Annotated in this window: 45 protein-coding genes, 3 tRNA genes and 1 other RNA gene (1 of these 49 running past the window's edge); 44 read left to right on the forward strand and 5 right to left on the reverse strand. The window is 39.8% G+C overall.

The window, feature by feature from the left end; genetic code table 11:
• The 7 genes from HGJ98_RS12885 to HGJ98_RS12915 form a co-directional block, all read left to right on the forward strand.
• Positions 1 to 68, forward strand: a 68-nt coding sequence (locus tag HGJ98_RS12885) for a DUF2200 family protein (RefSeq protein WP_291350295.1), incomplete at its 5' end; no start/stop codon positions are given.
• Between the two features lie 498 nt (positions 69 to 566).
• Entirely contained in the window at positions 567 to 1,661 is a 1,095-nt protein-coding gene (locus HGJ98_RS12890) for an SH3 domain-containing protein (protein ID WP_291351819.1), read from the forward strand.
• Positions 1,662 to 1,847: 186 nt separating this feature from the next.
• Positions 1,848 to 2,681 carry an alpha/beta hydrolase gene (locus tag HGJ98_RS12895; RefSeq protein WP_291351820.1) on the forward strand — a complete coding sequence of 278 codons (834 nt, stop codon included), beginning with the start codon at positions 1,848 to 1,850 and terminating at the stop codon, positions 2,679 to 2,681.
• A 129-nt stretch (positions 2,682 to 2,810) separates the two neighbouring features.
• A complete protein-coding gene (locus HGJ98_RS12900) occupies positions 2,811 to 3,137 on the forward strand; it encodes a hypothetical protein (protein WP_291351821.1) in 327 nt (108 codons plus the stop codon).
• Positions 3,138 to 3,302: 165 nt separating this feature from the next.
• Positions 3,303 to 5,510 (forward strand): cell wall-binding repeat-containing protein, encoded by a 2,208-nt coding sequence (locus tag HGJ98_RS12905; protein ID WP_291351822.1) that lies wholly within the window; start codon positions 3,303 to 3,305, stop codon positions 5,508 to 5,510.
• Positions 5,511 to 5,616: 106 nt separating this feature from the next.
• On the forward strand, positions 5,617 to 11,739 hold the full coding sequence (locus HGJ98_RS12910; protein WP_291351823.1) for a X2-like carbohydrate binding domain-containing protein: 6,123 nt from the start codon (positions 5,617 to 5,619) through the stop codon (positions 11,737 to 11,739).
• A gap of 225 nt (positions 11,740 to 11,964) precedes the next feature.
• Entirely contained in the window at positions 11,965 to 12,846 is an 882-nt protein-coding gene (locus HGJ98_RS12915; protein ID WP_291351824.1) for an AraC family transcriptional regulator, read from the forward strand.
• 41 nt (positions 12,847 to 12,887) lie between these two features.
• Here HGJ98_RS12915 and HGJ98_RS12920 read toward each other — a convergent pair whose 3' ends face one another.
• Complete coding sequence (locus HGJ98_RS12920; protein ID WP_291351825.1) at positions 12,888 to 13,787, reverse strand: NAD(P)-dependent oxidoreductase; 900 nt, start codon at positions 13,785 to 13,787, stop codon at positions 12,888 to 12,890.
• Positions 13,788 to 14,017: 230 nt separating this feature from the next.
• On the opposite strand from HGJ98_RS12920, the gene HGJ98_RS12925 reads away from it, so the two are divergent.
• Positions 14,018 to 14,971 carry an EamA family transporter gene (locus HGJ98_RS12925; RefSeq protein WP_291351826.1) on the forward strand — a complete coding sequence of 318 codons (954 nt, stop codon included), beginning with the start codon at positions 14,018 to 14,020 and terminating at the stop codon, positions 14,969 to 14,971.
• A gap of 87 nt (positions 14,972 to 15,058) precedes the next feature.
• Positions 15,059 to 16,054: a deoxyguanosinetriphosphate triphosphohydrolase gene (locus HGJ98_RS12930; RefSeq protein ID WP_291351827.1), complete on the forward strand. Its 996-nt coding sequence runs from the start codon at positions 15,059 to 15,061 to the stop codon at positions 16,052 to 16,054.
• Between the two features lie 169 nt (positions 16,055 to 16,223).
• On the opposite strand, the gene HGJ98_RS12935 is transcribed toward HGJ98_RS12930, so the two are convergent.
• The gene (locus HGJ98_RS12935) at positions 16,224 to 16,796 is read right to left on the reverse strand and encodes a GerMN domain-containing protein (protein ID WP_291351828.1); all 573 of its coding nucleotides are present in this window, start codon (positions 16,794 to 16,796) and stop codon (positions 16,224 to 16,226) included.
• A 334-nt stretch (positions 16,797 to 17,130) separates the two neighbouring features.
• Here HGJ98_RS12935 and dnaG point away from each other — a divergent pair, with 334 nt between their 5' ends.
• The 24 genes from dnaG (at position 17,131) to rnpB (ending at position 38,605) form a co-directional block, all read left to right on the forward strand.
• The gene (dnaG, locus tag HGJ98_RS12940; protein ID WP_291351829.1) at positions 17,131 to 18,981 is read left to right on the forward strand and encodes a DNA primase; all 1,851 of its coding nucleotides are present in this window, start codon (positions 17,131 to 17,133) and stop codon (positions 18,979 to 18,981) included.
• Entirely contained in the window at positions 18,971 to 20,161 is a 1,191-nt protein-coding gene (gene rpoD, locus HGJ98_RS12945; RefSeq protein ID WP_291351830.1) for an RNA polymerase sigma factor RpoD, read from the forward strand. The genes dnaG and rpoD overlap by 11 nt, the downstream gene beginning before the upstream one ends.
• A 112-nt stretch (positions 20,162 to 20,273) precedes the next feature.
• Positions 20,274 to 20,348, forward strand: a tRNA-Asn gene (locus tag HGJ98_RS12950).
• A gap of 20 nt (positions 20,349 to 20,368) precedes the next feature.
• Positions 20,369 to 20,443, forward strand: a tRNA-Ile gene (locus HGJ98_RS12955).
• A gap of 119 nt (positions 20,444 to 20,562) precedes the next feature.
• Positions 20,563 to 20,637, forward strand: a tRNA-Val gene (locus HGJ98_RS12960).
• Positions 20,638 to 20,876: 239 nt separating this feature from the next.
• Positions 20,877 to 21,845, forward strand: a complete 969-nt coding sequence (gene phnD, locus HGJ98_RS12965; RefSeq protein ID WP_291351831.1) for a phosphate/phosphite/phosphonate ABC transporter substrate-binding protein — start codon at positions 20,877 to 20,879, stop codon at positions 21,843 to 21,845.
• On the forward strand, positions 21,842 to 23,314 hold the full coding sequence (locus tag HGJ98_RS12970) for a sensor histidine kinase (protein WP_291351832.1): 1,473 nt from the start codon (positions 21,842 to 21,844) through the stop codon (positions 23,312 to 23,314). The genes phnD and HGJ98_RS12970 overlap by 4 nt, the downstream gene beginning before the upstream one ends.
• Positions 23,298 to 23,945, forward strand: a complete 648-nt coding sequence (locus tag HGJ98_RS12975; protein ID WP_367142732.1) for a response regulator — start codon at positions 23,298 to 23,300, stop codon at positions 23,943 to 23,945. Before HGJ98_RS12970 ends, HGJ98_RS12975 begins: the two co-directional genes overlap by 17 nt.
• Before the next feature lie 334 nt (positions 23,946 to 24,279).
• Complete coding sequence (gene nrfD / locus HGJ98_RS12980; RefSeq protein WP_291351834.1) at positions 24,280 to 25,194, forward strand: NrfD/PsrC family molybdoenzyme membrane anchor subunit; 915 nt, start codon at positions 24,280 to 24,282, stop codon at positions 25,192 to 25,194.
• Between the two features lie 42 nt (positions 25,195 to 25,236).
• A complete protein-coding gene (locus HGJ98_RS12985) occupies positions 25,237 to 27,771 on the forward strand; it encodes a molybdopterin-dependent oxidoreductase (protein WP_291351835.1) in 2,535 nt (844 codons plus the stop codon).
• 30 nt (positions 27,772 to 27,801) lie between these two features.
• Positions 27,802 to 28,488 (forward strand): 4Fe-4S dicluster domain-containing protein, encoded by a 687-nt coding sequence (locus HGJ98_RS12990; RefSeq protein ID WP_291351836.1) that lies wholly within the window; start codon positions 27,802 to 27,804, stop codon positions 28,486 to 28,488.
• 202 nt (positions 28,489 to 28,690) lie between these two features.
• Positions 28,691 to 29,278, forward strand: a complete 588-nt coding sequence (locus tag HGJ98_RS12995; RefSeq protein WP_291351837.1) for a molecular chaperone — start codon at positions 28,691 to 28,693, stop codon at positions 29,276 to 29,278.
• 175 nt (positions 29,279 to 29,453) lie between these two features.
• Positions 29,454 to 29,762, forward strand: a complete 309-nt coding sequence (locus HGJ98_RS13000; RefSeq protein ID WP_291351838.1) for a metalloregulator ArsR/SmtB family transcription factor — start codon at positions 29,454 to 29,456, stop codon at positions 29,760 to 29,762.
• An 85-nt stretch (positions 29,763 to 29,847) separates the two neighbouring features.
• Positions 29,848 to 30,852, forward strand: a complete 1,005-nt coding sequence (locus HGJ98_RS13005) for a permease (RefSeq protein WP_291351839.1) — start codon at positions 29,848 to 29,850, stop codon at positions 30,850 to 30,852.
• A gap of 98 nt (positions 30,853 to 30,950) precedes the next feature.
• Positions 30,951 to 31,190: a thioredoxin family protein gene (locus HGJ98_RS13010; RefSeq protein ID WP_291351840.1), complete on the forward strand. Its 240-nt coding sequence runs from the start codon at positions 30,951 to 30,953 to the stop codon at positions 31,188 to 31,190.
• Positions 31,191 to 31,524: 334 nt separating this feature from the next.
• Positions 31,525 to 31,863 carry a metalloregulator ArsR/SmtB family transcription factor gene (locus HGJ98_RS13015; protein WP_291351841.1) on the forward strand — a complete coding sequence of 113 codons (339 nt, stop codon included), beginning with the start codon at positions 31,525 to 31,527 and terminating at the stop codon, positions 31,861 to 31,863.
• 20 nt (positions 31,864 to 31,883) lie between these two features.
• Positions 31,884 to 32,960: an ACR3 family arsenite efflux transporter gene (gene arsB / locus HGJ98_RS13020; RefSeq protein WP_291351842.1), complete on the forward strand. Its 1,077-nt coding sequence runs from the start codon at positions 31,884 to 31,886 to the stop codon at positions 32,958 to 32,960.
• 14 nt (positions 32,961 to 32,974) lie between these two features.
• The gene (locus HGJ98_RS13025) at positions 32,975 to 33,382 is read left to right on the forward strand and encodes an arsenate reductase ArsC (RefSeq protein ID WP_291351843.1); all 408 of its coding nucleotides are present in this window, start codon (positions 32,975 to 32,977) and stop codon (positions 33,380 to 33,382) included.
• A 131-nt stretch (positions 33,383 to 33,513) separates the two neighbouring features.
• A complete protein-coding gene (locus HGJ98_RS13030; protein ID WP_291351844.1) occupies positions 33,514 to 33,819 on the forward strand; it encodes a hypothetical protein in 306 nt (101 codons plus the stop codon).
• A gap of 399 nt (positions 33,820 to 34,218) precedes the next feature.
• On the forward strand, positions 34,219 to 35,877 hold the full coding sequence (locus HGJ98_RS13035; protein ID WP_291351845.1) for a thiamine pyrophosphate-binding protein: 1,659 nt from the start codon (positions 34,219 to 34,221) through the stop codon (positions 35,875 to 35,877).
• Between the two features lie 216 nt (positions 35,878 to 36,093).
• The gene (locus HGJ98_RS13040) at positions 36,094 to 36,891 is read left to right on the forward strand and encodes a class I SAM-dependent methyltransferase (RefSeq protein ID WP_291351846.1); all 798 of its coding nucleotides are present in this window, start codon (positions 36,094 to 36,096) and stop codon (positions 36,889 to 36,891) included.
• Positions 36,882 to 37,721, forward strand: a complete 840-nt coding sequence (locus tag HGJ98_RS13045; RefSeq protein ID WP_291351847.1) for a Nif3-like dinuclear metal center hexameric protein — start codon at positions 36,882 to 36,884, stop codon at positions 37,719 to 37,721. The genes HGJ98_RS13040 and HGJ98_RS13045 overlap by 10 nt, the downstream gene beginning before the upstream one ends.
• Before the next feature lie 241 nt (positions 37,722 to 37,962).
• Positions 37,963 to 38,115 (forward strand): hypothetical protein, encoded by a 153-nt coding sequence (locus HGJ98_RS13050; protein ID WP_291351939.1) that lies wholly within the window; start codon positions 37,963 to 37,965, stop codon positions 38,113 to 38,115.
• A gap of 51 nt (positions 38,116 to 38,166) precedes the next feature.
• Positions 38,167 to 38,605: RNase P RNA component class A (rnpB, locus tag HGJ98_RS13055), an RNA gene on the forward strand.
• A gap of 173 nt (positions 38,606 to 38,778) precedes the next feature.
• Here the strand turns inward: rnpB and HGJ98_RS13060 are convergent.
• Positions 38,779 to 39,513 (reverse strand): hypothetical protein, encoded by a 735-nt coding sequence (locus HGJ98_RS13060; protein WP_291351848.1) that lies wholly within the window; start codon positions 39,511 to 39,513, stop codon positions 38,779 to 38,781.
• A gap of 60 nt (positions 39,514 to 39,573) precedes the next feature.
• A complete protein-coding gene (locus HGJ98_RS13065) occupies positions 39,574 to 40,983 on the reverse strand; it encodes a site-specific integrase (protein ID WP_291351849.1) in 1,410 nt (469 codons plus the stop codon).
• 491 nt (positions 40,984 to 41,474) lie between these two features.
• Between HGJ98_RS13065 and HGJ98_RS13070 the strand changes: the two genes are divergently transcribed.
• The 10 genes from HGJ98_RS13070 (at position 41,475) to HGJ98_RS13115 (ending at position 56,213) form a co-directional block, all read left to right on the forward strand.
• A complete protein-coding gene (locus HGJ98_RS13070) occupies positions 41,475 to 41,915 on the forward strand; it encodes a hypothetical protein (protein WP_291351850.1) in 441 nt (146 codons plus the stop codon).
• A gap of 95 nt (positions 41,916 to 42,010) precedes the next feature.
• Positions 42,011 to 42,472, forward strand: a complete 462-nt coding sequence (locus tag HGJ98_RS13075) for a hypothetical protein (protein ID WP_291351851.1) — start codon at positions 42,011 to 42,013, stop codon at positions 42,470 to 42,472.
• Positions 42,473 to 42,707: 235 nt separating this feature from the next.
• Complete coding sequence (locus HGJ98_RS13080; RefSeq protein ID WP_291351852.1) at positions 42,708 to 43,136, forward strand: hypothetical protein; 429 nt, start codon at positions 42,708 to 42,710, stop codon at positions 43,134 to 43,136.
• Positions 43,137 to 43,722: 586 nt separating this feature from the next.
• A complete protein-coding gene (locus tag HGJ98_RS13085; protein ID WP_291351853.1) occupies positions 43,723 to 44,019 on the forward strand; it encodes a hypothetical protein in 297 nt (98 codons plus the stop codon).
• Between the two features lie 293 nt (positions 44,020 to 44,312).
• The gene (locus HGJ98_RS13090) at positions 44,313 to 45,827 is read left to right on the forward strand and encodes a site-specific integrase (RefSeq protein WP_291351854.1); all 1,515 of its coding nucleotides are present in this window, start codon (positions 44,313 to 44,315) and stop codon (positions 45,825 to 45,827) included.
• The gene (locus HGJ98_RS13095; protein ID WP_291351855.1) at positions 45,811 to 46,983 is read left to right on the forward strand and encodes a tyrosine-type recombinase/integrase; all 1,173 of its coding nucleotides are present in this window, start codon (positions 45,811 to 45,813) and stop codon (positions 46,981 to 46,983) included. Before HGJ98_RS13090 ends, HGJ98_RS13095 begins: the two co-directional genes overlap by 17 nt.
• A gap of 70 nt (positions 46,984 to 47,053) precedes the next feature.
• A complete protein-coding gene (locus tag HGJ98_RS13100; RefSeq protein ID WP_291351856.1) occupies positions 47,054 to 47,953 on the forward strand; it encodes a tyrosine-type recombinase/integrase in 900 nt (299 codons plus the stop codon).
• Positions 47,954 to 48,518: 565 nt separating this feature from the next.
• Positions 48,519 to 51,575 (forward strand): PD-(D/E)XK nuclease family protein, encoded by a 3,057-nt coding sequence (locus HGJ98_RS13105; RefSeq protein ID WP_291351857.1) that lies wholly within the window; start codon positions 48,519 to 48,521, stop codon positions 51,573 to 51,575.
• Positions 51,568 to 54,849, forward strand: coding sequence for an exodeoxyribonuclease V subunit beta (locus HGJ98_RS13110; RefSeq protein WP_291351858.1), 3,282 nt, complete (start codon positions 51,568 to 51,570; stop codon positions 54,847 to 54,849). The genes HGJ98_RS13105 and HGJ98_RS13110 overlap by 8 nt, the downstream gene beginning before the upstream one ends.
• Before the next feature lie 986 nt (positions 54,850 to 55,835).
• Positions 55,836 to 56,213, forward strand: coding sequence for a hypothetical protein (locus HGJ98_RS13115; RefSeq protein ID WP_291351859.1), 378 nt, complete (start codon positions 55,836 to 55,838; stop codon positions 56,211 to 56,213).
• A gap of 352 nt (positions 56,214 to 56,565) precedes the next feature.
• Here HGJ98_RS13115 and HGJ98_RS13120 read toward each other — a convergent pair whose 3' ends face one another.
• Positions 56,566 to 56,838 (reverse strand): hypothetical protein, encoded by a 273-nt coding sequence (locus HGJ98_RS13120; RefSeq protein WP_291351860.1) that lies wholly within the window; start codon positions 56,836 to 56,838, stop codon positions 56,566 to 56,568.
• Positions 56,839 to 57,450: 612 nt separating this feature from the next.
• Between HGJ98_RS13120 and HGJ98_RS13125 the strand changes: the two genes are divergently transcribed.
• Positions 57,451 to 57,671, forward strand: the 5' portion of a protein-coding gene (locus HGJ98_RS13125) for a hypothetical protein (protein ID WP_291351861.1). The gene runs 184 nt beyond the window's last position; only the first 221 of its 405 coding nucleotides appear in the window; the start codon lies at positions 57,451 to 57,453; its stop codon lies beyond the right edge, outside the window.

A 57,671-nucleotide genomic window follows, 5' to 3' on the forward strand; every position in this document is an offset into this window, starting at 1 on the left:
GCTATCTGGATAAATTGATCGATGAGTTAGCAAAGGGAAAATCGATGGATAAGATTTTGCGGAAATAACGGAGAAACACCGATTCTATATAAGATATAAAAGAATCGGTGTTTTTTGTTATATTAATAAAGCATTATATACCAAAGGTTTTCGGACTTAATTAAAACTAAAACAAGGTACTGTCACTTAATAATTTTAAGGGATAGTACCCTGTTTTTGGTACTTGTCAAATTTAGAGTGAGTCTAAAGGATATATCAGTGGAAATAAAAACTGGAGGAGTTTGTTTAAAATCAAGCAAGGGTACTGTTTCCTGCTGATTTTAAAAGACGGTCCTAATTATATTGCAAAAGGATCATTTTAACGTTCAAGAAATCGGAATCTAACAAATTAGTAAGATTTTATACATAATATTTAGAAATATGGTATTTTGGTATAGTATTATAGAAAATGATGGCTCAAAAGTGGTTATGAAAGATTTGGGTAAGGCCATCATACGACACAATGAGTGGTATGGTGTTAGTAATAAATAGTGTTGATAAAATTAGCTAGGGGGCGAAGCTTGGTTATGAGAAGGTTGCTATATCTATTATTAATAATAGTATTTACTATCGGTTTTGCTGCAGGCTGCGGTACTAATAAAACACTAAAAAGTGAAGATACGCTGAGGGAAGAAGTAAAAGCTGAAATGAAAGCCGAGCAGGAAAAAGAAGAGGAATTGAGGGCACAGGCCAAGGTTGAAGTGGAAGCTGAAAAGAAAAAGAAGCAGGAAGAAAGCAAAAAAAACCAGCAGAGCAAAAATCCACAGGAAAACCCTGAACCTAATCAGAATTCTAAGACTGACAGTACTTCAACGCAACCTGCCGTTTCTATAGATCCCCTGATTGAATCAAATGGAGTTAATTACTATAAATATAGAACCAATGAGACGGTCAGTTTCGACATTGATGGGGACGGAATCCAAGAAAAGATAAAATACACGACCAAAAGCGATAATTTGCATTATGGGCAAGCCATCTTATCAATTGACGGTTATAAGGAAATGGATATCTCCGGAGCCAGTCTGGAAAACGATTATTTTATTATCTTGGAATTCAGCGACAAATATGACAATCAAATGAATATGATAGGGATTTTAGATTATGGTCCCAGTTTCGATTTAGTGACTGAGTTATACTCAATAGTTGATCCTACGGGAAGAGGAGAAAAAAGCTTTGTGAGTGTGGGTTCTGTGACGGCAGAAATCGTACCTCCTGATAAATACAATGAAAATGATATGGACGACTATAACTACAAAGCGGTTATTCTGGAAAATGAAGGAATAGACGCTCCTGTAAGACTGCAGGTAATGGGTCAGACCTGGTTTGGGAGAAGTCTGAATGTATATTATACTACCTATGTCCGTTTGCTTGATACTACCGAAAAATATGATGTGGACTATAGAACAAAAAGTGACCTTACTACAGCGAAAGATATTAAGCTGCATCAATTCAAGGATGTAAACGCCGCCGGGTTTACCGTTAAAGCAGGTGAAATAGTTCATCTTATTGCAACCGATAATGAGGAATGGGTAGAGATAGCTACGAATGACGGCGGCAAGGGATGGTATAGTCTGAAGGACTTTTCATCTGAAAGCTTTACAGGTTATGCGATATTTGACTAAGTTGCCGGGTCCTCTTCAGACAGACCAGATGAAAAGGTCTTCACTCACTTAACTGGGATATTTGTATTAACTTTATCGTGATGGGTATGAGGTCTGATACCTCTATTAAAGTAGATAATGGGAGGTTGAAAAATGCTGACAATATCTAACCACCTAACATTTAATGAGGCAGTCCAAACGTTTCAAGTGAAACCAGAGCTTGCTATTCATGCTAGGGTAGTGAGCGTAAATTTGGATGGCAAAACGGCTATCTACATCCATGGCGGAGGATCGGGAGGAAATCACACCATGCTTTTAAGGCCCGCGAAATGGATGATTGAAAAAGGCATGTTTTCAAAAGTGATATTGCCTGATCGAAGGGGTGAGGGTTTAAGCACTCCACTTACAAAAAAGCAAACGATTAAAGGCCATGCGTTAGATATGAAACACTTACTGGACGTTCTTGGCATTCAAGAAAAAGTAACCGTCTTAGGACTTTCTTATGGAGGACCAATAGCTCTTACTCTGGCACATTTAGATCATCGTATTGATGAGGTTATTTTAATGGCATCCTCACCTTCTTTGGAGGAGGCAAAGGGATTAAGCGGTTTCTTATATAAACACAATCTCTTAGACCCAATAATAAAAGTCTTTTATAAGTTAAATTTGGGAAAAGAAAAGCAAAAGTACCCGGATTTTGAGGCTGTCTATGATTTAAAAAGTGAAAAAGAGATCATGAAACTGTTTGTGAAAGCAATGAAAAGTACGGATAAGAAAATGTATGAAAGTCTAATGTTCCAAAATGCATCCACTCTGGATAAAGAAAATAGCAGTATTTCGCAGAATATAACCCTCAGTATTCCTATTTACCAAGTGATTGGAGATCAAGACGAAATATGGGAGACAGATTTATTTCCTTATAAAGAACGCTTCCCAAATATGACCAGTGCCAAGATAGTTGGAGCCAACCATAAAGGAAGCCTTCTGAGGGCAAGTGAGTTCTATGAGGCTTTGTTAAATATTTATAGGAAAACAGAATAAATAAAATGTTGAGGGGAGGGATAAGGATTATGAACATATTATTTGGGTTTATCCGTACCTTAATCCTTTTTGCAACTGGCAGGGTCAGATTTTATAAAGAAAGTATTGGTCAAGAGTTCATGATGGAAGATGGAAGATAATCGTAAACCAGAAGCGGTTTTTAAAATTAGATTTCTGCCCAAAGATATGAGTATTAAAGCAAATATGAAATTTTCTAGGTTACCTATGATGATCTTTATGGGCTTTAGAGGATTTGCATCTAAGTTTTGGATGGTGGATGAAACAAGCGGACTATGTCAGGGATTATGCGAGTGGGATACCTTTCGTGATGCTGAGAACTACTCCAAATCGATTGCTGTCAAGTTTATGACCAGGAGATCCGTTCCCGGTTCTGTGACCTTTGAAATTATTTCTCAAGGAGAAGAAAAGTATTGGCCGTTTAGGTCGTTGGAATAGGGGCCGTAACGAAACTATGGTTTTGTTGCGGCCCTTAGTGTTCCCCGGAAAAACAGCAATCCTGATAAACAGTTTAGCAATGAGAAGAAAGCCCAAAGAATGACATATATAGTAATCTGTAGATTAAGGATAACGTTGCTTACTAATATGTCGGGAGGGAATTAAGTGAATCAATACAAATTAGTTGCTGTTTTAGTCACAATCATGCTAATAATTTTTACCCCAAATTTATGCAGTCCTATAATCACTAAGGGTGCAGAGCAAAGTGTTAATTCTATTCAACCGAAACATGAGGTTGAACGGATTTTTGGGCAGACTCGTTTTGACACTATGCTGGAAATAGCCTTAAAATTTAATCCTGGAAAAAGTCAGAATGTTATTCTAGCTACAGGTCATAACTTCCCTGACGCTCTAGCTGGTGTACCACTAGCCCGGCAAAAAAATGCACCAATTCTTTTGGTAGACGCCACACCGGAGTTGAGTAGCAAAGCATTCTCTTACATAAAAGAACACGTAGATAAGAAGGGCTATGTTTACATTCTGGGTGGGAATGTTGTAATACCGGAAACCTTTGTCTCCGCATTGGTTGAGCTGGGTTTTGATCAGGTAAACATCCATCGTTTAGGGGGCTTAGATAGATATGACACAGCGGTAGAAGTTGCAAAACAGCTTCAACATGATGGAAGGGAGTTCTATATTGCCTCAGGGGATACGTTTTCAGACGCTTTAAGTGCTTCGGTAGTAGCAGCAACTGAAAATTATGTATCAACGGAGAAAGCCTCTTACTATAAGTCTATTAGACAAGAGATTAAGGATTCTATTGGAGGAGTCCCCATTCTTTTAGTCCCTTCTAATAAACCTGTTCCAGAAAGTGTAACTAACTATTTAAATAGTTTTAATCTTACTGAGGAACAAAAGCAAAAGATTAATATTATTGGTGGGACAGCAGTTGTACCTGAATCAAGCGTAAAACAATTAAACGAAGTCGTCAAAAAAATTGCTAGCAATGGTATAACAAGGTTAGCTGGACTTGAACGCTACGACACTATGGCTATCGTAAATAATCAAGCGGAGGTCTTAGAGGCTTCAAACATCTATTTAGCCTCCGGTGAAAACTTTCCAGATGCATTGACGGGTGCGGTACTTGCCGCAAAGGATTGTTCACCCTTAGTATTGGTTAATGATACTATGCCGAAAGGTTCAAGTGAATTGTTACAAGGCTTTTTTAACAAAAACCAAGAAGAACCCCTTAAGAATACTAAGATTACTGCCTTAGGAGGAGAGGCAGCGATCTCAAACCAGACTATAACGTATGTCGATTATATATTTAACTTCGGAGGGTCGATCAAAGATAAAGGAAATGTCACCACCTTGGCGGGATCTGGAAAGTTAGGATATAAGGACGGAAAAGCATTTGAAGCAGAATTTGCCTTTCCTGCTGGAATTGCCGAGGGAAAAGACGGAACAGTGTATATTTCTGACTCAAAGAACCATGTAATTAGGGCACTTCTTCCAGATGGGAATGTCACCACGGTTGCAGGCAAGGCCCAAGGTATTGACCAGTATGGCTTAAAGGTGGGAGGCTTTAATGATGGCTTCGCTCTGGAGGCTATGTTTAATCAGCCTAAGGGATTAGCCCTTGATTCCAACGACAACTTATATGTTGTAGACTCCGGTAATGGAGCAATTAGGGTTGTTGACAGGTCTGGTAATGTTAAAACCTTAATAAAAGGGCTTAATTTCCCTTCAGATGTGGTATTTGCTCCAGATGGAGAGCTATTCGTAACAGAAACGTTAAATCATAGAATTATGAAGATAACAGAGAATGGAATAATGTCAGTTCTAGCTGGTGGAGAGTATGAGACAGATGCTGGCATAGTCAAAGGCGGATATGCTGACGGCGTTGGAGAAAAAGCTAAATTTAATGAACCATCTGGGCTGGTAATGGGTCCCGATGGTACTTTGTATGTTGCTGATACAGGTAATCAGAGGATACGGGCCATTTCAGCCTCAGGAAGTGTTACTACAGTAGCTGGTTCAGGTTCAGATCTAATGGCAGGAACGAATTATATTTCCGGTGGTTTCAAAAATGGAATGTCTAGTAGTGCTCAATTTAATTTTTCAAGTAGTATTGCAGTTACAGCGGATCAAACCGTTTATGTAGCAGACACTTATAATCATTTGATTAGGGTAATTAGTAAAGACGGACAGGTTAAGACCTTAGCCGGTAGAGGCAACTACGGGAAACAAAATGGATTTCTGGTTCAAGCTGAGTTCGATGGTCCCTCGTATATTCGTTTATCCAAAAAGGGGAGTCTCTTGATTGTTGATCAATTAAGTAATTTATTAAGGGAGATCAACTTGGGAGATTAAGAGGGTTCACTTAACAATATAGGTATTGTTAAAGCCTTATTGTAAGGATTATGTGAAGTCCATTGATTAGTTTCTAAAAGGATCGAAATACGAGGGGGAAAATAATGTGAACTTTAGAGTAATCACTCTTATAAAACGTATAGTTATAAGTAAGGTTCATTTAAGAAAAAGAAACTTTAAGTTTAGTTTAGTAGAGAGTTTGTCCGTTGTCTTAGTAATACTGATGTTATTTAGTTTAATTTCCCCAAACCTTGCTCGAGCCGCTTCTTCACAAGCAAATGTAAAGCTGACAGGAGTTAAGGGAAAAGTTTTTGTAAAGAAAGCCGGAGGACAGACGGAATTTACAGCTTATGATGGAATGGCAATATCACAAGGTGACTGGATCAGGACTGAGGATGGCGGTACTACCCAAATTTTATATGGAAATGGAACAAAATCAACCCTTGCAGCTAATACACAGGTTACAATAGGAACGTTAATCTCTGATGGAGAAAGTACTCAATCATCAGTAAAATTATGGTCGGGAGGCATTTGGAACAAAGTCAAGAGCCTAATTAATATTGATGATGACTACGAGGTAGAAACCCCAACCGCTGTAATGGGAGTTCGAGGTACATTATATCTAGTTTCAATAGACCCAGACAGCGGAATTACCACAGTTGATGTAATGGATGGTACTGTAGCAGGTACACAAAACAGACAAAGAACTCATTCAGGCCAGGAGTATTTAGTGACAATGGGCGAGGAACTTGTATTCGATTCCTTAACAGGGCTACTCTCCGGTAAACAAGCAATTAATTTGCAGAATCTAGTAGAAAATGTGGAGCCAAATATGTTAGTTCAGATTGTGATAGATCTAAATGACCAAATCGATGTGTTTATAGAACAAGCTAAAAATGCTCAGGCAAACTACAATGAAACAAAAGATATCAGCCAGATAGAACGAGCCTTAGCTTTAGTTCATAAGGCAACTAATTTGGTCAATTTCGCCCAAAAATTAGTTGATGAGATTGAATCCTCTTCGAATGAAACCCAAGTTGATGAGCTGCTACGGGAGTTGGAAAAAAACCTGACTCAGCTCGACCAGGAAATTGGAAACAAGAGTCAAGATGCTCAAATAACTGAATCACAGATTATTAGCACCGCCAGGGCTGGGGGATTAACTCAGGATAGAATTGAGGAACTGTTAGAGGGAGCACTACGGGCAAGTTTGCCTCCTGATGAATCAAAAGAACAACCTTCCGACGTACCTCGCAGGAACAATAATTCTTATCCACCTCAGTCAGGAGTTCAAAATAGTACTATTAGCTCAAATACTGCTAACTTTAATAAAAGCATAAACCAACAAGCTGATATTAACTTAACCATGAACCTTAATGGGAACAGTTTAATCTCAATAAAAAATGCCCAAACAACGTTAGTCAAAGATATTAATTATGCAACCTCTGGGAGTGCTATAACTATAAAAAAGGAATATCTAGAAACACAAGCACCAGGACAGATAGTTTTAGTATTCGAATTTAGTGCTGGTGATGCGGCGACGTTGACTATCAATATTATAGACTCAACTAGCATTGATCTTCTCAATGTAACCCTCTCGCCGGGGTCGGTCGTAGGAACGACTCAAGTTGTTTCATTACCATCTTTACCAGTTGGAGCAACAAAATTTCAGTTTAAACTACAAGCAAACCCCTTCAGTGCTCCAATTTTAGATGATCTCTTTGCAGGTGGTACTGATTATTCCTCAGGCGAGAATATTATTGCTTCAGCTGGTGAATATTTTCTGCTTGCAGCTGTAGATAACTCAAATAAAATCAAGGCTTATTATACTAAACAATTAATCACTTCCATGATTGCAAGTGAGAGTGGCTTAACGACAAAAATCCGAACTAAATCTATAAGCACAGTGAGTGTTAACAGTGAGGGAACACAAGGAGATGGATACAGCAGTGAACCAAGTATTAGTGGAGACGGACAACGTGTAGCCTTTATATCGTCTGCCAAGAATTTAGTAACTGATGGAGATGATAGTTATGTAGATATTTTTATGCATGATAAAGGAACAGGGATAACAGAGCAAGTAAACGTTACGAGTGGAGAAGTAAAGGTTCCCGGTGCGGGTCAACCAGTTTTTAGTTCTGATGGTCGTTATGTCGCCTTTAGATCATCAAAAAGTGGGCTAGTTTCCGGTGATACTAATAGTAACTATGATATCTTCGTACGTAACCTAACGGAAGGAACTACTGTACGTGTAAGTGTAGGGACAGATGGAAACCAGGCAACCGGTGGAAACTTTGGCGCAGGTTGGCCTTCGATAAGTGGAGATGGACGATATGTAGCTTTTCAATCTGATGGAGCTTCTTTAGTATCGGGTGACACAACAATCCAAGATATTTTCGTTCGTGATCGTGATGTTGATGAAGATGGAATTTTTGATGAAACCGAGACTGGAAGAGTTCGCACTGATCGGGTTAATCTATCGTCTGGTGGTGAGCCAGCTAATGCTGACTGCTACTTCCCAATAATAAGCAGAAATGGCCGTTTTATTATATTTTCCTCCAATGCCACTAATTTAGTTCCAGGTAAATCTAACGGGTTATTTATACGTGATTTGCAAGAAGGCAAAACAACCTTCATTTCCGAGGGAACAAATCCTGTAATGAGTGCAGATGGTCGCTTTGTGGCTTTTAGTGCTGATGACAGTTCAAACCTAGTTCCCTATGACACCAATGGGAAAAATGATCTATTTATTTATGATCGTGATGTTAATGAAACTGGGCTTTTTGATGAAACAGGAAATACGAGTATAACAAGGGTTTCTCTCAATGCCAGTGGAGAACAACTCGATGACCACTGCTTTTCTTCGAGTGTTAGTGCTGATGGTCGCTATGTAGCTTATGATTCTGAAGCGACAAACCTTGTATCCGGCTCTACAAACGGACAAGGCAATGTTTGCTTATTTGATAGAGTTACGGGGGTAACTAAGCTAATCAGTGCTTCAAAAACTGGGTGGCCGGCAAATGGCGGAAGTTCCGGCCCGTCAATAAGCTCTGATGGAAAGTTTATTGCCTTTTCCTCAGTTGCCACTAATCTTATAGAAAATGATTCCAATGGAAAAGGGGACGTCTTTCTTGTTGAGCTTGACCTCGAAGCCCCAATTGATACTGAAGCACCCGTTTTCACTCCAGACGATGGCCTTCAGGCCGAGGATATAGGGCCAAGCTGGATTAAGCTTACTTGGAATCAAGCTGCTGATAATCTATATGTAAAAAGTTATGCACTTTTTCGGGGAACTAATCCAGAAGGGCCATTTACTCAAATAGTAACAGTCGATGGAACTGCCTCGAGCTATTGGGATATAGACCTAATGCCAGATACACATTACTATTACTATGTTGTGGCTTATGACGAAGATGGAAACTCGTCAACTATTCCAACAGCGACCCTCATTAAGACTGGTATTCAACCAACAGTAATACCTAGCACTGTTCCTATTGCAGCCGGGGATTATCATTCTTTAGCCAGAACTGATGAAGGCCTAGTCTGGGCATGGGGTTACAATAGTGATGGGCAGTTAGGTGAGGGTACGACAGATGTGAAAAATTCTCCTGTACTGGTCGTGGGAGCGAGTGGTTCTGGCTATCTAGAAAACGTTGCTGCTATCGCGGCCCAGGGGTATAGTTCAGTAGCCTTAAAGAATGACGGAACTGTTTGGACATGGGGTACAAATGATTATGGTCTATTAGGTATAGGTACAGAGGACAACTATCCTCATTCTACTCCCGTTCAAGTCCGAGGATATCAGGGGGTTGGATATTTGACTCATGTTGTAGCCATAGCCACTAGTGAATACCATACCCTTGCCTTAAAGAGTGACGGAACAGTCTGGGCTTGGGGGAATAATTATGAGGGTAATTTAGGAGATGGAACCGATATAAAACGTCTTACACCGGTTCCCGTAAAAAGTCCGGATGGGACAGGGTACCTTACTAATATTATTGCTATCGCTGCAGGAGATGCTCATTCAATGGCTTTAAAGAGTGACGGAACCGTCTGGACTTGGGGACAAAATGCTTTTGGCCAACTCGGGAATGGGATGTACGATTGGGATATGCATTCTCTACCCAGTCAAGTGCCTAGTTTAAGTGGGGTTAAAGTTATAGCAGCTGGACAATATCATTCACTTGCTCTAAAGACTGATAAAACAGTCTTCGCTTGGGGAGCAAACCATTACGGAGAGCTTGGGGATGGAACCACAATACGAAGAACTTCCCCGGTCCAAGTCAAAGGCGAAGGTGGAATTGGAAATCTAAGTGGAATAGATTCCATTGTCGGAGGAAATCATTTCACTCTAGCTATTAAAAATAATCAAACTGTCTGGGCCTGGGGTTATAACGACTATGGTCAGCTTGGTCGACCAGTGGTTAGTCCATACTATATCTCGACTCCAATACAGTCTTCAGGTTTAACAGATATAACATATGTTGCAGGCGGGTATGAACATTCCCTCGCAGTTAATAGCGATAAAAAAGCTTGGGCTTGGGGATATAATTATTATGGTCAATTGGGGAGAGGAACCAAGGATTCAAGCGAACATCCAGACGCTGTCGAAATAATAGGCTTAAGTCTGGCTGTTGATAATACGTCTCCTAAGGTCAGTAGTACAGATCCGGTTAATGATACTATGGATATAAATATCGGCAAAACGATTGAGATTGTTTTTAATGAATCAATACAGTCAACGGTTAATTTTAATAGCATCTCATTGGTTGAGGATACTGCGACTCCTATTGTTATTAGCAAGGTAGTCCAAGGCAAAACTCTTTTAATCACAGCAGAAGGCGATTTAAGCTTTAGTAAAAGTTATACAATTAACATTCCTGCGGGTTCAGTTAAGGATCTTGCTAATAATCCATTAGCCGCAGATTATAGTTTTAGTTTTACAACCGAAGCCCAAGATCTAGAGTTACCACAGTGGCCGGCTCGTGCTTTAACTGCTCCGTTTCTTTCAGAAACTAGTATTAGCTTAGAATGGGTAGCAGCAACCGATAACAAGGGGATTGCAAATTATAGAATCTATAAGGATGGCTTACCTGTAGAAACGATACCAGGAAATCAATTTGCGTATACAGTCGATGAGCTAACAGCAAATACAAGTTACACGATTAAAGTTGAAGCCTTGGATCTTCAAGGGAATTGGAGTACTGATGGACCAAACATCACCGTGTCGACTCCTAAAGAGTTAGCCTTAGAGATTGCTGATCCTTTAGGAGGGGCAGGGCGGTATTCGTCTATCGCTCTAGATAGCTCAGGTACTCCCCATATCAGCTACCAGGATTACAATTCCGGGGACCGAAATTTAAAGTATGGTTATAAGAGCGGAGAGAATTGGGTAATGGAATCAGTAGATAGTAGTAGCAGTGATTTGGGTTCGTATTCTTCTTTGGCACTGGATACTTCAAATCAGCCACACATTAGTTATAGAAAGAATAATTCTATGGACGTTGGGTTAAAGTATGCACATTATAATGGTACGTCTTGGCAGGTTGAAGACGTTAATAGTATAGGTGCCGAGTTCACGTCAATTAAGGTAGATGCCTCAAGTAGCCCCCGTATTGTCTATAACGACTCCTCTGGATTCTTAATAAAATATTCCTACAAATCAGGTGACACGTGGGTTACTGACAATGTGGGTAACGGTACGTACCCTTCCCTGGCTTTAGACGAAGCCGGCAATCCCCATATAAGCTACTATGATACAACAAACACGGCCCTTAAGTACGCCTATAAGGGTGAATCGGGCTGGCATAGTATAACCGTAGATGACAGTGGAAGCGTAGGAGCTGTCAACTCTTTAGCCCTTGATAGCAGCGGAAACCCCCATATAAGCTATCTGGATTACACAAATAAACAAATAAAGTACGCTTATAAAGATAGTTCTGTTTGGCATGTCGAAAAGATAGGTGCAGCAGGAACCCAGGCCTTTAGTACGTCTTTAGCTATTGATGAATCAGGAAAAGTCTATGTCACTTACATTAGGTATACTAACGACTATGATCATCCATTAATCTACGCCTTCAGGGATTCCTCGGGCTGGCATAATGTAATTGCTCATAATGGAAATGGCAAATACTTAATAGAGGCAAGGCCCGCCATTGCTGTTGATCCATTAGGAAATATTCATATTAGCTATTATAGCAGTGGATTGGAATATATCACTGATAAATAATACCGAATCAATTGGTTGTCAAAAATAAAAGGTCTTCACAAGATAGAACTCTTAAGAACAATCATTTTCTTAAGAGTTCTCTTATTTATAAACTGGCATCGATTTTGTTAATGGCAAGGGAAGAACAGGAGGTATTGACCGTTATGTGTTGAATAGTAAATTAATTAAATTTTCATTCACCCTTTAGACTCTATAGAGGAATTAATGGAGAGGGGATGAAGCTATTTGGTTAATTTAAAAAAAACATTTGGAGAAGGACCCTATCCCTTTCCAATCCAGAATATGGAGGATTTCTTTGACGTATACGCAAGTGACACTACAGTTATGCTAGAACCAAAACCACATGTAAGTTTTGACTTATACCCAGGTTCTCATAATCATTCTGATTTTGAGTTTCTTATTTCATATTCAGTATTAAAATATTTAGGTGTTGAAAATAAAAGGTTAAATATTGGACCTAAATACATACTGCCAATTAATTCTGATCAGCCTCATGGACCTAAAGATGCCATGCTAAGTGTACGTTTCTTTACCATTTCGTTTAACAAGGATTTTCTTAATTTGGTTAACAACTCGATACACAAGACTGATGAAATTATTTTTAATAATACAGTTTTTGAAATAGATTCAGAGTTTGAATACCTTATTCGTTTATTTATGCAAGAATCCAAGGCTAAGCAAGCAGGATATGATCTAATATTAAAATGTCTAAGCACGCAAATTGCGACAAAAATAATACGACAAACAGGCGGAAATAAAGAGAGTACGAACAGGTACAAAACATTTGTCCCGGATAAGAGCATCAGAAAGGCAATTGAGTTGTTACAAGATAATTATAATAAGGATTATACTCTAGAAGAGGTGGCGAAGGCAGCTAACATTAGCCCATATCACTTTATACGAGTGTTTAAGCAGCAAACAGGAAAAACCCCGTTTATATTTCTATTGGATATCAAATTAGAAAAAGCTAAGGAAATGCTTAAAAATAAGAAACTGTCGATAACTGAGGTTTGTTATGCCTCGGGGTTTAAAAGTATGAGTCATTTCGCAACTGTATTTAAGAAAAAAAATGGGGTTTCTCCATCCTCATATAGAATAAAACTTTGAACTTTCATGAAATTGGGTCCTTATATGATAGCTTCTTGTTGTTATATATTTGTTAAAGCAAGTTGATCTTGAGGCAATGCTTTCATTGTACCATCGGTATTTAGTACATTACGCCATGTATACTGTGGATCATAACCAAGAATCTGATGAGCTTTATCTATTGACATTAAAGTCTCGTAGCCCAGGGGAACCCTCTTTAACAATACATTCGGAAAAAATCTGCTTACTAGATCTTGGCTAAGATCTGGCATAATTGTATCTGGAGCAGTTATATGAAAGACCTGATTACCAATATTGCTAATTTCTACTGCAAGAACACATGCTTTTGCAGCATCGCGAACATCGCAGTAGGCCCATGCATTTTTCTTTTGAATATCCTTTTGTTGGTCATTCCAGTGCATCGCAGGAATTTTTGAGTATTCATCAGGCTCATATATATTTGCAAAACGAAGTGCTACTATTTGGGTGTTAGTAACATTATGATACATTCCTGAGAGGTATTCAGTTAATAGCTTTGCCATAGCGTATGACGACTTTACGACATTCGGATGATCCTCGTCTAACGGAAGATAACTAAGCTGTTGTGGAACAAAAGGATATCCTAAAACAGTTTCACTTGATGCCCAAACAAGCTTAGGAATATTAAGATCTTTACAAGCTTCAAGAATATTGAAATTAACCAGCATATTATTTTCGAATATAGCCTGTGAGGTATTCCTAACATCTGTAGGAATGTTTGCAAGATGTACTACTGCATTACTTCCCATTAAAAGTTGGCATACCTGACCATAATCACGTAATTCAGCTTGAATAAAGTTTTTAGATGCAGATTCCTCTGACAATATTCTGTCGGAAGCTATAACATCGTGACCAGCATTTAAGATTTCCCTTACAGTCCATCTCCCGATTTTACCAGCTGCTCCCGTTACTACTACTTTCATCAGTTTGCCCTCTTTTCTCCGCATTTTTTACTAGGATATCCCTCTAAGGATCTTTTATGCCCCCACTGAGACGTCTAAGTGAACTGTAAAAAAAGCAAAAAGATTATAAACCCTACAATACGATACATGAAGATGTTTCACTATTATAAACATTCATTTTACTAATTTATAGGTTAAGATTATAATTTATTATTGGTAAAAAGTGCTGGGGCATAACGAGGAAGTGCAAAATGCTAGTTGTCAAAAATGTTAAATCCCAAACCCCCATAGTTTCAGCCTTATTAGCGGTCTATGTTTTCTGGGGCGGAAGCTACCTGGCTATGAAAATAGCAATCGAGACAATTCCACCGTTTATCCTTGGAGGAACACGATTTGTCGCAGCAGGTCTGATACTATTCATATGGGAAATTTGTAGAGGACATAAAACACCGACAAAATCACAGTGGCTATACGGCACTTTTTTAGGTATTATAATGGTGTTCATTGCCCAAGGGGGTATTATATGGGCACAACAATTTGTACCTTCGGGAATAGCGGCCATAATCTTCGCTACGGTGCCATTATGGATGACCTTAATTTCTTGGTTATTGCAAGGCGCAAAGCGACCTAATAACTTTGTAGCATTTGGATTGGTTCTTGGGTTTTTTGGTATGGTTTTACAAGTGAAAAGTTCCCTCTTAGGGGTGTCTGTAAGCCAAGGTAGTTGGATGGGGTATATAGTGCTTTTTTTGGCAGCAATCACATGGGCCTGGGGATCAGTCTATTCCCGTGTTTTCCCGCAACCGGAATCGCCTTTTATGTCCATAGCATTACAAATGATTACTGGTGGAGCCTTCTTTTTTGTAGTAAGTCATTTTGCAGGTGAATGGAAACAATTTGATATCCTTTTAGTATCTTTTGATTCTCTGTTTTCTCTGGGGTACTTAGTCTTTTGTGGTTCAATCATTGGCTTCAGTTCCTACATTTGGTTACTTAAAGTCGCCGATACAGCGTTGGTTTCTACATATGCCTATGTAAATCCTGTTGTCGCAGTATTTCTCGGTTATACTCTAGCGGGTGAACCACTTACTTTAAATGATGCTTTGGTTGCGGTGCTGATCTTAACTTCTGTAATAATAATTAGTAGAAATAGTATGGAGAAACAAGCTAGCACCTTATCAGAAGCTGCTGGTGCTAGCCAGTAATGATATCTATTAGAAAAGGATTCCCTCAGTCGACACGAATTTGTCTTTAGCAGTGTGCTAAAATAAAAAAGACAAGGGGGAATCGAGATGAATCAGATTCTAAATATTCGTCAACGGACTGAAGTGGAAGAGGAAGAGCGGCTTTCGCCCTATGCTGCAAAAAGCAAGGATGCCAAACGTGAGCGCCAAGAAGAGGAGTGTCCGATTCGCACAAAGTTTCAACGGGATAGAGATCGAATTTTGCACAGCAAACCGTTTCGTCGTCTTAAACATAAAACCCAAGTCTATATTTCCCCTGCCGGAGATCACTATCGAACTCGTATGACACACAGCTTGGAAGTCTCCCAAATATGCCGAACCATCGGGCGGGGGCTTAAATTAAACGAAGACCTCATCGAAGCTATTGCCTTAGGGCATGATGTTGGTCACACTCCCTTTGGACATGTCGGGGAGGAAGCGTTAAGGCGAATTATCAACCATTTCGAACATAACGAACAATCGATCCGAATTCTAAAGGTCCTAGCCAACGAGGGTGAGGGATTAAATCTTACGGAATCAGTCCTCGACGGAATTTTGAATCACACCGGGGAAGGGATTCCTAAAACCCTTGAAGGTCAGATCGTAAAAACGGGGGATAGGATTGCTTATCTTTGCCATGATTACGATGATGCCTTACGAGCAGGACTGCTGACCCAAAGCGACTTGCCTGAGACCGTGAAGCAAATGATGGGTGTGAAACCAAGTGATATGATTACCAGGATGGTGGTAGACATGATCGAGGCATCAAGCGGTCAAGATCATATTAGACAATCCATCGAGATTAATAGTGCTATGCAGGAATTTCGGCAATTCATGTTTGAGAGGGTCTACAATAGTTTGAATCTACGTGAAGAGCGGCGTAAGGGGCAATACATCGTCCAGGCTCTATTTGAATATTATAACCAAGATACTAATAAATTGCCTCAAAACTTTTTAGTTTGGTCAAGGGGCGATAAAACTCAGGCGGTAGTTGACTATATATCTGGGCTAACAGATAATTATGCAATTGATCTTTTTTTAAGATTATTTGTTCCTCGCAAGTAATTCTTAGGAGGATCCGTCGAAAATGATCAAAATTAACACAAAAAGTGGTTGAGAGTAAGCCTCAACCACTTAATTTATTGGATTAATAAAGTATAAGTTTCGGGGAACAGAAGTAAAATAAGGCTATGACTATAATAGTGTAGGGGTATCCGTTCAGGTATTAGTTAACTTATGTGGATTTAATAATCAAGCTCTCATTACGTTTGATGGGAACTCTTGTATCTAAATGGCCAAGTATACCATCGTGTTTGTCGCCAGCTAAGAGGAATTGAACGCTGGAGACATTTGGCAGCGCGGTCAATGTGTTCACGATACTATACATAGTCATTTGTTCACCAGCGGAACCTCCGCCAAAGTTCGCTTTAAATTCTGGGGAGAGATTAATGGATGCTATTCCATCGGCACTGATAGTGGCGTTAAGAAGCTTTGTTCCTGAGGGAAGTGGTTTTTCTAGTCCAGAAGGAGGATTGTCCAACTCTATAAATATAACGTTAATAACTTGTTGATCCTTTACCTCGACGGTTCGATCCGTGGGGATTAGGCCTGTTGCCTCTGAGTTAGGAAAATAAAGGGTTAATTTTACGGATTGTGAGGTTGGCTCGGGAGTTTTCGCAACGGGAGTTGTTATATTGTCGGTTGGTTTTTCAGCTTGAGTTTTGGAATTACATCCGGTTAGAAGGCCTCCTGCTAAAAACAAACAAACGATTGTTAAAATGATAGTGCTAAAGGATCGTCTATACATAACGCAACCACCTTCTTGATTTCTTAGCTCCTGTCCTTTATATACTACCATGATTTTCAAATGTACGAAAGGGCAGGTCGGTGCTTCTCCCTCTCAAGTAAGTTGGTCAAGTTAGAACTTATTGGCTAAAATAATTGTCGAAACAAGCAGGTATTATCGCTAAAAAAGAAGAATTAGTATAATTGAGAATAGGTATTTTACCCTTTCTAAAAACAGATTCTACGAATCAAGAACTAAAAAAGAGGATTTTATGAAGTTTCGGCGAAAGAAATGTATAAAGTAAGGGTTGACAAAATAAATAATATGTGGCTGAAAGTTGAAAGGCGCTAGAGACGTGGACAATAGACTTCATCAAGAATTTATGCCGGAAGAAGTAATCGAGGAAGTGCGATCACGCACGGATATCGTTGAGGTTATATCTGAATATGTCAGCTTGCAGCGTAAGGGGAAAAACTATTTAGGACTTTGTCCTTTTCATGGAGAAAAAACACCCAGTTTTACCGTAACCCCTGAGAAACAAATGTTTTACTGTTTCGGATGCAACGTTGGTGGAAACGTCTTTTCATTTCTTATGAAAAGAGAGAATTGGACGTTTGTTGAGAGTGTTCAGAGTTTAGCGGCTAGATATGGCGTGTCGCTTCCAGAGAAAGAACTGTCTCCGCGTGAACGGGAAGTAAATCGACGTCGACGGCGTTTTGAAGAGATCCATGAATTAGCTACCAACTACTTTCATGACCTTTTAATAAAAGCCCCTGAAGGTGAACCAGGACGACTCTATTTTGCAAAGCGTGGGGTTGATCTGGAGACCATGAAACGCTTTCGTTTAGGTTATGCCCCTGAGGGTTGGAATGGGTTAATAAATTATATGCAGGAGCGAGGGGTTCAGCCGCATGAATTAGCAGAAAATGGGCTAGCCTTAGAAAGAGGGGCACAGGATAAAAGAGGAGGATATTATGATCGTTTCCGTAACCGAGTCCTCTTTAGTATTCTAGACCGAAGAAACCACACCATTGGATTTGGTGGTCGAGTTTTAGATGATTCACTACCCAAGTATCTAAATTCCCCAGAGTCTACTTTTTTTAATAAGGGGCATCACCTCTATGGGATGCATCGAGGGCATCAGGGAATACGTGATAAAGGGTTTGCTTTATTAGTCGAAGGTTATATGGATGTTATTGCGTTGCAAAATGCCGGTTATCCAAATGCTGTTGCTTCCTTAGGGACAGCGCTAACGAGGGATCAGGCAAAACTCTTGAGACGGTATACTCAGCACGTTGTCCTTCTCTACGATTCCGATGAGGCCGGAATCCAAGCAACTTTAAGAGGGGGAGAAATTCTGCGCGATGCGGGAATGCGCTTGGACGTCGCAACGTTGACAGGAGCAAAAGATCCTGATGAGTTTTTGAAACGTTATGGTGTGGAGGACTTTCAAAAAGCATTAAGTCAGGTTTTGACCTATGTTGAGTTTAAATATCGGACGATTGTTAAGGAAGCGCCGCCGCAGAACATTCAGGAAAAAGCAGAATTAGTCGTTCAACTAGCTCCAGACATTTTGAAGGTTCGCAGTCCAATCGAGCGAGAAGGGTACGAGCGTTTCTTAAGTTTAGAACTTGGCCTTACTTTGGAAGCAGTACAGCGCGAAATGGCTAGACTGGAACAAAAAAAACCTAAAAATGTGGATTTAAAAGAATATTCTCAGCAAAAACAGGTTAGTTCTGGAAAAAATAGAGATAATATTAAGGATGTAATTTTTTGTAAAGGTGATACTCCCCCCCCTTCACCAACGGTTTATTTAGGGGTTTATCGGGCAGAGCGTATGCTTTTACGATTGCTTATAGAAGATATTTCAAATTTGCCGAAAATCAAGGAAAAACTAGGAGAATCGTTTTGGAAGGTATCAGACCATCAACAAATCTTTGATTATCTCAATCAGGAGGGCAGATTGCCTGCACATAGCGAAGAAACGGTTCAGAGCCGTTTGGCTAGCTTACTCCTGGAAGAGTTAGATATATCCCAAACTGAGAGGCTTTTAGAAGATTGTATCAAAGGTATTCTTTCTACTCAAGAAGAAGAAAGGGTCGAAGATCTTCAAGCCCGTATGGCAGCTTTAGAAAAATCCGGTGACATGGCAGGTGCTATGGCTCTGTTGAAAGAGATAGGAGAGCGGTTGAAACGTGGCGAATAGTAAGGTTATAGGCACCAAAACGAAGGATCCGAGGGAAGGTGGGGGACAGGTGAACGAACAGCAAAAAATTGACAACGTCCAAGCCCTCATTTTAAAAGGAAAAAAGAAGGGATCTCTAACTTACCGAGAGATTATGGACGCTCTTCAAGGGATTGAACTTTCCGCGGATCAAATTGATGATATTTATCAACAACTTGGGCGGATGGGAATAGATGTGGTGCCAGAACCTGGAGAAGTTGAACTGGAACTATTAAATAATGTTAAAGTTGATGAAGATGATGACATCGTGGAGGATCCGGAGGATGACGTAGAGGAAGAAGCGGAAGTGGATCTTACCGTGCCCGAGGGGGTAGGTATTGATGATCCTGTTCGTATGTACCTCAAAGAAATCGGACGAGTTCCCCTGCTCTCAGCGGATGAAGAAATAGAATTAGCAAAGCGAATGGAAGAAGGGGACGAGGAGGCAAAACGCCGATTGGCAGAGGCTAATCTGCGTCTAGTTGTGAGTATCGCAAAACGCTATGTTGGGCGGGGTATGCTTTTCTTGGACTTAATTCAAGAGGGTAATCTCGGTCTTATTAAGGCTGTAGAAAAATTTGATTATGTTAAAGGGTTTAAGTTCAGTACCTATGCCACATGGTGGATTCGCCAAGCCATTACCCGGGCTATTGCTGATCAGGCTCGGACAATTCGAATCCCAGTGCATATGGTTGAAACGATTAACAAGCTCATTCGGGTTTCAAGGCAACTTTTGCAAGAATTAGGGCGAGAACCAGCTCCAGAAGAGATAGCCAAAGTCATGGATATTCCCGTCGAACGGGTACGAGAAATTATGAAGATTGCTCAAGAACCCGTCTCCCTAGAGACTCCTATTGGAGAAGAGGAAGACTCGCATCTGGGCGATTTTATCCCAGATGACGATGCTCCAGCTCCGGCAGAGGCTGCTTCGTTTATTCTCTTAAAGGAACAATTAGAAGAGGTTCTAGAGACATTGACTCCACGGGAAGAGAAAGTGCTTAGATTGCGCTTTGGACTAGATGATGGTCGAACAAGAACCTTGGAGGAAGTCGGACAAGAATTCGGGGTTACTCGCGAACGGATTCGTCAAATTGAAGCAAAGGCTTTGCGGAAATTACGTCATCCTAGCAGGAGCAAAAAGTTAAAAGATTATTTGGAGTAAGTTATATACAGACCTGTAAAAGATCTGGAAAGAAAGAATTACCACAGAAATTTTTTTAGTAAAGACTTGACTATAGAGCGTGAATTACGTATAATAACCCGTGCAAGAGCATTCCTCGATAGCTCAATGGTGGAGCAACCGGCTGTTAACCGGTAGGTTGTAGGTTCGAGTCCTACTCGGGGAGCCATTTTTTCAGATGCCTAGCAAGGGCCCATAGCTCAGCGGTAGAGCCCCCCGCTCATAACGGGTTGGTCCTAGGTTCGAATCCTAGTGGGCCCACCAATTCGAAATTCGAGGTAAGAGAATCGAAATTCGAATGTGGTGGGTATTCTTATTTTTGTTACAATGTACATAATTTACCGACGGCTATAGTAGGAACTGAACGTTGCGCATTTTCATTAGGGCGATTAGCTCAGCGGTAGAGCGCATCCTTCACACGGATGAGGCCACTGGTTCGAGACCAGTATCGCCCACCAGATATAGGCAGGGACTAAGGATTGTAGAAAAAGTCAAAATTAGTTAACATACTGGTGTTAGCACCTCCTTTTCAAGGGAGGTGCTTTATTTATTAGAGTTTGTGAGCCCTTTAGGCTCAACTTGTGGCGCTGGCAGGACTGTTCCTTCTTAGCGCTTAATTCCTTCCTCTATGCTGGAGTAAACATCCTCTAGCTTAAACTCTACAATTAAGCTATCATTAGGATGAGGAGGCAGAAATATGTTAGATAAACAATTTACTCGAAGAGAAGCTATTTGGATTGGAGCCCTTGGCCTTTTACAGCTGGGTATTCTCACTTCCGCTTCAGTGGGATCGTGGGATTTCGAAGGCAAAAGCGACAAGCCTCAAATAAATTTTTCTGACGTTAAAGAGCCTCCTAAAAATTTAGAACAAGGCAAAAATCTCGAAGTTCTCAGAGTAGCTGTTGCCTCAGTAATTTCACCAATGGAAAATGTTAATCTGTATGAAGATTTATTGAATTTGCTCGGAGAGCGTGTCCAGAAACAGGTCCAGATGGTGCAAAGGCAAAATTACAGTGATACCAATAACTTAGTCGAAAGCGGAAATGTCCAAGTAGCTTTTATTTGTTCTGGTGCTCTTTTGGGAAAGGACAAGCAAGAGCAGGCTGATCGTATTCTTGTTACCCCTGAAATTGCGGGTTCAGCTACCTACCGATCCTATATCATTGTTCCCTCAAACTCTTCAGTCCATTTCCTCTCAGATCTCAAAGGCAAAACTTTTGCCTATACAGATCCACTTTCCTTCTCCGGACACATTGCTCCTCAATATATGATAAAGAAAGCTGGGTATAATCCGGCCGCCTTTTTTGACAAAACAATCTTCACTTACAGTCATGATAACTCGATTAAAGCAGTTTCCGAAGGAGTCGTTGAAGGGGCAGCGGTAGATAGCCTGATTTACGATCTTACCATTTCCCGTCGCCCTGAGTTAATGGATAAAGTTAAAATAATTGATCAATCTGAAGAAGTAGGTAATCCTCCTGTCGTTGTTTCCTCTCATACAGATCCAAAACTTCGAGCCCTTATTAAAAACGTACTCTTAACTCTTCATTTGGATGAAGAAGGAAAAAAGGCCTTAAAATTTTTGGAGTTTGAACGCTTTGTCCACCCGAATTTATCACTCTATGATAGAGTCTGGGAAATGTCCCGAGAGGTGGGCTTGAGTTGAGGACTCGTATGCAGAAATTACTATCGTTACCTCATTCTGTACCCTTGAGAATCAAGATAATGGGGATTGTGATTCTTTTTGTCTCGTTGCTAGGACTTATCGTGATTATGGAAACCCGTTCCCATATGAAACAGGTTTTAAGCGAACAATTAGAGAAACGAGGGGGGGCCATTGCCAGTGATGTGGCTTCCAGAAGTACAAACCTTATGCTCGTTGGAGACACGTTTTCCCTCTACGAGATTGCAAGAGGACTATCTTCTCATTATGAAGATGTTCGCTATCTGCTCATCTTCGATAAAAATGGTCACCTAGTCGTTCACAGTTTTAAGGAAGGAATTCCTAACGGACTTTTGGATATAAGGCCCATTCCAGCTGACCCTATAAGTAACGGGACCATAACCCTAGAATCGGAAGAAGGGGAAATCCTAGATATTCTTGTTCCAATAGCCGAAGGTAAAGTAGGTTGGTTAAGACTAGGTATGTCTGAGATTAGCCTTTATCGAAGTGTAGATCAACTATCTCAGCTGCTTCTCATTACAACTGTTGTTATATCCTTGTTTGGTCTTGTGGGAGCTTTGGTAATCTCCCATTTAGTAACAAAGCCGATTCGAGATTTAGCTACAGCAAGCCAAGGGATTGCCCGCGGAGATTATAGTCAAAGGGTTTCAACTCTCGGAGCGGATGAAATTGCAAATTTGGGAGAAACCTTTAACTTGATGGCCTCTAGTATCGAGCGCTATACCAAAGAACGTGAAGCTCTTGTAGAAGAGTTGCAGGATAAAGAAGCAGTACGTCAAGAATTATTAAAAAAAGTAATTTCTGCTCAGGAGAATGAGCGTAAGCGCATCTCTCGTGAACTTCACGATGAAACAAGCCAAAGCTTAACCTCTCTTATTATTGGGCTTAAACTGTTAACTGAGCTAGACGCCCCTAATAAGAGTCCTAGTATGGCCTTAGAGCTTAAAGATCTCGCATCCTCAACCTTGCAGGAAGTTCATCGTTTAGCCGTCGAACTTCGCCCTACTGTACTCGATGACATGGGACTTATCCCGGCTGTAGAGCGCTTCGTGAATTCCTTTACTCGTCAATACAATATAGATGTAGACTTGCATGTGCAAAACAAACTAAATAAACGTCTCCCAGGAGAACTCGAAATCACACTTTACCGTATCGTTCAAGAGGCGTTAACCAACGTAGCAAAATATGCTGAGGCACTGAATGCTAGCATTCTCCTCGAACTAAAACCGGATCTGGTGAACCTCATAATCGAAGATGATGGCTGGGGTTTTGATGTTGATCAAACTCTCGAGTCAACTATTAGAGATAACCATCTAGGTATAGCTGGGATGAAAGAACGAACTGCTCTTTTAGGGGGAGAATTCACCATTGAATCATCCCCTGGCCAAGGGACGACGGTTTACGTCCGGATACCTGTGGAAAGGAGAGATGTTAGTGGATTCAAAAATTAGGCTTCTCCTCGCAGATGACCACGCAGTATTACGAAGTGGACTTAAGATGTTGTTGAACTCTCAAAAAGATATGGTCGTTATTGGAGAAGCGAAATCCGGATTAGAAGCAATTACGCAAGGGAAAGAGTTAAACCCTGACATTGTTTTACTCGATATTTCCATGCCTGGAATGAGTGGACTTGAAGCTTTAGAAAAAATCAGAAAAAATAGTTCGGCTAAAGTTCTCATGTTAACGATGCATGCCGATGAAAAATATTTACAGGAAGCATTACAGGTAGGGGCTAGCGGCTATGTGCTTAAACAAGCCGCCGATACCGAGTTGCTTCAGGCAATCAGGGATGTTGCTAAAGGAGAAATTTATCTCGACTCCCACCTAGCCCAAAATCTAGTAAAGTCAATTTATCTTTCGGAAAGGGAAAGTAAGCATTCAGATTCGGTTTTAACTGAGCGAGAAAAAGAAGTATTGAAGCTTGTAGCATTGGGATATACGAATAAAGAAATTGCAGAATCTTTACAGGTGAGTGTGAAAACCGTAGAAACCCATAAATCAAGAATGATGGAAAAACTTCGCTGTCGTAAACGTTCTGATCTTGTCCGATTCGCGATTGATAATGGGTATGTATCTACCTAACTAACCCAATTTGTTCACTATGAGTGCTTTTTCACATATCACTTTCTTCAAAAAAGAGTTGTTTTTGTCTCTCTAATAGTTATAAATTATTTTTTGCTTGTTTCCATAAAATACCCATGTAGGGGTTTTCCCTTACAAGGGTATTTTTGTTTTGTAATAAAACCCTGTTAGAGCAACAGGTTGCAAAGAATTACTGCATGGATAACTAAATTTCCATCTTCCTATGTAGGTGAAATCCCTGATTCATCAGGGGTTTCTTACTGATTTACCTTTGTATTAATATCCTTGATAATAACATTAATGAAACAAATCACTAATCAAGGAGGTTAAATGTATGGAATTTCATGCTCCATGGGACATCCGTGTGACACTGGACCTGTTCCTCGGGGGGTTGGGAGTGGGATTATTTCTCCTTTCAATTCTACTCACGGTCTATGACAAAGACCGCTATCACAAACTTGCTGCAATAGGGGCTTACTTAGCGCCCGTATTGGTAGGCGGAGGAATTCTATTTCTCCTCACAGAACTTGGTCGCCCCGCACGTTTTATTACAACCCTTTATAACTTCAATCCTCAATCTATGACATCTTGGGGAGGTCTTTTCCAAACGGTCTTTATGGTACTCTCGGTTATTTACGCTTGGCTCTACTTTAAAAATAACACCAGCGGATCATTATTTAAGATGATCCTTGGAGCGGGTACTGTATTTGCCCTTTTAGTTGGGGGTTATCATGGCCTATTACTCTCCTCTCTCGGTCGTCCACTTTGGGTTGGAGGAATGGTTGTCGCTCTATTCCTGGTCTCTTCCGTATTAGGAGGCACTGCACTCCTCATTCTAATTAAAGAACTTGGAGTATCTTTCGGGGTACCACAAAAGGTCGGAAGGGAAATTGCTGCCGCCTCTGATGCTAAAGGATTTAATTTCACCGTGCTATTCTGTATTTTAAGTGCTGCTCAACTGATTCTTGTACTGAGCTGGCAAATCTCCCTCAGTCGTGGGGCTCTAGAGACTTCTACAACAGCAACCAGTCTCATGGATCAATTCGGTGGATTATGGATTGGTCTAGTCATCCTCGGTGGTTTGGTTCTTCCGCTCCTAGGTAGTCTCTATTCACTCATCAAAAACAAGTCCTCAGAAATGTCAAAGGGATTGGCCCTTACTCTTTCTACACTCGTCATTGTTGGAGGATTTACATTTAAGCATATCGTTCTCATAGCTGGTCAAATAAAACTTCCCTTTATGTTTTAAAAACTACTTCTGATCTCATAAAAATAAGCGAGGTGGATCTCAATGGAAATTACACGTAGAAGGTTTCTACAAGCTTCAGCGGCAACAGGGCTTCTTGTTGCGGGAACAACAGGTTTTCCAGCCCTCAAAGCTTTAGCTCAAGGTGAAAATACATCGGCATCCGATGAAGGAAAATGGCTAAGTACCGTTTGTCAAGGGTGCACAACCTGGTGTGCCATGCAAGCGTATGTAGTTGAAGGCCGGGTTACCAAAGTAAGAGGAAATCCGAACAGTAAGGCAAGTCATGGCAAAGTTTGTCCACGCGCTCATCTGGCCATTCAACAGATGTACGATCCAGACAGAGTTAAAGTACCCATGAAACGTACAAATCCTAAAAAAGGACGCAATGAAGATCCTAAGTTTGTTCCCATCACCTGGGAAGAAGCAATTGATACCATTACAGACAAGATGATGGAGCTTCGCAATAATAATGAACCCGAGAAGTATGTTCTCATGCGGGGACGTTACTCGGGAATGGCAGATATCTTGTATGATGCAACCACTAAAATCTTCGGTTCTCCGAATAACATCTCTCACAGTGCAATCTGTGCGGAAGCTGAAAAATTTGGTCCCTATTATACTGAAGCCTACTGGGACTATCGGGATTACGACTTAGCCGAAACCCAGTATGTTCTTCTCTGGGGAGCAGACCCTGTTGCCTCTAACCGACAAGTTCCCCATGCCATTAATATGTGGGGTAAGGTTCTAGATCAAGCCACCGTTGTGGCAATTGACCCTCGCCTATCTGCATCGGCTGCCAAAGCTCAGGAGTGGATGCCGGTTATTCCAGGGGAAGATGGTGCTTTAGCTGTAGCTATTGCTCATGTCATTCTCAGTGAGGGATTATGGAATAAAGAGTTTGTTGGGGATTTCAAAGATGGAGCTAATCTCTTTAAAAAGGGAGAACCCGTTTCTGAAGATATGTTTGAAGAAAAACTTACCTTCGGAATCGTTAAGTGGTGGAATCTCGAATTAAAGGATCGTACTCCGGAATGGGCTGCAGAACGGGCTGGAGTACCCGCCGAACAAATCATCCGTGTTGCTAGAGGATTCGCTAAAGCTGCACCCCGCGCTATTTCTTGGTTATCACCTGGAGCTTCGATGCAAGTCCGCGGAGCCTATACAGCAATGGCAACCCATGCTCTAAATGCCTTGGTTGGGTCTGTTGAAAATATTGGAGGAACCTTGAGGAGCTCAAGTGTTCCAACAGGAAAAGTTCCAAGTTATGAAGCCTACCAGGACGATCTTTCCAAAAAGGGGACTAAACTCAAGAAGATTGATCAGCGTGGAACGAAGGAATTCCCTGCTTTAAAAAGCGGAAAGACGGGCGGAGGCGTTGTAACGAACCGCGTCGCTGATGGTATGCTTGACAAAAATCCCTATGAAATTAAAATGGCTTTAGCATACTGGTGTAACTTCCCCTTCTCCTGTTCAGGTGCACAACGATGGGAGAAAGCTCTAGAACAACTTCCCTTCCTTGTTCATATAACAACAAACCCTTCCGAAATGGCACAATATGCTGATATTGTCCTCCCAGCAGCGTTTCACGCCTTTGAAAAGTGGGCCTTTACCAAAAGTAAGGCCAATAAGATTGCTTTTGCCTCGATTCAACAACGCGTCGTGGAGCCCATTTGGGATGTGCGAATTGATGAAACAGAAATTACCTGGATGATTGCCGAATCGTTAGCGAAGAAAGGCTTCCCTAATCTCCTTGATTATTTTATGAAGGAGGTAAAAGACCCCGAATCAGGTAAGTCGCCAACAACCCCCATGGAATTCAACATGGCTTTGCTTAAGCAGTTAACCCAGAACGTGTGGGATCCTAGTAAAGAGAAAAAAGGAGATACCCTTAACGGCTGGCAGGATTTCGTTGATAAAGGGGTCTGGAATTCTGTTGAACCTGATTATTTCAAAAACTGGGATAAATTTGGAACCGAAACCAAGAAGTTCGAGTTTTACAGTGAGACCTTGAAGAAGGCTCTTAATGGGCATGCCGAAAAGAACAAAACAAACATTGATGATGTTCTGCAGGTAACCAAATACCAAGCCCGTGGCGAACTTGCTTTTGTCCCTCACTACGAAGAACCGTTCCGTTGGGGAGAGGAATCTGAATATCCCTTCATTTTCTTCGAGCATCGCTCAAGGCTTAATCGTGAAGCTCGCTCAGCAAATACTCTTTGGTATCAGGAATTTAAGGACGTCGACCCAGGAGATGAGGCCTGGGATGATGTTGCTAAAATTAATCCTGTCGATGGTGACAAGCTGGGCATTAAAACCGGGGATAAAATCCGTATTACCTCTCCAACCGGGAGTATTACTTGTAGTGCAAAGCTGTGGGAAGGGGTTAGGCCGGGAACAGTTGGTAAGTGCTTTGGTCAAGGACACTGGGCCTATGGTAAAATCGCTGCTCTAGATTACGGAAAACGAACTCCACGAGGTGGAAATAACAATGAAATTCTCCCGGCTGACTATGAAAGATTAAGTGGAAGTACCGCCCGCCATGGTGGAGTGACCCGAATCAAGATCGAAAAGGTGTAAATAAACCCTAAAATGCGGAGGTGAATAACAATGGCACGATACGGAATGGTAATTGATTTGCATAAATGCGTCGGGTGTGGAGCCTGTGGCATAGCCTGCAAGAGTGAGAATAACGTCGATCAGGGAATGTTCTGGGCTCATCATCTAAAGCGAACAACGGGTGTATTCCCTAATGTAAACTATGAGTATGTACCCACCCTTTGTAATCATTGCGATAATGCTGCTTGTGTAAAAGCATGTCCCACTAAAGCAATGTATAAGGATGACAAAGGCCTGACCCTGCATAATCCTGATAAATGTATTGGGTGTAAGAGCTGCATGCAAGCTTGCCCCTATGATGTCATTAACTTTAATTCTAAAGAACCACATATTTTCTGGAGAGACACGACAACCCTTATTGATAAAGGGACGTCATCTGGGCAGGAGACCGCTCAAAAGACTGGGCAAAAACTTCCCTACTATAATCCTGAACGCGCTACAACTTACGCCGGAATTCGTCCCAAAGGAGTCGTCGAAAAGTGTACCCTCTGTGATCATCGCCTAGCCAAAGATGAACAACCTTACTGCGCTTATTCTTGTCCCTCCGGGGCAAGAATCGTCGGGGACTTCGATGATCCAGCGAGTGAAGTCAATAAGCTAATTGCCCAGTATGGTTACAAACAGTTAAAACCCCATGTAGGCACTAAGCCTAAAGTGTTTTATATTCGTCACTTTTAGGAAAGAATAAGCTTCAGTAGAAGTCTTGGTTTAAGCTTAAATACTTTTATGTTATACACCTGGTGTTGGCTTAAGGGAAAGCAACTGAAGGCAGGAATTTCCCCATAAAGTATAAAGCTGCAAACGGGTCAGAACGGCCCGTTTGCAGAATCCTGTTGGGAGCAGGCTAGTCGAAATCAAAATCGAAAGGTTGGGGTGATTTATGACCTCTCCCACATATACTCAAGATTTAACTCAAACAGCGAATGTCTATAAACTGATTTCCCTTCTTTATGGTCCCCCTACGGATGGGTTGGAAGAAATACTAACTCTTTCAGAGCAGACTCTAGTGAACCTTAAACCTGAACTCATTCCTATAGTAAATGAGATGAAAACCCTATCTGACAGCAAATCAAAGCTTGAAGATTTAACAGTAGATTATGCCAAATTATTTATAGGCCCTTTTGATCTCTTAGCACCTCCTTATGGCTCTGTCTACTTGGAAGGTCAGCGTCGAGTCATGGGGGATTCTACCGTTAAGGTATTACAGTTTTACCGTCAAGCAGGGCTGAATTTATCCGATGAGTTTAAAGAGCCTCCCGATCATATTGTAACTGAACTTGAATTTATGTATTACCTTATTGCTAAACACATCGAAACAGGTGACAAGCAGTGGTTAGTAATGAAGGAAGAGTTTTTTAATAATTTCCTGAGCCCGTGGATCAAGGATTTCTCAATTAGAATTCTAGAGAATGCCAGAACGGTATTCTATAAGAATTTGGCCCAATTAACGTTGGGATTAATCTCATAGTAATTTTTGTGATCCTCAAATCTGAAATGAATATTTCTCAGAATACTCCCAGAAAAGTCTGGGAGTTTTTTGGCGATTGTATCATTTGACAGGTACAGAGGGATAACATATAATAAATTCACCATATTAGATATTTCTAATATAATAAATAATCGAGGTGAGAGAATTGTCAAATATGGGCAACCAACTTATTTCAAATGTATTTAAAGCTTTGGCTCATCCTACTAGAATTCAAATAGTTAAGCTATTAAGAAATGGTGAGCTGTGTGTATGTGATATCCTACCTAATCTTGATTCTGAACAGTCAAACACCTCTCAGCATCTTACAGTATTGAAGAATCAGGGTATTGTTGAAAGCAGGAAAGACGGATCTAAGGTTATATACTCAGTAAAAAACAAGGAGGTTTACGAAATGGTTGACCTTGTTGAAGCAATTATTCTTCGTCAAATTGAAGAAACAAAGACTTCATTATCAAATAGATGAGGTTCTGAACAAGAACTTACGGCTAAGAAATAAAGGTGTAATATGAGGAAAGCCAGATAAGTTTGACTTTTAAGGGGATGATTGTTTGTTTATTTTTGAGTGGTTAAATAATCAATTACTTAGAATGGAGTGGCTTTATGATTTAGTACAGCGTTTGGTAGAAAACCTTTTTGGGTTAAGCATCCAGGATCGATTAGGTGGAAGCATTCATTTCTATATATATGATGTCATAAAAATCTTCATATTGCTTTCAGTCTTAATATTTACAATTTCATATATCCAAAGTTTTTTCCCGCCTGAGAGAACCAGAAAGATATTAGGTAGATACAATGGAATTTCAGCAAATATATTAGGAGCTTTACTTGGAACGGTTACACCCTTTTGCTCGTGCTCCTCCATTCCGTTGTTTATCGGCTTTACTAGCGCAGGCCTGCCGATTGGAGTCACATTTTCCTTTTTAATATCCTCTCCGCTTGTAGATTTAGCATCCGTTATTTTGCTTGCCAGTATCTTTAACTGGAAAATTGCCATAGCTTATGTGGTTGTCGGAATTGTCCTTGCAGTAATTGGAGGATCAATTATTAGTAAAGCAAAGCTCGAAAAGTATGTAGAACCCTTTGTCTTTGGCAATAAGGTACTTGATGTCGAACAAGAAGAGCTGACGATTCGTGAAAGAATGGAGTATGCAAAAGATCAGGTCTTAGAGATTATTAATAAAGTATGGCTCTATATTCTCATCGGGGTTGGTATAGGTGCAGCCATCCACAATTGGATTCCAGAAACCATTATTTCAGCGGTCCTTGGCCAGGATAAATGGTATTCGGTTCTATTAGCTACCCTTGCTGGTGTGCCAATGTATGCTGATATCTTTGGAACCTTGCCGATTGCTGAAGCCTTAGTATTAAAAGGGGTAGGAATCGGAACCGCCTTATCCTTTATGATGGCTGTAACAGCACTTTCACTGCCCTCTATGATATTATTAAATAAAGTTGTGAAGATAAAACTTTTAGCGATCTTTGCGGGGATTGTTACTCTGGGCATTCTTATCATTGGATACTTCTTCAATGCCGTTGGTTATCTGTTGATGTAGCGGAACATCTTTTAGACTAGTGGAAACACTACTTGTGTTAAGTGCCTGTTATAGGTTTTGTTTGGGATTATAAAAAAATAATTAGGGAGTGGATTATTATGATCATCAAAATTTTAGGTTCTGGATGTAAAAACTGTGAGACCTTGAAAGCAAATACCGAGAAAACATTAAAAGAGACGGGCATACAAGCGGAAATTATTAAAGTCGACGATCTTCAGGAGGTTATGGCCTATGGGGTAATGTCAACTCCGGCCTTAGTCATTGATGAGAAGGTTGTTTCCGTTGGTAAGGTCTTGAAGCCAAAGGATATAGCTAAGATTCTTGAAACTTATAAGTAAGATGGAGGAGATTCCTCGAACTGGTAAATACCGTTAGAATATTGCTGATAAAGAAGCCTTCGAAAAAGGGCTTCTTTTTTAGCCTATCAGACTTTCATGCTGCATGAGCAGCATCATTGAGAGATGGAAAAATTATATTGGGTCAAGATACTTCACTCGTTCAGGATGACATAGCGCTTAAGTTTCTTTCATAGCAAAGACATGTATAGTAAAAAGACGCGTAGTGTTTTTTTATAAGCCTAAATGATATTCTCTTTTAATACATTATGGTGTATAATACTCATATAATCGCTTAAGCGAATATAAGAATATAGATTAGAAAAGAGGTGAATTAATGGAGAACCTGTTAGATGCACTGAAGGCTCTATCCGATGAAACACGGTTAAGGATTTTAAACCTATTATTCGAAAAAGAACTCTGTGTTTGTGATATCATGGAAACCTTACAAATATCACAAGCTAAAGCATCAAGGCACCTAATTTATCTGAAGAATGCCGAATTGGTGAAAGACCGCAAACATGCCCAGTGGGTCTACTATTCGTTGGCGATAGATGAGCGTATAAAGTTTATAGATAGCTTGGTCTATGACAACTTGAGGAATCTAGAACTATATCAGAACGACCTACAAAACTTAAAGGATTGGTTAAAGCGCAAGACAATGAACTGTGAATAGATTTAGGGAGGATGATTTAAGTGGAAACTACTGAAAAATCCAGGTTATCGTTTTTAGACAGATTTCTGACACTTTGGATATTTATCGCTATGGCAGTCGGTGTTTTAGGTGGGTATTTCTTTCCTGACTTAGCAAAGTCACTGGGTGAATTCAGCACCGGAACAATATCATGGCCGATAGCTGTAGGTCTTATAATTATGATGTATCCACCTCTTGCCAAGGTAAAGTATGAAGAGATCGGAAAAGTGACGCAAAATAAAAAGATATTTTCCTTCTCACTTATCCAAAACTGGATTATTGGACCTATCTTAATGTTTGTGCTGGCAATTTTGTTCCTTGGAGATAAACCTGGTTTTGCAATTGGACTTATTATCATAGGGCTTGCTAGGTGTATTGCAATGGTTATTGTTTGGAATTCCCTGGCTAAAGGTGACAATGAATATTGTGCTGCACTGGTAGCGCTTAACTCTATCTTCCAAATTCTTTTGTACACCGTCTATATTTATATCTTTGTGACACTAATACCTAAGTGGCTGGGACTTTCCTGGGGAGGTCAGGTCGTGGATATTTCCATGTGGGAAGTAGCAAAGAGCGTCCTTATTTATTTGGGTATTCCTTTTGCCGCAGGTTTTATTACAAGATTCAGCTTGATAAGAATTAAAACAAAAGAGTGGTATGAAAAGGTATTTATTCCAAAGATCTCTCCCTTAGCTTTAATAGCACTGCTTTATACCATTGTTATTATGTTTATAACCAAAGGAGAGCAGATTATTAATAATCCTGGAGATGTGGTTAGAATTGCCATACCTATGTTAATTTACTTTGCCATTATGTTCTTTGTTAGCTTTTATATGTCCTTTAAGGGCGGTTTCAGATATGATCAAACGGTAACCCTTGCTTTCACAGCTGCAAGTAATAATTTTGAACTTGCCATAGCAGTTGCCGTTGCAGTCTTCGGGATTGCATCAGATGTGGCTTTCACTGCTGTAATCGGTCCTTTAGTTGAAGTGCCGGTTATGATCGCCCTGGTAAATTCAGCACTCTTTTTCAAACGCAAGTTTTTTAACGAAAATAGCCTGCCAAAGCATGGCTTTTAAAGGAGATTTAATATATGTCTCAGAAGATAAAAGTTGCCTTTATTTGTGTTCATAACTCCTGTCGGTCACAGATGGCAGAGGCAATATCAAAGCTCATTGCAGGGGATGCCTTTGAGGCCTATTCAGCAGGAACTGAAACCAAGCCACAGATTAATCAGGATGCAGTTGCAGTGGTCAATGAACTCTATGGAGTAGATATGAACCAAACTCAAACCTCAAAATTGCTTTCCGACATTCCATCAGTCGATGTGGTAATTACCATGGGATGTAACGTGAATTGTCCGTTTCTGCCCTGTAAATACCGGGAGGATTGGGGACTGGATGATCCTACAGGTAAGGAAAAGAGTGAGTTTATTAAAACTGCCCAAATAATCGAACAGAAGGTTATCGATCTAAAAAGTAGAATAAACAATTTGTGGTAGGGGGCATGCCCCCTACCGCTCTAAAAGACAGGCGAGATGTCAGAAAGGGTCAGAATGTATTTTTGATGTTGGCCACGGGAATGTCTTGCTCCTAATAATGTGTTATAATTATTTATTAGGGGGGCAGTGACATGATAACCTTATCTTCAAAAATTGAATTCGTAAAGTATCTCAGGGAGAAGTTGTTCGGTAAATATCTCAAGTGTATAGAAATACTTGCTGTTGTGGAGTGTACTCTGGATTTTGGGGTTGTAGGGAATATTGATGTAGCAGACGATAAGGTCTCAGTATGGAGTGTAGAAAACGAAGTATTTTGGATCAACTTAGACGATGTTATTAATGTAAATTACAACCCCACTGAAGAGGATGTATGCTTAGTGATTGAAGCTAAGAATGACGTTAAAGTCCAGTTTTATGTAGAAGAGACGGTCGAATAAGGAAAACTATATAATCAATAAAAAGCTATCTATGGAGATAAAAGGTATTGCATATAGATCGTATTACATGATAGAATATTACAACAAATAGTTTAAGGCGAAACGCCTTTTTCTTTTAACCAATATATGAAACAACGTTTTATATATTGAAACAAAACTTTTTGCTGTGAAAGTCCAATCTCGAAAGTTCTAATGATCATCAATGGGTAAATGATGCACAAACTAGGGTTGAATTAAGCAAGCCCGTTGTCATGTATTATGGTACTGGAAAGAGGAAACGTAGTATCGGCATTAAGTAAAACGTTGTTTTAATATATGAAACCGAGACTTGATACAAAGTTGACAATAGAAGTGATTTGCTTGCTTAGTCTTAAAAAACATCTAAAGGGGGAGACAGATATGACGATTTGGGGAACCGGAGAAAAAGTAAAACATTATTTTGCAGATGAGCTTGTAAAAGAAGTCGAAATCACAGGGGCACAGTTCCTAGTGAAATTTTTAGAACATAAGGGAGTAGCCCAAGTCTACGGTCTTCCAGGAGCAACGAATCTTCCCTTGTATGAGGCGGTCCTCGAAGGGGAATACATGCGCATAATTAATGTTCGTAATGAGCAGACCGCAATATTTATGGCGGATGGCTATGCCAGGTCTACCGAAAAAATTGGGATTTGCACCATTGCATCTGGTTCAGGTGCAACTAATTTACTGACTGGCTTTTATAGTGCTAATGAGGATTCAGTTCCTCTAATTGCCTTTATAGATTTTCAAGAAGTCCAAGACGGAGGAATTGTCGAAAGGGCTCAATCAGTAACTAAAGCTACTTACCTTGTTACAAAGGCATCTGATTTACCCAAGGTAATGAGTGAGGCTTGGAAAGCAGCTAATCAGGGCAGGAAAGGCCCGGTCTTAGTTAATCTCCCTTTGAAGGTACAAAAGGAATTTTTGAAAATTAACCTTGAGAATTACTTAGTGAAGGAAAATGCAGAGCCTGTTAGAGCAATGCAAGTCACAGACAGCCAGCTAGAACAAGTGTATACGTTGATTAAAGAAGCACAAAACCCTGTTCTTATGGTTGGTGGAGGAGTTGCTCTTGGGAGTTCCGGTGAAGACCTTATTGACCTGGCTCAATTACTTCAGATTCCTGTAGTGTCTTCTCTCATGGGCAAAGATTGTTTTCCGAATTATCATCCTCTATATGCAGGAATGGCAGGGACTATGTGCCAAACACCCCTTGGAGAAAAAACCCTTCTAGGAGCAGATCTTGTTTTGAATTTAGATGGGGGGATTAATAGTTGGAGTGCGGAAAAAATCAATTGCTTAAAAGAAGGATGTAAGATCATTCATATCAGAGCGGATCAAAAAGACGTCACGGACCAGAACTCAACGGAATTAATGATCACTTCAGATATCAAGAATTTCCTTCGCAAGCTTAGTAGATTTATTCGCGACCGTCAATATGAACCTAGTAGAGAGGCTCTAGAAAGAATTGAATTACTTCAAATCGAACGAACCAGAATAGACCGTCTGAGGGATTTGGGGTATGGTCCTCTCAAACCAGAGCAGGCGATTGTCGAGGTTCGCAAGGGGCTCCGACCGGATGCTATCGTGACCTTAGATCACGGATTAAGCCAAATCTGGGCCAATCAATTACATGAGGCCTATGAACCTCGAACATTTTTAATTACAGATCGAGCTGCTGCCCCAGGGTGGGGCCTTGGCGCGGCAATGGGCGCTCAGCTTGCTTATCCAGAACGTCAAGTTGTAAATGTCGTCGGGGATGCGAGTTTGAGTGTGTCCCTTCAAGAGCTTGCCACGGCTGCAAAGCACAATATCCCGGTGGTTGTGGTTGTTTTTCAAAGGGGGCTAGGTCTTGCCGCTGTTGCCAAAGGAATGGGTGTTGAGGCTGAATTAGTTGAAAAGCCTAAGCAGATCACGGATGCCTTAGCACGAGCATTTAGTGCCTACCGTCCTTACCTAATCGAGATCCTAGTCGATCCAGGCGCACAATCTTCGGTCGGTTTCCCTGGAACGATGAACAGTGTTAGGGAAGTATCCTAATTTATGGTGCAGTATAGAGAATCGTCCTTAGAAAGGTCTTCAATGAAATATTAAAGATAGTTCCAAGAAAAGGTGGGTAGGTTAAATCTATCCACCTTTTCTTTAAGTCAAAGTGAGTTCAGGAGTTTTCTTTTTGGGTATAATAAATTTACATGATAGTTTATAATGGATAAATGAAATTAACTAATTAGGAATGTTCCGTTTTGAGGTGAAACTATGGCAGTATCAGTAATTTTAGGCCCGAGGCTTCAAACTGTCGCCTCGTTTGTGCCAGAGGGTGCTAATCTCGGAGATATAGGGACAGATCATGCTTATTTGCCTATATCCCTCTATGAAGCACAGAAAATAGCCAAAGCAGTCGCTGTTGATGTCCATGAAGGGCCTTATGAGTCGGCCTTGGCTGCGGTTAAAGGTCGTAGCTTAGAAGCCGTTATTGATGTAAGATTTGGGGATGGGTTAATGCCCCTTGAGATGGGGGAAGTGAATGTCCTAACTCTTGCGGGAATGGGTGGACGAACTATGCTAGAGATTTTTTCGGCGCGACCGGACATTTTGAGGGGTATCTCTGATCTGATTGTTCAACCACAGGGAGCAGAAGGAGCTCTTCGATTGACCCTGCTGAAGGAAGGCTGGCTTCTGAAGACTGAGCGGTTGGTGGAAGAAGAGGAACGAATTTATGTCGTCATGGCTTTTTCAAAGGTCGAAGGATGGAAGATGAACGAATTGCTCAAGATGGAACAGTCTTGGTCTCAGCGATTGCGTCCTGTTCTTGAGGAAGAGCAGCTGCCGGAATCGGACTATCAAAACTTGGTACATAAGCTTGTTTGGCATTTTGGGCCGCTAATCTTGGAAGAACGCCCCAATCTCTTGAACGAGCAGTTTGACGAATATCGGGGCAGGTTATTAAGGCAGATACAGCAAATGAAGAAATCGAAAAGCACTGAGATCGCGGCTAAGATAAGAGAAGTTTCACTGACTTTAGTTTTAGTGGAGGGAATGCGTCAATGGCAGTAAGCGTTGGACTAGTTGCCCAGTTAATTGAAAAGATCGCTCCAAAATCCTGGGCTGAAGAATGGGATAATGTGGGACTACTCGTTGGAAATGGTTCCCAAACAATCGAGCGCATCCTGATTACCCTGGACGGAACCATGGAAGTGGTGGAAGAAGCGAAAGGGTTTGGCGCCCAACTCATCGTGGCACATCACCCAATTATTTTTCGTCCTTTGAAGAACCTAAGAACGGATAACGCCGCCGCCCAAGTCCCCTTGCGTCTTTTGCAACATGAGATCGGGTATTATGCTGCTCACACGAACCTGGATCAGTCTATAGTTTCCTCAAGCCGAGTCCTAGGAGAATTAATCGGGCTGGAAAAGATGGAACCTTTGGAGCGTGTGTATGATATCAATCCCAGCCGAGATAGTGAGGAACGTGGGTATGGAGTAAGCGGATATTTGACCCGTCCGCAACCCTTAGGGGCTTTATGGAAGAGCTTTTTAGACAAGTTAAAGCAATCAGGAGTTTATTCACAACCCTATGAGCTAACCGGGGTTCGTTTAGCTGGTTCGTTAGAGAAAGAAGTGAAAAAAGTAGCGATAGTCAATGGGAGTGGTGCGCGGTTCGTACCTAAAGCATTGTTTAAGGGTGCTGATCTTCTCATTACAGGGGACGTTGACCATCATGCAGTCCTCGATGCCTTAGAAGGAGGCATGGCTGTTGGGGATCTGGGGCATTTTTTGACTGAGGCCCCTATGCTTAAAGCAACCTACGACTACCTGACGGAGGAGAAAGCCCTTCAAGGAATTGAAATACGAGTTAGTTCAGTTAATCGTTCACCTTGGCAATAGAATAAGATCCCCTATGAGATAAAGAGTGTCTCCATAGGGGATCTTAATTATGAAAATAAAAAACGTGGATTTTATTTGTGAAAGATATTATTACCACTTGACATCAATTGTGAAATATATTACTATATGGTTGTAAGGAATAATCAGATAATAGAGTTCTTTCAAGGAAATACTCAAGGTCTATTAAGAAGGATTACTATCGCTTCGATACAACCGGATTTGAAAGGAGAAATGCAAAATGATGAGCAGAACTGAAATTCTACGACAACAACGTGAAAAGGTGTTAGCTAACATTCTGGCGGATAATGCGAATCGTGCGAAATGGCTAACTGAGCTAATGGATATTGATGATGAAATAGAAGAAATGGCAAAAGAAAAACCAAAAGTCAATTAACCAGTAACATCCATTTGACCAACGCTTGTTTTTTTAGTAAGATAACTAAGCGAAGCCAACCAGATGATCGCGGGGGCATGGACTGAAAGGTCGCTCCTGAGGAAAGTCCGAGCTCCATAGGGCAAGGTGCTGGGTAACGCCCAGTGGGGGAAACCCCAAGGAAAGTGCAACAGAGATATACCGCCGATAGCGGAGGTCAGTTGTCAGAGGCCAGAGGTCAGAGCAGGTTAGTTCTATTCCGGCTTCTGGATTCTGACGACTGACTTCCGAGTAGGTAAGGGTGGAAAGGCGAGGTAAGAGCTCACCGGCAGTCAGGTGACTGGCTGGCCATGTAAACCCCACCTGGAGCAAGACTGAATAGGGGAACTATGAACGGCCCGTTTTTGTTCCCGGGTAAGGTCGCTAGAGGCCGTCGGTAACGGCGGTTCGAGATAGATGATCATCACCTCCATACGGAGGTACAGAACTCGGCTTATGGTTGGCTGACCGCAATATTTTTTGGTTATTGGAAAAAACGTGTCTGCATAAATATGCAATCCCAGTTTCCTCTGAATGAGCAGTATTATTTCCGATTTTTTTTATTCTAAACATGTAACAAGAGGCAACCATTGCGGTTGCCTCTTGTTTTAGGCTTGGCCTAGACTCTGAGTTCGAGGACAGGTTCTAGGCCTCTAGAGTCTCTATCCCTAACGAGTTAAGATTAAATTTTGTAATATTAATTTTTCCAAAGTATTCACTATGATAATACATAGCGGATACTTCTTTTTTTGTTTTTAGGGCGTCGGCGATTTCTTTCGCCTCGATGCCTCGAACGATCACTGGTTTCTTTAAGTTGCGACTGGTGAAGAAAATCTTATGACCATGGAGTCGTGCATCAAAGGGATCATCGGTTAAGTGGCTAGTGACATATTCCCCGACATTTTCAACATGGCGGATGCTGTTGATTTTGACAAAGCCATGACCCCAGAGGGCAGCTAATTCAACTTGGTCGATGTAAGGAAGATCAGTGAGCAGATGGTAATGAACGGTCCCACGGTCATTTTTGTCTTGGAACTGGAGGACGGCTAGATAACGAAAATTACGAAAACGATAGCGAAGCTTTTGAATGAAATGTTTGAAATCGGTATTGGCTTGTTTCAGAGAGAGCGGGGTTTCAGCAAAGGTCAGTGTAATAAACTTATCGTGGGTGTTAAAGTTGGCAAACGATAAGCGTTCAATCCTAGTGCGAGCTTTGCTGAGGGTTTGTCTACGCTGATGTGCGTTAGGAGTGCTGACGTTTCTGGGTCGACCACCTCGACCTTGGTATCCGTGTCGAAGACCCTTTTCAAACTCAAAGACCTCGATACTTGGGCCGCTGATGATGACTTTAAAATCCGATAGAGAAAACGTTGGATACATGATGATGACCGTCCTTTCGTCTAATAAACCATAGGAAATCAAGTTCAAAAGTAACAGGCTTTATTTAACGACTCTAAATAGCGAGGTCCTAATAGGTTCACCCGACAAGATTGCTGGATTATTTGATCCAATTTCTTCCTTGGTTTGGGGATAATAATAAAGTGCTGTGGTCTCGTTAGAGGCATGGGACTTCGTTGACCAATTTGGGATGAGTAGACGGGACCAATCCAGATAAAGCTGGCTCAGGGGAGGCTTTCTATCCTGTTGCTTTTTCCCAACATATTGGAGGGTCGTTGCTATGTCTTCATGGCCCATCAGTTCTTGAAGTTCTACAAGGGCGATTTGATTGTGATAATACTGTAGGTTTGCATAAGTTGCTCTAAAATCATGAGTGGTCGTTGGGCGCTTAATTCCAGCGGCAATGATCGTTACTTTAATATGTTCAGTTAACGTTTTGGGACTGATAGCCTTCCGTTGGATGTTTGGAAAAAGGTAGTCAAAATGAGTTAGCTTCAGTAATTTAACATAATCCTTGAGGATTTGTTCTAAAAAAGCTGGAACTGGAACGGTTCTTGGCAAGCCATTTTTTGTCTTAAACAGTTCTATGCTTCCGCCGATGAAGTTAATGTGTTTGACTTGTATACCCACAACTTCATTTGCCCGGGCGCCAAGGAGCAGAGGGAGTAAGATTTCAAGTTGTGATCGCGGGTCGAGAGTTGCTATGTATGCAATGAGACGACCCACCTCTTCAAGATTCAGTGAGGTATGTCGATTTTTTGGGGTTTTGTCTTTTTTGCTTGTGATTAAATGGCTCTGATACTCTTCATCAAGCTCAATGTTTTTTCGTTTAATTTCGTCTCGCAAGTACGCACGCACGGCATTCTTTTTACGTGCGATCGTTGATTCTGCAAAGAGGGTTGCACCTTTTTGCTTTTGTGTTAGAGAAATGGCGTATGCTTCAATCGCATTAACCGTTAACTGGAGGTTGTTTTCGATGAGATAATTAAAAAGCTGATTCAAATCGCTACGGTATGCGGAAAGTGAACCGACGGCGAGTTTCCGCCGACTTACGCGATCGTCCAAATGTTCCTGGATGCCTTTTTTCAATACATCTGGAGGCGGATTCTGATGAGTAATTATAGCTTTTATTAAACTATCCTCAGTAAAAACAAACGGGTTGTTCGCTAACGCTCCACGCTCCTTGAAAAATTGATAGAGCTTTGTAAATGCGGTGAGGGCTTGAGAAAATTTCGTGGGGCTGAGATGTTTCTTAAGTCCTAAGAGATGGGAATCGAGGGTGTCAAGTCGTGCTTGCTCTGTGTTTGCCGAACAATCGAGCTTTCGGGCAAGTTCATGGATATGTTCACGAAGTTCTTCATCTGTAAAATAGCGCTCCCAAATCGTTAGGCAAGACTGGGTTAGATTTTGAAAACGAGATTGACTGTGATTGACAGGAGTTCCTAACTTCATAAAATGACCTCTTTCTCTTTATGTCGAATATTGTCATAATTAATGATAACGCGGACAATTTAACAATGTCAATCCCCGCAAATGTAAAAAATAATAAATAATATAAAAATTATTGTGTTTTAAACAATATAATTGATTACAAAATACCATTAATAGTACAACGTAATCAATCGTATCAAAAGTAACTATTAAAAATAGGGAAAATAAATTGCTTTATTAAAAGTTATAGTTTGATTAATGCAATGCGTTAATCAAACTATAACTTTTTTATTTTATTTGACATTAAATTAAACATAGATTAGCATATTAACATAGGCATAAATAATTTATGCTTTTAAAAAGAATATAAGGTGGGAATACAAACATGATCTTTTTTAAGAAACTGTAATTATATATTGGCCATATCACAACAGTTGGCTAATTTTCAACACTTCTATAGCACTGCTGTCATCGTGCGGAACTCACATATCAAATATTAAGGAGGAGATCAATTGAAAGAACAAAATGAGTGGGAGAGTTCGAAAAAGAATTTCCTTTTAGTCGATTATGCTACTTATAAAGAGGGGTTATCCTCAATTTTAGAGCGAGAAGTTAAAGCTTTCGCCGTCAATTCCTTTGGCAAAGGAATATTGGATAAAATCGATGTAGAGATCACTCGCTACGATGAACCAGATGGCGAATGGCTATCAATTCACCTCTTGTTTAAGGAGTATGAATATTTCAGTCAGGCCCATGGCAAACAGTTGCAATGCCTTAGCATATATCTCCTAAATAATGGAATTAAAGCTTTCTATGACGATGGAAAGTTCTTCAGTAAAATCCAATATGAGTGGATTAGCGGTAGCGAATTTCAATCTGGACTCCATGAAGCTCACGGCTTGCCGACGAAGGACCTCTATAATAAATTTAACAACTATATGCTTACTTGCTGAGCATTATTGTTAGCTTTGTGCGATCAACCCATAAGGATACCCAAGAAGGTCAGAGGAAACAAGCTTTAAAACGAATCATTACTGGAGGGCAAATAATGAACGAGCAAGTTAATCAACCGAAAGAAAATAAATTGAATTTTAACAAGAATTTCCTTATAATCGACGATTGTACTGATGATGAATTCTATTCGATGATGGAAAAAAAGGTTAAACTTTTTGCCGTCCAATTATTCGGAAAGGATATCTTGGATAAAATTGAAGTAGAGGTCACTCTCACTGAGGACGACGACCTTGAAGAACACTTATCTATTTGTATGATATTCAAGGAGCTTAAATATTACAGTGTTCTACGAGGTAAAGAACTTCAAAGTATTAACCTTATACTGGAGAACAATGGTTATCAGGCGTTTTACGACAAACGAACCGGAAACTACTTTAGCAAATTAGTTTATCAGTTCAAAACGGGTTGGGGTTTTCAAAATGACCTGGAAAACGCTTACGACTTGCCTACCTGGGACATCTATAATAAATACAATGACTTTATACTTACTTGTTGAGCGAAGGTTATTGATGATTCAGTGGATAGATTTGTGCTAATAATAATTAGGCGTCTCCAAAATGATGTCGATTGACACACGTTGAGTTCACAGTTCTAAGCAAATAAAATTTTTTGCTAGAGACCCTGACAAAGGTACGATAACAGTTAGCAATTAATTAAATGCAGTGCCAGCGAATATAAAAGTAGAACACTTATCGTAAAAAAACTTACATGAATCACGAGGAGGAACCCGAATGCAAGAGCAAGATCAAGGGAGTCCGAACAAGAGTTTTCTGATTGTCGACAGGTTGCCTGATCAAGATTTGATATCAGTGTTAGAACGAGAAGTGGCACTTTTTGCCGTCCATCACTTTGGCAAGGATATCTTAGATAAAACAGAGATAAAGATCGATATAGACTTTGAATCCGGTGAGTTAAAGATTGATCTCTTATTTAAAGAGTTCGAATATATCTGCCAGGTACGAGGTAAACAGTTGCAGTGTTTTAGCCTCTATCTCACAGATCAGGGTTATCAGGTTTTCTGCGATAACGGAAGTTTTTTTAGTAAAGTAGTTTATCAGTGGGACGTAGGTAGCGAATTCCAAGCTGATGTCAAAGAGGTATATGGGTTGCGTACCAGAGGCCTATATGATAAATTTACCGACTTTATCCTTACTTGTTAGGAAACGATGTCCAGCAATATAGTGTGTTGAGGATATCCTCGTAAGCGCGAGGGACTCTTAATCCCTGCCCTTTCGTAATGAATTATTGCACTAGAAGTATGATGAGTAGATTATAGACTAGTGGTGAGAAACTGGTGTCTTGTAGTGCGGTAAGGTGTGAGGGTACAAACGAGTCACCTTTACTCAGCATACAGTCAATAGGAAGGGTCAAATCCTTTGTGATTTGACCCTTCCTATTATTCTTTAAATGATTTTATAACCGTGCTCCATGATAGATTGTCTTCCTGAGTCTGTTGAAATCGATTACTGTGAGTCGAAGATTCCAAGGTGGTTCAATCAAAGAAATGTCCAAAGGATATGTTATGCTTACTATGAAGATAAAAGGGGGAGCGGGTAAAAAGGACATATATCAGACCACTATGGTCGACAGTATATTTTTAAGCCATCTGTTAGTAAATCCGGGAGTAAGGAACCGTTTAGAGCGCTTATTCAGCAAACAGTTTCCAAGATCGCGGCGAGGATTTTCAGTTATGGTGACCATGTTCCTGTACAGCTCGACACGTCAGCAGAGGGAGCACTTGGCTCGGTGCAACCTCTAATTCCTGGGGTTATAGGGAATCTAAAAGACATTAACTGGCGAAGATTAACGACTGAACAAATACAAGACATTCAGCGCGAACATGTCTTGGACTGGGTCGTGGGAAACTTTGACAGCCACGCGGGTAACTTCATACTTATTGAGCGTTTACAGGTCTTAGGTGTGGATAAAGAACAGGCATTTCGGTATATGAACGATCAAAATTCTCATAAAATGAGCCTGGAATTTCATCCAAACGAGCAATATGGAGAATGGGAGCCGATCTATAACGATATATACAAGTGATTATGCTAGTGGCAAAATTGACTTAGAGCTTGGCGTTGTTGATGTACCCCTTTTGCGTTTGGAAAGTATTTCAGACGAGGAATATCAGCAGATTCTTAGACCCTAATATATTATTAACTTCGTTAAAATACTATATTTTCAAAAATATTAGTTGATTATGGTTGTTTGAAGTTGTAAACTTAAAACAAATGAATGAATTTTTGGCGAAGGAAAATAAACCAAGCCAGTAACTTTTCAACGTTTAACGTTTGAGAGGTTGCTGGTTTTTTGTTTTACAAGAAGGGGGATGAAACATGGAAAATAACCTCGTATCCAACGGTTTAGATGTTACCTGCAATAGAACAAAATTTTCAGATTTGACCTCTAAAGAAATTTTTGGGGGAGACTCGGGTTGTCCCCAGTCCGGTTCTACTGGGGACAACCCACGTTTAAAAAGTCATAATTCTGAGCAGAATACCCTTAAAATGCTCAGGGAGATGAAAGAGGCTATGGGGGTTCCTGCTTTAGAGTTACAGACAATAAACAAGGGTGAAGATTTTGAAGAAGAATTCTCTTCCTATTTTAAAACTATCTATAGCGATAAATCTTACCTAATTCACAGCCAATTTGTAGTTAAGGTAATAAAAAAAATCGCTAGTGAAAAGTATGGAGAGAATAACTATTACCAATTACTTTTAGACAGTGAATTTCTGACTGAAGTTCTCAAAGAATTGGAGAAAACTAACTCGTACAAAAAAAGGAAAACTATTCTTAGGAAAATTTGTAAGTTTTACTATGATAAGCTTAACCTTAGTAGATTGAACATCGAGCGTAACAAATGTGTGAATCTTTTGAATTGGTATGGGAAGAAGAGTATTCATCATGTTGGGGTAGAGTTAGAAATTCACCCTAAAGTTCAGGAGTTTATTGACTACCTTACGCAAGTCGGTCAGACATGGCAAAAAAGAGCACGACTTAATGCTTCAAGTTTTTTAACATGGCTCGTTGAAACAAAGGAAGTCGATCAAGATAATCCGATTCACATAAATGTTAGGCAAATAAAATCAGAAACCCTCTATAAATACCGTAATTATTTACTTATGAGGGTTGAACTAAAACAAATTACAAAGGACTCAGCACAACTTCAACTAAGAAGTATCAGAAGATGGTTTGAGTTTTTAAAGTTAAGAAGATATATCCATCAAAATCCTTGTAACAGTTTAGATAATATTAAAGTTGTTCCAAAAGAAAAGGGAGAACTTTTGCCAGTAGAAACAGTTCGGAAATTTTTTGATGCACTTTGGGAGGACAAAGAGGCTTTGAAGTGGCTTAGCTTATTCACGTTAATGGCAACGGATGGGTTAAGATCTATAGAAGGTTTAAGACTTAAGCGTTCCGATGTCCTAATTAAGCAAAATGCTATCAAGATTAAGCGAAAAGGCGGTAATAAACAAATTCTTCCGATACCAGGCATTACGTCATTGTTTCTTGAGCTATATCTAAAAAGTAGTCCGGAAAATTCTGATGCGCTTATTTGGAAAAACTCAATTGGTACTCCTTTGACCTATGATGAGCTCCGTTATTTCTACCATAGATTTAGAATCAAAGCGGGAATCGAAACCAAAGGAGCTACACACTTTTTTAGACGCCTTTTATTTTCCGAATTGGCATATCAGACAAACGATCTGGATAAAATCAAGGAATTAGCTGGCCATAAATCTATCAAACACTTAGATCCCTATCTTTTCGCGAAAAAGACCTTGCTGTCTAAACGGGTTAAAGAACAATTACCGACCATGGGGGGAGAATATTGTGACTTTAGGAATTGAGCAATTACAAGTAGAGGAGTTTTTAGATCAACTCGGAATAGGTATTGATGATATAATCGACAACTTGGCCTTTTTAAAGGGAGAAAGGAAAAGGGTTAAAATATCTTTACCTGGTGAAACCATTCTACTTAAAGATGCAGTCGAAGGATATCTCAATGATATTGAAAAGGGAATGAGTCCAACAACCGTAGAAAACCGAAAAACTGAGTTAAATGGATTACTAAACTGTTTCATCCAGAGGTGTAAAAAGGAAAATGTGGTTCCTATGTTGGCTAATGTTCTTGAAACTGATATTTTGGAATATTTAAGTAAGAAAAACTTTCATAAACAATCAAACGAGATTGCGAATACAACCTATAACAAGAAATTGGGAATTCTGAAAGTCTTTTTTAAGATTATGGTTAAAAGGGAACTCATAGAAGATTCTCCTGCTCAAGATATTGATAGAATGCCAGAAAGCGACTTGCCTATACAATTTTTAACAAAGGAAGAGCAAAATAAAATCTTCGAGATTTCCTTGTCAAAGCGAGAAACTGCTCTAAGAGACTTTTCTTTAATTTTTACAGCTATGAATGCTGGATTACGTGTTAGTGAGATTGGCAAATTGGACCTAAAGGATTTTGATTATAAAAAAGGAGTTCTAAAAATACGACAAAGTAAATTCAACAAGGATCGCGAAGTGCCGATAACTAACGAAACCAAAGAAGTACTAAAGGCTTATTTGGAAAAAACACGAGGTACGGATATCAAGAATTTGTCCGATGGAAATGAGCCGATTTTTCTTTGTAGTAAAGGATCAAATAAATGTGAGCGTCTTAGTCGAGAGGCTACTCGTAAGATTATTAAGAGAGTGTTCGAGAAGGCCCAAATCCTTGAGGGGGCAAGCCATCGCTTACGCCATACCTATGCGGTCAATGCACTGCAAGCAGGGTTTGATATTACCTTAGTTTCAGAATTGCTCGGACATGCCCATATCAGTACAACAGCCACGTATTTAAGGCTTAAGAATGAGGATATAAGAAAGAAAATGGAAGAACAGTTTCCTTTAGCTTTTCTTTCAATCCGAAACTTTGAGCAGCATCTGAAAAGTCTTGAGCAGAGAAAAATAACGAATAATACTATCAAAAGGCTAGGTGAATTTTGTGAACTCGTATGAGACCATTGAGAATTTTTTATCCATTAACAAGTGGGGTCAAAGCGCTAAGCAAAAAAAGCGTAAAGTTTTAATGGAACTTTGTAACTATATTGAGAGTAATCAACAACTTAAAGATGATTGGGATTTTAGGAGCGCAAAGAAAATTGTTTATAAGGAAAGAGAGCTCTATCTACCGCTAGACGAGTTGCTTCTTTTAGATTTTATAGCGAAAAAAAGTCCTTCTCTAAAGGATTGGGCTTATAATGATTATGTAACTACATTAGTTCAGTTCGGTCATTATTTATTTAGGCGTAAAATTCTTATTGAAAACCCCTCACTCGTTATTCCTAAAAGAAGTCGTAAATCTAATAACATGAGTGACAAATGCCTGAGTTTTGATGAAAGTATGAGATTGTTGGAAGCAGCTTATTTTTATGATAAGCAACACCGTGTCAGGAACTTTACCTTGGTACTTATGTTGCTAACTATAGCAATTAGACCTGGGGTGGAAATATGTAATTTGACGGAGGACAAAATCAAGTTTGAACTAAGCCTTCTCTTTGCACAGGGTAAAACAGGTTGGAGGAGAGGAATACTTACTCAGGGAGTGGAGGAAACCATTAAGGTTTTTTTGGAAGACCCAGAAAGACTAAAAGCAGTGGCAAATTTTGATAAAAGGTATCTGTTTTACTCTGATAAAGGAACTCAGTTAAACACTTATGAGATGAATAAACTCATTAAGGCCTTTGCTAAAAAAGCAGGGCTTAGTAAAAATATAACAGTGTATTGGTTGCGAAGAACATTTGGTACAATCTTGGCTAATTCCGAATTTTGTCTTATGGAAATCAAAAAGATTTTTGATCACGATCGTATAACATCAACCGAACATTATGTACTCAATACTAAAAATGATATCAGACATCTTGTTGAAGAATCTTCAATTTGTGAGATGTTGACAGATTTAGCAAGGGATAAATTAGAGCTTGTTTAAGCGTTTGTTGTTAGTATAAAAATAGAGTAATAATAGGCAATTAAAGTGCCCGTTATTGCTCTCCTTTTTACAGAAGGTAGATTGAAATATTGGTAAATAGAATTCTTAAGAGATGTGCATCTAATTAGTTAAAGGAAGCACTAGAATATTCGTCCAGGATGTGTGAGGATTATTTACTTAATTCATTTACCCGTTTAAGTAGTACTGATTCTTTCATTTTACAATCTCTTCGACTGTAAGATATAAATGGAAAAATTCCGTAATGAGTTAGAATGAATCAGGGCTAGGAAACGCTTCAAAATAAAGGAACCCTGAATACCCATATTTTTAAGGGTATTGAGGGTTCCTTTATTGTTACAAATATTCTTCCAGCTTTTTAATTTTCGTTGTATACATAACAACATATATGTTGTTATGAATCTAATAGTTTATACAATTCATAAAAGTTTTATTCATGATATTTCCTAGAATTCCCTTGAAAATGTATTAAATCCGTAAATACTGTTAATGCTTTTGGGTGAGCACATAAATAATGGATTAATAAACTGATTATGGGAGGCTGTTTATGCAACCAGTTATAAATCAATTATGGGAAATTGTTATTAAAAATCCGTTAAGCGAAAAAATTCTCATATTTCCGAGTTTTTCCGCTGGGCGACAATTGCTTGAAAGTGCAACGCGTCATGGCTTGACTATTCTTAACTTAAGAACTGAAACCTTAAGGAATTTAGCAGAGCAAGTTTGCAAAAAATCACTTTTAAACAGCGGATGCTCAATTGTTCCTGATATCTTGGCAATGGAATTTACAATTCAGGTTCTCGAAAGACTTCGTCAGGCAGACCGGTTGACATATTTTAATAGTTTGGAAATAACACCTAGCGTATGTAGCATCATAACTCATTCGATTATAGATCTCAAAATGACTGGAATTGATGTTAATGATATCACTACAGAAATGTTTGTTAATCCCTATAAGTGCGAAGATATAAAAACGATATGGGCTGAATATGACAAAGAGTTGCATATCCGAAAGTACATAGATCAAGCCGATTTATTTCAGCTTGCAGCCGGGGAGGTAACCCCGTCACAATGTATCTACATCGTTCCGTCGAATTTAAAAATGCGCCCGTTAGAACGCAACTTTTTAGAAGCTCTAACGAAAAACAATTTCCAAGTGATCAGTTTTAGTAGACCAAAAGGGATTATCCCTCTACAAACATCTCTAGAAAATGAAATATCACCGCTAAGTATCGAGCTTAATGAACCCTATAGCAGTTTACTCTACCTTAATGACCTAGCAAATGCGCCGGTAACTGAACTTCCAATACAAATGTTCCATGCATATGGGGAATCCAATGAAATACGTGAAGTATTACGCAGAATAAAATTAGAAAAAATACCATTTGACCAGACAGCTATTTTTTATACTACGCAAAATCCTTATAGCCATCTTTTATTTGACCTAGCACAAAGATTCGATCAACTCCCTGTGACCTTTGGTCGAGGAATAGATATTTGTGCCACAAATCCAGGCAGGCTATATTTTGGATTGTTATCTTGGGCTGAGAGAGGGTTCAAAGTTTCCGACATAATTCCACTCATCAGTAATGGAATATTAAAGATACCAGAGAAAAAATCCCCTCCCAAATCAACCATTACTCGTTACTTAAGGACTTCTGGTATTGGCTGGGGAAAAGAGCGTTACTTAGAGACCATTGACAATCAAATAATCAACATCAGGAACCAAATAACTGATGTGGCTTTCGAGCATGACAATGATTCGTCTAAAACAAAATTGGAGAACTTTCTGTGGTTAAAACAATTTTTTGCTCAACTATTTACCTCCTTGCCAGACCCAGATTCTGAAGGTCGTATATCCTACGCTCAAAAAGCTAGATGGTTGAGTATTCTAGTAGATCATTACAGCTCAGTTGTTTGCCAAGCAGACCATGAAGCCAAAAAGGTCATTTGTAGAAATCTAAAAATCATTGAAGATTCTGTTGCTATTCATCTTAATCGAGATGATATATTTAGAAGACTTGAATTCTTAATTAGAGGTGTAAGGGTGAGTGCATCGAGCCCGAAACCAGGCCATCTACATATCGATCATTACAACTCTGGATTATGGATATCACGTCAGAATGTATTTATCGTTGGCCTTGATGCTAACCGCTTCCCTGGGACAATGAGAGAGGACCCAATTTTACTGGATATAGAACGTGAAAGCATTGGTCACTGTCTTCCTCTGCTGAGTAATATGCCAAAAGAAAAAGTATACGACATGGTACAGTTTTTATCGTCTGTTCAAGGGACCCTTACGGTCAGTTATTCTGCCTTTGATACCTTGGAAAACCGTGCTGTTTTTCCGAGTTCTATCCTTTTGCAAATGTATAGATTGAAAGCTCATGATGAAACGCTGGATTACAGCGAGCTTATTGAAACGCTTGGTAATAGGAAAGGCTTCACACCGTCAGATATCGACGAGTCATTAGATGATCAGGAATGGTGGCTTAGTGTTTTATCAATGGGAAACAAAAAGCCAGATCTTGATACTTTTAAAACCTTATACCCAACGCTCCTTGATGGATTAAAAGCAGAATCAAAGCGGCAGTTGGCAGAAGAACTTACCCCGTTTGACGGAAAGGTCAATTTTGACCCATCATTAGTGGACCCTACGGTTGGAAAAGATTTAGTAATGTCCTGCAGTCAACTTGAAATGCTAGGAAGATGCCCGTTTTCGTACTTCTTAAAGTATGTGTTAAAAATTCGGCCCATCGAAGAATTAGTCTTTGACCAAGGCGTATGGTTAAATGCAAAGACAAAAGGGGACCTATATCATGGCATTTTTGAGCGGTTCTATAAGAAACTTGTCAATAAAGGTGAACCTCTTAACGCTGCGAGACATGCACAATTCCTTTATGAAATTGCCGATGAGTTAATGAGTCAGAAAAAAGTGAGTGTGCCACCTCCGAGTGAGTTAGTATACGATTACGAACGCAAATCAATTCTTGATTCCTGCCGAATTTTTTTGAAGTCTGAAGAAATTGAGTCATGTGATGATGCCCCAAAATATTTTGAGTTAACTTTTGGAATGCATCCAGGAGAAACTAACAACAACGAGAACTTTGAAGCGGTCACGATTGAGTTACCGAACGATAAACGGTTTCTCCTCAGAGGGAAAATTGATCGGGTCGATGAATCCGAAAATGGGTTAAAGATCTGGGATTATAAAACGGGCAGTACCTTTGGTTATAGTGATAAAGAGTATTTCAAGGGTGGCAGGCAACTCCAACATGGGTTATATGCGTTGGCCTTAGAACGTCTCTTTTCAGAGAAAGAACTTCATACCAATCCAAAGGTAATTCTTAGCGGTTACATTTTTCCGACTCAAAAAGGTGAGGGGAAAAGGGTCGTCCGACTACAAGTCCGAAGGGACAGTCTATATGAAATTCTCAACCATCTGTTTACGTTATTATCCGAAGGGACGTTTGTCATGACTGACGATGAGAACGACTGCCATTATTGCGACTATCGCGATGCATGTAACCGCCATAGCCGAAGCCAAAAAGGCTTAGATAAGATGATGACCGATATATTTAGGGGGTTAAGAAATTATGCCTAAATTGGCTAATCCGCCGGATTATGAGGAAAGACTTAAACTTCAGCAAGAGCTATTCGTTAATTTTTTGGTTGACGCAGGCGCTGGCTCTGGAAAGACAACAAGCCTAGTTGGTCGTATGGTAAACCTAGTAAAAAGTGGTTCTGTTACAACCCAACAAATTGCTGCGATTACATTTACACGCAAAGCTGCCTGTGAACTTAGAGAACGATTTCAAATAACTCTCGAAAAGGCCTATCGGGAGGAAAAAAATCCATGTATTAAAGAAAAGCTCCAACAGTCACTGGTTGATTTAGACCAGGGTTTCCTAGGAACTATTCATTCCTTTTGTGCGTCTCTTTTGAGGGAACGACCGATTGAGGCAGGGCTTGATCCGGAATTTGAAGAGCTCGATCCTCTTGAAGAAATCCTTCTTCAAGAGGAGGCCTGGGAAAGTTATTTAATGGATGTTAAATTGAATTCTTCTCATTTGCTGGAAACGTTAGATGATATCGGAGTACCTACCGGTGAATTAAAAGAAGCTTTTATGACTCTTTCCCAATACCCCGACGTAACTATGGTATGTACAGAGGTGCCTAAACCAGACTTAAAACCTACCGTGGAAACTCTGGAAAACTTAGTTGAGCGAGCGATAAACGCTATTCCCAATGAAGAACCTGAAAAAGGTTGGGATCATCTTCAAAAAGCCATTCTCAAGGCAAGTCGCTTTGTTAAGTTCTTTGACCTTAACAAAGACGTTAATATTGTCAATTTGCTAAAGGCATTTGATAAAGAATTTAGTGTTACTCAAAACCGCTGGATTAGTAAGGATGAAGCAAAGCAGTATAGAGACGAGTTTAACGAGTTCGCGGTTAATATTTTAAGCCCTATGATGCAGACATGGAGAGAATATTGTCATTACATATTAATGGAGTTTACGATTCCTGCTGTGAAGTTTTACGAACAGGTCAGGTTTAAACAATCTAAACTCAATTTCCAAGACCTGTTGTTGAAAACGCGCAACATGCTGCGTGATCACCCTGAGGTTAGGGCGTACTTCCATAGTAAGTATCCAAGGTTATTGATAGATGAGTTTCAAGATACCGACCCGATTCAGGCAGAGATCTTGTTCTACTTAACGGGTCAGGACATCTATCAAAAAGATTGGCACATACTGATTCCTCATCCTGGTTCCCTCTTTGTGGTTGGCGATGCCAAACAATCAATTTACCGTTTTCGTAGAGCAGATATAGATACCTATAACCTCGTGAAGAAACTTATAATTCAGAGCGGGGGAGAGGTTGTTCAGCTCACGACTAATTTCCGTTCGGTCGAAGCACTGGGCCAATGGATCAACCCCATCTTTCAAACGATCTTTCCGGAACAAGAATCATCCTACCAAGCAGAATTTAGTCCGCTTAGAACCCTAAGACCAAATGGAAAAGGGGCTGATTATGGCGTAAAAGTTCTAAATATCCCTGCAGAGTTCACGAAAAAGGACGAGATTCTAAATGCTGATGCAGAAATGATTGCCCAGTTTATTCGTTGGTCGCTCGATGGAAACTTAAAGCTTACACATCCAAGTGATCAGACGAATAAAGAGGAAATTCGTAAAGCACAACCTGAGGACTTTATGATTTTACTGCGATTTAAAGATGGAATGGATCTTTACGCGCGTGCCCTCGAAAAATACAAAATTCCGTTTAGCATGACAGGAGGTAGTTCTTTAGGAGACTCTCTAGAATTAGCAGAGCTTTATAAACTACTTCGATTGTTGTCTGACCCGGACGATCAATTACTAATGGTAGGTGTACTAAGGGGATTGTTCTTTGGCATAAGTGACGATGACCTTTTTCAGATCAAGCAGGCTGGCGGTTACTTTAGAATTTATAGTAATGTACCAGAAGGACTAAACGAAGATTTAGCAACACGCTTTGGAAAGGCATTAGACAAGCTCAAAAAATATCTGCAATGGACCGAAAAAATGATGCCTTCGGTTGCCATCGAAAAGATTATGACTGACCTCGGGATGCTCCCTTATGTTTTAGGGTTCGTGAAAAGCGAAAGCGGAGCTTCGTATTTCTATCAGGTATTAGAGTTTTTGAGAAAGGCTGAAATAAATGGTAAAACGCGCTTCGATCAGATTGTTCAAGAGTTTAATGCGATCATAAGCAGCTCTATAGAGGAGGAACTGAGTCTTACGACAAAGGAAGAAAATGTTGTTCGTCTCATGAATGTACACAAAGCCAAAGGTCTTGAGGCATCTGTGGTTTTTCTTGCTCAGCCGTTTAAAGAAGTCTCTCAGAAGGCTGATATTCATATTCGCCGTCACGGAACTGAACCAGAGGGATACTATGTATTCAATCGTAAGCTGGGTTATCACTCAGAGCGCATTGCACAACCTGACGGATGGAGTGTTTATGAAAACGAAGAATTGCGATATCTGCAAGAAGAGGAATATCGATTAGTTTACGTTGCGGGGACTAGAAGTAAAAACTTACTTATTATCAGTCGAAGTCTCAAAGATATGGACTTAAGAAAAAATCCCTGGGCATTGCTGCTTCAAGGTTCTTCCGCTGAGAACGAACTTAATGCATCCGAGATTGAAATAGTCAGCGATAATCTTGATGAGATCGGAACCTATGTTAACCCCCAAGAACTTATTGCTGCTCGTGAGCATTTTTCCAGATGGGTGTCTGATTTGGCAAAACCTAGCTACCAAATGGTGTCACCCACAGGCTTAAAGAAACAGGGAATCGATTTAAGTGTTAAACGAGAAGCGGGAGGTGGCAAAGCTTGGGGCACTGTTATTCACCAAGTATTTGAGGAACTTATCAAGGGTAACGATGATATTGATTCTGTGATAACCCTAGCTCTTCAAGTAAATGAGGAATCGCTTGAGCGTAAAGAAGAAGTTTATAGGGTGGTCGAAGAATTTTGCAGAACTGATTTGTGGCAAAGAATTACTAGGGCTGAATCAAAATATACCGAGGTGCCATTTTCGTTGCAAATTGACAATGGTCATCCACTCAATGCTTATGTTAAAGGAGAGAATGAGAAACCAGTCATTCTGTCAGGTATTATAGACTTGGCCTTCAAGGAAAATGAAGAATGGGTGATTGTTGATTATAAGACGGACCGAGTTAACGAAGAAAGTGATTTGGATCGATTAAGAGAATTTTATGCACCACAGTTGAAGATGTATTGTGAAGTTTGGAATTCTATCATCGGTGAAAGCTGCCAGGAGGGTCAACTATATTTTGTGGAGAAAAATCAACTCAAAAATGCCTTCTCTTAATATAAGCGTAATGGTTTTACCTTTCAGAAATTCAGGTGTTTATTTCACTCACTACAGACTGAGGTAACTCAAAGAATTAAAGTGGTGTTTATAATGGCTACTCGTTAGATATATGGGAAATAAATATTTGAGTCTATTACTTCTTCTTAGCACCAGATTTTTAAAGAGCAGTAAAGAGATGAAATTTTCTCTTTTGTTGAAGCGATGCTTGAGAGATAGAAAGGTATTTAAGAGTATTATATCAAGGCAAGTGTACCCAAATTCCGTGACAAATGCTCTAATTTTCCGAGATAACCGCGCTTTGGGTTTTCGCAGCAACTTAAAAAACAAAAAATATAACAACTTTATATTTGATTCAGTACCTAAGATATTCTATAATAAATTAACAATAAAATTTTGGCCAGGGAAAGAAACCAGCCAGTAACCGCTTCTCAAGATTACGTTGAGAGGGTTACTGGCTTTTTTCTTTCCTAGAAATATTGAAAGGAAGATTGAATAATGGATGGTGTTATTACTATGGGAGTAATGAAACTTCTAGATGACCGCAATTATTCCATAGAAGTATAACAAGATTTTTATTCTTAATAAAAGAATCATTATAGTTGAGGTTGGTTGGTCTAGATAAGGATAAGTTTGACAAATGTTATGTAAAACATATGTAATGATGCCCAACTTCTCATTCCTGTAGGTATTAACCAGTTCCGGTATAAATATCGAGACTTTCTAAAGAAAATAGGAAATATGGAGCTATGATTCTTTAACGTAGATGCTATATTATTAAAAATTGTCTATGGAAATAATCCTTATATTCTACGACGAACTGTAGCTATTAAAGATGGAAGAGGTTAGTGTAAAGATTTGTAGTTAAGGGGTTCTTAGGAACAAACATGTTTGACCAAAGGTTCTCAGGAAAAAGTAGAAAAATAATTTTTTAGGGAGATGATAAATTGGGAGGCGCAGCAAGATACGAAGCGTTAGTAAGATTTGTGAAAAAGCATGGAGAAGAACTTACTCGAAAATATGAGGAATTACTTCTAGGAAAGGTAGTAGAAGAATTTCTAGGAACCGTTGTTAACTATCACGTTAAAGGTGATGTCAGGTTAAGCAATGGTGAAATTTATGAGACTCATTATAGATGGAGCTCTGAAGAAGAAGATTACGAAAAAAAAGAATTACCGGATTCCGTTCCAATGGAAGAATATTACAATGAGTTTATTGTCGGCAAGACTATCATTAAAGTTTCTGTTAGTTCCCAGCGAGATGACGAGTGCTACATTTACGCGTTCGTAGATAAAGAAAACCATTTAGAAATACCATTAGGTTTTAATCCTGAATATGATAACGAGGAGAAATGGAGAGGATGATGTGGTTTTATCGAACAACCTCCAATTTGTGATTTTCTATATCAAGGTTAAGGCAAAAGTTGAAAATGTAAGCCAAATGGACTTACCCCTTAACAGTGGCCGATGAGGACAGCTATTTTTTCTATGATTAGGTGGGAAACGACAGTTCTCTCACGCTCTGATACATGTGGAATAGGTATCATCAAGCGAAGTTAAGGGGTTTATGTTGCCCCAGTTTCGCCTCTAACGCGGCTCTTGAGCCTTAGAGATAATCTTGCTAGGTATATTTACAATGACTTCACCTTTACATTCAATTTGAGTCCTAAAACGAATGACGCTTTAACTGATCTTTATGTTCCAAGGTGTTTGGAGATCATTCTTGATATTGTAAGTTGAAGGTATCATCCTTTGCATGAAGGTAGGGAGAAATATCGCTAATGACGTCAGATACTGAGTCAGGTTCTCTATGTCCTAAATTAAGAACGATATCTTCAATGTTCACGCGATTATAATATTGCCTCGCGATAAGAGCTTTTCCGAAGTGTTGACAATTCAATGACTTCAGCCCCACAGCTTGAGCATATCTTCGTACAATTGAAGCAATCGAATTTTGGGAAAGTGCTCGGCCATTTTTCGTAACAAACATTTTATCTTCGTCATCCAAACGAGAATATAAATATTTTATTATTGTTATCCAACAATAATTACTAAGTCTAACCTTGAAATGTCCAGGCAAATGAAAAGTACGCTTGGGAATCACGAGCATAATCGGGAAAGAGTGCCGATGGTAATATCAAACTTGTAGCAAGATAGAAACAAAATTTGGTGATATAGATGAAGCTCTAAATTCCGGTAACCATCGAGGCTCTTCCGCAATTATGAGTAACGGGGTATCAGTAGATTAAAAGTAAGTTATTTTTAAATCAATCAGTAACAGGTTATACGGCTAATCTATATTGAAAATAAAAGGCAAAATCCAGTTCTAAATCTGAATTTTGCCTTTTTGCCTTCAATTCATCATCATCTAAAGCGTAACCCACGTGACAGCCAAAAAGTTGACCAACCCAAGGCGGTTGATTTTAAGTTAATGTCATACCCCCTGACCCAAAAGTAGCCACAGAGCGCAATTGAATCAAGAGTTTCACACATAAAACATTTGCCGAGAGGGTAACTCGAACATTAGAAATACCCAAAATATAATAAAATACTGTAATTCTAAATTATAAGATAATAAAGTTCATTGGAGGATTTAAATAACATGCAATATAATAAACTGCTCTATGTGCTCGATATGTATGAAGATGAAGATATTTCCGAAGTTGAATTAAGAGTAATTATATACAGAACTTTATCAGTTAGACCTACTCTAACCATGGTTACACCACGATTTAAATCATTTAATGATGCTGAGCTGTGGTTAGTAAAGAAAGACTATGATCCACAATACTATACAGTTTTTGATGATTCCGATGATTATGA

The organism is Desulfosporosinus sp. (genome assembly GCF_014237355.1).
In the GTDB taxonomy this organism is placed as follows: Bacteria; Bacillota; Desulfitobacteriia; order Desulfitobacteriales; family Desulfitobacteriaceae; genus Desulfosporosinus.

Coding starts and splice junctions, on each gene's coding strand:
- HGJ98_RS12890 (WP_291351819.1), top strand. CDS start 567: ATGAGAAGGTTGCTATATCTATTATTAATAATAGTATTTACTATCGGT.
- HGJ98_RS12900 (WP_291351821.1), top strand. CDS start 2,811: ATGGAAGATAATCGTAAACCAGAAGCGGTTTTTAAAATTAGATTTCTG.
- HGJ98_RS12920 (WP_291351825.1), bottom strand. CDS start 13,787: ATGAAAGTAGTAGTAACGGGAGCAGCTGGTAAAATCGGGAGATGGACT.
- HGJ98_RS12925 (WP_291351826.1), top strand. CDS start 14,018: ATGCTAGTTGTCAAAAATGTTAAATCCCAAACCCCCATAGTTTCAGCC.
- HGJ98_RS12930 (WP_291351827.1), top strand. CDS start 15,059: ATGAATCAGATTCTAAATATTCGTCAACGGACTGAAGTGGAAGAGGAA.
- HGJ98_RS12935 (WP_291351828.1), bottom strand. CDS start 16,796: ATGTATAGACGATCCTTTAGCACTATCATTTTAACAATCGTTTGTTTG.
- phnD (WP_291351831.1), top strand. CDS start 20,877: ATGTTAGATAAACAATTTACTCGAAGAGAAGCTATTTGGATTGGAGCC.
- nrfD (WP_291351834.1), top strand. CDS start 24,280: ATGGAATTTCATGCTCCATGGGACATCCGTGTGACACTGGACCTGTTC.
- HGJ98_RS12985 (WP_291351835.1), top strand. CDS start 25,237: ATGGAAATTACACGTAGAAGGTTTCTACAAGCTTCAGCGGCAACAGGG.
- HGJ98_RS12990 (WP_291351836.1), top strand. CDS start 27,802: ATGGCACGATACGGAATGGTAATTGATTTGCATAAATGCGTCGGGTGT.
- HGJ98_RS12995 (WP_291351837.1), top strand. CDS start 28,691: ATGACCTCTCCCACATATACTCAAGATTTAACTCAAACAGCGAATGTC.
- HGJ98_RS13000 (WP_291351838.1), top strand. CDS start 29,454: ATGGGCAACCAACTTATTTCAAATGTATTTAAAGCTTTGGCTCATCCT.
- HGJ98_RS13010 (WP_291351840.1), top strand. CDS start 30,951: ATGATCATCAAAATTTTAGGTTCTGGATGTAAAAACTGTGAGACCTTG.
- HGJ98_RS13015 (WP_291351841.1), top strand. CDS start 31,525: ATGGAGAACCTGTTAGATGCACTGAAGGCTCTATCCGATGAAACACGG.
- HGJ98_RS13025 (WP_291351843.1), top strand. CDS start 32,975: ATGTCTCAGAAGATAAAAGTTGCCTTTATTTGTGTTCATAACTCCTGT.
- HGJ98_RS13030 (WP_291351844.1), top strand. CDS start 33,514: ATGATAACCTTATCTTCAAAAATTGAATTCGTAAAGTATCTCAGGGAG.
- HGJ98_RS13035 (WP_291351845.1), top strand. CDS start 34,219: ATGACGATTTGGGGAACCGGAGAAAAAGTAAAACATTATTTTGCAGAT.
- HGJ98_RS13040 (WP_291351846.1), top strand. CDS start 36,094: ATGGCAGTATCAGTAATTTTAGGCCCGAGGCTTCAAACTGTCGCCTCG.
- HGJ98_RS13045 (WP_291351847.1), top strand. CDS start 36,882: ATGGCAGTAAGCGTTGGACTAGTTGCCCAGTTAATTGAAAAGATCGCT.
- HGJ98_RS13050 (WP_291351939.1), top strand. CDS start 37,963: ATGAGCAGAACTGAAATTCTACGACAACAACGTGAAAAGGTGTTAGCT.
- HGJ98_RS13060 (WP_291351848.1), bottom strand. CDS start 39,513: ATGTATCCAACGTTTTCTCTATCGGATTTTAAAGTCATCATCAGCGGC.
- HGJ98_RS13065 (WP_291351849.1), bottom strand. CDS start 40,983: ATGAAGTTAGGAACTCCTGTCAATCACAGTCAATCTCGTTTTCAAAAT.
- HGJ98_RS13075 (WP_291351851.1), top strand. CDS start 42,011: ATGAACGAGCAAGTTAATCAACCGAAAGAAAATAAATTGAATTTTAAC.
- HGJ98_RS13080 (WP_291351852.1), top strand. CDS start 42,708: ATGCAAGAGCAAGATCAAGGGAGTCCGAACAAGAGTTTTCTGATTGTC.
- HGJ98_RS13090 (WP_291351854.1), top strand. CDS start 44,313: ATGGAAAATAACCTCGTATCCAACGGTTTAGATGTTACCTGCAATAGA.
- HGJ98_RS13100 (WP_291351856.1), top strand. CDS start 47,054: ATGGAACTTTGTAACTATATTGAGAGTAATCAACAACTTAAAGATGAT.
- HGJ98_RS13105 (WP_291351857.1), top strand. CDS start 48,519: ATGCAACCAGTTATAAATCAATTATGGGAAATTGTTATTAAAAATCCG.
- HGJ98_RS13110 (WP_291351858.1), top strand. CDS start 51,568: ATGCCTAAATTGGCTAATCCGCCGGATTATGAGGAAAGACTTAAACTT.
- HGJ98_RS13120 (WP_291351860.1), bottom strand. CDS start 56,838: ATGTTTGTTACGAAAAATGGCCGAGCACTTTCCCAAAATTCGATTGCT.